46 protein-coding genes and 4 pseudogenes (2 of these 50 running past the window's edge) are annotated in these 57671 nt (G+C 53.3%); 23 read left to right on the top strand and 27 right to left on the bottom strand.

The window, feature by feature from the left end; translation table 11 throughout:
- Both MRBBS_RS01245 and MRBBS_RS01250 read right to left on the bottom strand, forming a co-directional pair.
- On the bottom strand, positions 1 to 17 hold the beginning of the coding sequence (locus MRBBS_RS01245; RefSeq protein WP_014869593.1) for a MotA/TolQ/ExbB proton channel family protein. Its footprint begins 712 nt before the window's first position; only the first 17 of its 729 coding nucleotides appear in the window; it begins with the start codon at positions 15 to 17; its stop codon lies off the left edge, out of view.
- Positions 18 to 157: 140 nt separating this feature from the next.
- The gene (locus MRBBS_RS01250) at positions 158 to 841 is read right to left on the bottom strand and encodes a type 1 glutamine amidotransferase domain-containing protein (RefSeq protein ID WP_041635013.1); all 684 of its coding nucleotides are present in this window, start codon (positions 839 to 841) and stop codon (positions 158 to 160) included.
- A 103-nt stretch (positions 842 to 944) separates the two neighbouring features.
- Here MRBBS_RS01250 and MRBBS_RS01255 point away from each other — a divergent pair, with 103 nt between their 5' ends.
- Positions 945 to 2327 (top strand): ribonuclease J, encoded by a 1383-nt coding sequence (locus tag MRBBS_RS01255; protein WP_014869595.1) that lies wholly within the window; start codon positions 945 to 947, stop codon positions 2325 to 2327.
- Between the two features lie 290 nt (positions 2328 to 2617).
- A pseudogene (locus MRBBS_RS01260) lies at positions 2618 to 2922 on the top strand (hotdog fold thioesterase).
- Between the two features lie 41 nt (positions 2923 to 2963).
- Here the strand turns inward: MRBBS_RS01260 and MRBBS_RS01265 are convergent.
- Complete coding sequence (locus MRBBS_RS01265) at positions 2964 to 3344, bottom strand: rhodanese-like domain-containing protein (RefSeq protein WP_014869597.1); 381 nt, start codon at positions 3342 to 3344, stop codon at positions 2964 to 2966.
- Between the two features lie 291 nt (positions 3345 to 3635).
- Between MRBBS_RS01265 and MRBBS_RS01270 the strand changes: the two genes are divergently transcribed.
- The 8 genes from MRBBS_RS01270 (at position 3636) to MRBBS_RS01305 (ending at position 13893) form a co-directional block, all read left to right on the top strand.
- The gene (locus tag MRBBS_RS01270; protein ID WP_014869598.1) at positions 3636 to 4649 is read left to right on the top strand and encodes a DUF2235 domain-containing protein; all 1014 of its coding nucleotides are present in this window, start codon (positions 3636 to 3638) and stop codon (positions 4647 to 4649) included.
- A gap of 56 nt (positions 4650 to 4705) precedes the next feature.
- Positions 4706 to 6394: a methyl-accepting chemotaxis protein gene (locus tag MRBBS_RS01275; RefSeq protein ID WP_014869599.1), complete on the top strand. Its 1689-nt coding sequence runs from the start codon at positions 4706 to 4708 to the stop codon at positions 6392 to 6394.
- A gap of 24 nt (positions 6395 to 6418) precedes the next feature.
- A complete protein-coding gene (locus MRBBS_RS01280; RefSeq protein ID WP_014869600.1) occupies positions 6419 to 7483 on the top strand; it encodes a TRAP transporter substrate-binding protein in 1065 nt (354 codons plus the stop codon).
- 138 nt (positions 7484 to 7621) lie between these two features.
- The gene (gene potA / locus MRBBS_RS01285) at positions 7622 to 8758 is read left to right on the top strand and encodes a spermidine/putrescine ABC transporter ATP-binding protein PotA (RefSeq protein WP_014869601.1); all 1137 of its coding nucleotides are present in this window, start codon (positions 7622 to 7624) and stop codon (positions 8756 to 8758) included.
- Entirely contained in the window at positions 8742 to 9602 is an 861-nt protein-coding gene (potB, locus tag MRBBS_RS01290) for a spermidine/putrescine ABC transporter permease PotB (RefSeq protein WP_014869602.1), read from the top strand. The genes potA and potB overlap by 17 nt, the downstream gene beginning before the upstream one ends.
- The gene (gene potC, locus MRBBS_RS01295) at positions 9602 to 10369 is read left to right on the top strand and encodes a spermidine/putrescine ABC transporter permease PotC (RefSeq protein WP_014869603.1); all 768 of its coding nucleotides are present in this window, start codon (positions 9602 to 9604) and stop codon (positions 10367 to 10369) included. Before potB ends, potC begins: the two co-directional genes overlap by 1 nt.
- Positions 10366 to 11406, top strand: a complete 1041-nt coding sequence (locus tag MRBBS_RS01300; RefSeq protein ID WP_014869604.1) for an extracellular solute-binding protein — start codon at positions 10366 to 10368, stop codon at positions 11404 to 11406. The genes potC and MRBBS_RS01300 overlap by 4 nt, the downstream gene beginning before the upstream one ends.
- A 162-nt stretch (positions 11407 to 11568) precedes the next feature.
- Entirely contained in the window at positions 11569 to 13893 is a 2325-nt protein-coding gene (locus tag MRBBS_RS01305) for a GGDEF domain-containing protein (RefSeq protein ID WP_041635014.1), read from the top strand.
- Positions 13894 to 13904: 11 nt separating this feature from the next.
- Here MRBBS_RS01305 and MRBBS_RS01310 read toward each other — a convergent pair whose 3' ends face one another.
- The 5 genes from MRBBS_RS01310 to MRBBS_RS01330 form a co-directional block, all read right to left on the bottom strand.
- Positions 13905 to 14348 (bottom strand): universal stress protein, encoded by a 444-nt coding sequence (locus MRBBS_RS01310; protein WP_014869606.1) that lies wholly within the window; start codon positions 14346 to 14348, stop codon positions 13905 to 13907.
- A gap of 15 nt (positions 14349 to 14363) precedes the next feature.
- Complete coding sequence (locus tag MRBBS_RS01315) at positions 14364 to 15650, bottom strand: TRAP transporter large permease (protein WP_014869607.1); 1287 nt, start codon at positions 15648 to 15650, stop codon at positions 14364 to 14366.
- A 50-nt stretch (positions 15651 to 15700) separates the two neighbouring features.
- Complete coding sequence (locus MRBBS_RS01320) at positions 15701 to 16291, bottom strand: TRAP transporter small permease (RefSeq protein ID WP_014869608.1); 591 nt, start codon at positions 16289 to 16291, stop codon at positions 15701 to 15703.
- A 126-nt stretch (positions 16292 to 16417) separates the two neighbouring features.
- Positions 16418 to 17443, bottom strand: a complete 1026-nt coding sequence (gene dctP, locus MRBBS_RS01325; protein ID WP_014869609.1) for a TRAP transporter substrate-binding protein DctP — start codon at positions 17441 to 17443, stop codon at positions 16418 to 16420.
- A gap of 137 nt (positions 17444 to 17580) precedes the next feature.
- The gene (locus MRBBS_RS01330; RefSeq protein ID WP_014869610.1) at positions 17581 to 18120 is read right to left on the bottom strand and encodes a YqiA/YcfP family alpha/beta fold hydrolase; all 540 of its coding nucleotides are present in this window, start codon (positions 18118 to 18120) and stop codon (positions 17581 to 17583) included.
- Between the two features lie 118 nt (positions 18121 to 18238).
- Between MRBBS_RS01330 and MRBBS_RS01335 the strand changes: the two genes are divergently transcribed.
- On the top strand, positions 18239 to 18787 hold the full coding sequence (locus MRBBS_RS01335) for a glutathione peroxidase (protein WP_014869611.1): 549 nt from the start codon (positions 18239 to 18241) through the stop codon (positions 18785 to 18787).
- A gap of 426 nt (positions 18788 to 19213) precedes the next feature.
- Positions 19214 to 21394 (top strand): 5-histidylcysteine sulfoxide synthase, encoded by a 2181-nt coding sequence (gene ovoA / locus MRBBS_RS01340; protein ID WP_014869613.1) that lies wholly within the window; start codon positions 19214 to 19216, stop codon positions 21392 to 21394.
- Positions 21395 to 21514: 120 nt separating this feature from the next.
- Here ovoA and nfsA read toward each other — a convergent pair whose 3' ends face one another.
- The 3 genes from nfsA to MRBBS_RS01355 form a co-directional block, all read right to left on the bottom strand.
- Positions 21515 to 22300 carry an oxygen-insensitive NADPH nitroreductase gene (nfsA, locus tag MRBBS_RS01345; protein ID WP_014869614.1) on the bottom strand — a complete coding sequence of 262 codons (786 nt, stop codon included), beginning with the start codon at positions 22298 to 22300 and terminating at the stop codon, positions 21515 to 21517.
- A 334-nt stretch (positions 22301 to 22634) separates the two neighbouring features.
- Complete coding sequence (gene dsbG / locus MRBBS_RS01350; RefSeq protein ID WP_014869616.1) at positions 22635 to 23462, bottom strand: thiol:disulfide interchange protein DsbG; 828 nt, start codon at positions 23460 to 23462, stop codon at positions 22635 to 22637.
- Positions 23463 to 23502: 40 nt separating this feature from the next.
- Positions 23503 to 24315, bottom strand: a complete 813-nt coding sequence (locus tag MRBBS_RS01355; protein ID WP_014869617.1) for a TlpA disulfide reductase family protein — start codon at positions 24313 to 24315, stop codon at positions 23503 to 23505.
- A gap of 173 nt (positions 24316 to 24488) precedes the next feature.
- Between MRBBS_RS01355 and MRBBS_RS01360 the strand changes: the two genes are divergently transcribed.
- Together MRBBS_RS01360 and secD are read left to right on the top strand one after the other, a co-directional pair.
- Complete coding sequence (locus tag MRBBS_RS01360) at positions 24489 to 24854, top strand: hypothetical protein (protein ID WP_041635015.1); 366 nt, start codon at positions 24489 to 24491, stop codon at positions 24852 to 24854.
- A 99-nt stretch (positions 24855 to 24953) separates the two neighbouring features.
- Positions 24954 to 27488, top strand: a complete 2535-nt coding sequence (gene secD / locus MRBBS_RS01365) for a protein translocase subunit SecD (protein ID WP_014869619.1) — start codon at positions 24954 to 24956, stop codon at positions 27486 to 27488.
- 122 nt (positions 27489 to 27610) lie between these two features.
- On the opposite strand, the gene ald is transcribed toward secD, so the two are convergent.
- Positions 27611 to 28735 (bottom strand): alanine dehydrogenase, encoded by a 1125-nt coding sequence (gene ald / locus MRBBS_RS01370; RefSeq protein WP_014869620.1) that lies wholly within the window; start codon positions 28733 to 28735, stop codon positions 27611 to 27613.
- Positions 28736 to 28922: 187 nt separating this feature from the next.
- Between ald and MRBBS_RS01375 the strand changes: the two genes are divergently transcribed.
- Positions 28923 to 29411: an Lrp/AsnC ligand binding domain-containing protein gene (locus MRBBS_RS01375; RefSeq protein WP_014869621.1), complete on the top strand. Its 489-nt coding sequence runs from the start codon at positions 28923 to 28925 to the stop codon at positions 29409 to 29411.
- Between the two features lie 603 nt (positions 29412 to 30014).
- Here MRBBS_RS01375 and MRBBS_RS19295 read toward each other — a convergent pair.
- Positions 30015 to 30113: pseudogene (locus tag MRBBS_RS19295) on the bottom strand (IS5/IS1182 family transposase); the annotation flags it as partial.
- Positions 30114 to 30369: 256 nt separating this feature from the next.
- Here MRBBS_RS19295 and MRBBS_RS01380 point away from each other — a divergent pair.
- From MRBBS_RS01380 to MRBBS_RS01390, 3 genes are all read left to right on the top strand, one after another.
- Positions 30370 to 31152 carry a substrate-binding periplasmic protein gene (locus MRBBS_RS01380; protein ID WP_014869623.1) on the top strand — a complete coding sequence of 261 codons (783 nt, stop codon included), beginning with the start codon at positions 30370 to 30372 and terminating at the stop codon, positions 31150 to 31152.
- A 155-nt stretch (positions 31153 to 31307) separates the two neighbouring features.
- On the top strand, positions 31308 to 32222 hold the full coding sequence (locus tag MRBBS_RS01385; protein WP_014869624.1) for an AEC family transporter: 915 nt from the start codon (positions 31308 to 31310) through the stop codon (positions 32220 to 32222).
- Between the two features lie 88 nt (positions 32223 to 32310).
- A complete protein-coding gene (locus MRBBS_RS01390; RefSeq protein ID WP_041635016.1) occupies positions 32311 to 32826 on the top strand; it encodes a CIA30 family protein in 516 nt (171 codons plus the stop codon).
- Positions 32827 to 32837: 11 nt separating this feature from the next.
- Here MRBBS_RS01390 and MRBBS_RS01395 read toward each other — a convergent pair whose 3' ends face one another.
- The 5 genes from MRBBS_RS01395 to MRBBS_RS01415 all read right to left on the bottom strand — a co-directional run bounded on the left by MRBBS_RS01395 (position 32838) and on the right by MRBBS_RS01415 (position 39119).
- Positions 32838 to 33962, bottom strand: a complete 1125-nt coding sequence (locus MRBBS_RS01395; protein ID WP_014869626.1) for a PQQ-dependent sugar dehydrogenase — start codon at positions 33960 to 33962, stop codon at positions 32838 to 32840.
- 32 nt (positions 33963 to 33994) lie between these two features.
- Positions 33995 to 34441: a YaiI/YqxD family protein gene (locus MRBBS_RS01400; protein ID WP_014869627.1), complete on the bottom strand. Its 447-nt coding sequence runs from the start codon at positions 34439 to 34441 to the stop codon at positions 33995 to 33997.
- Positions 34442 to 34634: 193 nt separating this feature from the next.
- Positions 34635 to 35957 (bottom strand): HD-GYP domain-containing protein, encoded by a 1323-nt coding sequence (locus MRBBS_RS01405; protein WP_014869628.1) that lies wholly within the window; start codon positions 35955 to 35957, stop codon positions 34635 to 34637.
- A 115-nt stretch (positions 35958 to 36072) separates the two neighbouring features.
- Positions 36073 to 38652, bottom strand: a complete 2580-nt coding sequence (locus MRBBS_RS01410; protein WP_014869629.1) for an EAL domain-containing protein — start codon at positions 38650 to 38652, stop codon at positions 36073 to 36075.
- A 134-nt stretch (positions 38653 to 38786) separates the two neighbouring features.
- On the bottom strand, positions 38787 to 39119 hold the full coding sequence (locus MRBBS_RS01415) for a hypothetical protein (RefSeq protein WP_227497560.1): 333 nt from the start codon (positions 39117 to 39119) through the stop codon (positions 38787 to 38789).
- 282 nt (positions 39120 to 39401) lie between these two features.
- Here MRBBS_RS01415 and MRBBS_RS01420 point away from each other — a divergent pair, with 282 nt between their 5' ends.
- The 5 genes from MRBBS_RS01420 to MRBBS_RS18585 all read left to right on the top strand — a co-directional run bounded on the left by MRBBS_RS01420 (position 39402) and on the right by MRBBS_RS18585 (position 45431).
- On the top strand, positions 39402 to 40340 hold the full coding sequence (locus tag MRBBS_RS01420; RefSeq protein WP_227497561.1) for a spermidine/putrescine ABC transporter substrate-binding protein: 939 nt from the start codon (positions 39402 to 39404) through the stop codon (positions 40338 to 40340).
- A gap of 32 nt (positions 40341 to 40372) precedes the next feature.
- Positions 40373 to 41452, top strand: a complete 1080-nt coding sequence (locus tag MRBBS_RS01425) for a spermidine/putrescine ABC transporter substrate-binding protein (protein ID WP_014869632.1) — start codon at positions 40373 to 40375, stop codon at positions 41450 to 41452.
- A gap of 3 nt (positions 41453 to 41455) precedes the next feature.
- Complete coding sequence (locus tag MRBBS_RS18575) at positions 41456 to 43093, top strand: diguanylate cyclase domain-containing protein (RefSeq protein WP_014869633.1); 1638 nt, start codon at positions 41456 to 41458, stop codon at positions 43091 to 43093.
- Positions 43056 to 43931 carry a putative bifunctional diguanylate cyclase/phosphodiesterase gene (locus MRBBS_RS18580; RefSeq protein ID WP_014869634.1) on the top strand — a complete coding sequence of 292 codons (876 nt, stop codon included), beginning with the start codon at positions 43056 to 43058 and terminating at the stop codon, positions 43929 to 43931. Before MRBBS_RS18575 ends, MRBBS_RS18580 begins: the two co-directional genes overlap by 38 nt.
- A gap of 444 nt (positions 43932 to 44375) precedes the next feature.
- The gene (locus MRBBS_RS18585) at positions 44376 to 45431 is read left to right on the top strand and encodes an AraC family transcriptional regulator (protein ID WP_014869635.1); all 1056 of its coding nucleotides are present in this window, start codon (positions 44376 to 44378) and stop codon (positions 45429 to 45431) included.
- Between the two features lie 254 nt (positions 45432 to 45685).
- Here the strand turns inward: MRBBS_RS18585 and MRBBS_RS01440 are convergent, their stop codons facing one another.
- The 9 genes and pseudogenes from MRBBS_RS01440 to MRBBS_RS01475 form a co-directional block, all read right to left on the bottom strand.
- Positions 45686 to 46750: an HD domain-containing phosphohydrolase gene (locus tag MRBBS_RS01440; RefSeq protein WP_014869636.1), complete on the bottom strand. Its 1065-nt coding sequence runs from the start codon at positions 46748 to 46750 to the stop codon at positions 45686 to 45688.
- 7 nt (positions 46751 to 46757) lie between these two features.
- Complete coding sequence (locus MRBBS_RS18590) at positions 46758 to 50438, bottom strand: response regulator (RefSeq protein WP_187290767.1); 3681 nt, start codon at positions 50436 to 50438, stop codon at positions 46758 to 46760.
- A gap of 11 nt (positions 50439 to 50449) precedes the next feature.
- Positions 50450 to 52048, bottom strand: coding sequence for a methyl-accepting chemotaxis protein (locus MRBBS_RS01450; RefSeq protein WP_014869638.1), 1599 nt, complete (start codon positions 52046 to 52048; stop codon positions 50450 to 50452).
- A 310-nt stretch (positions 52049 to 52358) separates the two neighbouring features.
- Positions 52359 to 52564: pseudogene (locus MRBBS_RS19300) on the bottom strand (IS66 family transposase); the annotation flags it as partial.
- A gap of 1074 nt (positions 52565 to 53638) precedes the next feature.
- A complete protein-coding gene (locus MRBBS_RS01455) occupies positions 53639 to 53842 on the bottom strand; it encodes a hypothetical protein (protein WP_014869640.1) in 204 nt (67 codons plus the stop codon).
- A gap of 295 nt (positions 53843 to 54137) precedes the next feature.
- Positions 54138 to 54794: pseudogene (locus tag MRBBS_RS01460) on the bottom strand (aminotransferase class III-fold pyridoxal phosphate-dependent enzyme); the annotation flags it as partial.
- Between the two features lie 30 nt (positions 54795 to 54824).
- A complete protein-coding gene (locus MRBBS_RS01465; RefSeq protein ID WP_014869642.1) occupies positions 54825 to 56261 on the bottom strand; it encodes an NAD-dependent succinate-semialdehyde dehydrogenase in 1437 nt (478 codons plus the stop codon).
- Between the two features lie 54 nt (positions 56262 to 56315).
- On the bottom strand, positions 56316 to 57539 hold the full coding sequence (locus tag MRBBS_RS01470; protein ID WP_014869643.1) for a CaiB/BaiF CoA transferase family protein: 1224 nt from the start codon (positions 57537 to 57539) through the stop codon (positions 56316 to 56318).
- A 24-nt stretch (positions 57540 to 57563) separates the two neighbouring features.
- Positions 57564 to 57671, bottom strand: partial view of an acyl-CoA dehydrogenase gene (locus MRBBS_RS01475; protein ID WP_014869644.1) — the final stretch only. 1071 nt of this gene lie beyond the right edge of the window; the window shows 108 of its 1179 coding nt (coding positions 1072-1179); its start codon lies off the right edge, out of view; its stop codon occupies positions 57564 to 57566.

Raw genomic sequence — 57671 nt, forward strand, 5'->3', positions numbered from 1 at the left:
TGCCTCGGATTGCTCATGAAAAAAATCATCCTGTTGAGATTTTCTTCAAAACGTTAGCACAGACTGGCAGATGTTAATGCTTAATTGGCGGGAAATTATGGAAGTGAAGATTCCCCGGCAAGGCAAAATGCCAAGCCAGGGCTGGACATTACGAGTTTTAGCCTTCGAGAAGGGTCTGTACCACAGCTTTGGCCGCGCCTTCGGAGGAAGCCGGGTTCTGGCCGGTGATCAGTTTACCGTCGACCACCACATAAGGTGCCCAGTCTTCGCCACAGCTGTAATCGCCGGCGTTTTCCTGCAGCATGTCTTCCACCAGGAAAGGCACCAGTTTGGTCAGCTGAACCGCTTCTTCTTCGGAATTGGAAAAGCCGGTGACTTTGCGGCCGCCGACGATATTCTGGTTGGGTTTCACTTCTACGTTTTTGAACACGCCAGGCGCATGGCAAACTGCGCTGATTACTTTGTCCTGCTCGTAGGCGCGCTTTATCAGAGCGATTGAATGCTTGTCATTGGCCAAATCCCAAAGTGGGCCGTGGCCGCCGGGGTAGAAGACGGCGTCGTAATCGTTCATGTCCACTTCGGCGAGTTTGCGGGTGCTGGCCAGGGACTCTTTACCGTGTGCATCTTCTGAAAAACGCTTTGTGGTGTCCGTTAAGGCGCCTTCGGCTTCGCTGGCCGGATCGACCGGCGGCTGGCCGCCTTTAGGCGAAGCAATAGTAACGTGAGCGCCGGCGTCTTTGAATACGTAATAAGGAGCGGTGAACTCTTCTAGCCAGAAACCGGTTTTTTTGCCGGTGTCGCCGAGTTGATCGTGAGACGTCAAAACTATCAGGATATTCATAAACATCGGCCCTTGGTAGGCAATAAGTGAGTTACGGTGTGTTATCCGTAGAATAATAGATTGTGCCATAACGGCGCGAATTCAACCTGAGAGAGTTTTAATCATGATGCCGGATTCCAATGACCTGTGGTTTTTACCCCTTGGTGGCACCGGCGAGATTGGCATGAACCTGAATTTGTATGGCCACGATGGCCGCTGGCTAATGGTGGACTGCGGTGTGACCTTCCCAAAACCGGGTCGTTTGGCGGCAGACGGCAGCATGCACCATCACGGCGAACCGCCGGTACAAATGGCAGACCCCGCATTTATCGCCGAACGCCGCGAAACGCTCTGTGGCCTGGTGATTACCCACGCCCACGAAGACCACGTGGGTGCCGTGCCCTACCTTTGGCCATTGTTGCAATGCCCGATTTACACCAACCGCTTCACCGCAGAGATTTTGCGTCGTAAATTGGCCGAGTTCAACATGCTGCACCGGGTTCCCATTGTGGTGATGGAAACCAATGATCGGCGTCAAATCGGGCCTTTCAACGTGCAATGGTTGGCGTTAACCCATTCCATACCCGATCCCAACGCGCTGATGATTCGCACGCCGGTGGGCAATATTTTCCACAGCGGCGACTGGAAGCTGGACGACCAGCCGCTGATTGGCCATGGCTATAGCAAACAGACATTCACGGATTTGGCGATTGAGGGCGTAGCTGCCATGGTGTGTGATTCCACCAACGCGACGGTCAAGGGCCATTCGGTGTCTGAAGGCGCCCTGCACAAAGGTCTTTTAAGTGCGGTGAAGAGCGCGGAGGGCCGTGTGGTGGTGGCGTGTTTTGGCAGCAACATTGCTCGCCTGCATACTTTGGCGGCGGTTGCCCGCGAGACCGGGCGCTATATGGGGCTGTTGGGGCGGTCGCTGGTGAATATGAGTTCGGCCGCCAAAGCCGCAGGCCTATGGCACAGTGCCGACGAGTTAATCAACCCTGCTCACCTCGGGTACTTGCCGCCACACGAAGTATTAGTCGTGGCGACGGGTAGCCAGGGTGAGCCGCGCACGGCCTTGCGCCGTTTGGCCAATGGCAGTCACCCCGACGTTGAACTGGAAACCGGTGACACGGTGATTTTCAGCGCCCGCGCCATTCCCGGCAATGAAGAATTGATCGCTGCGTTGATCGGCCAACTGCAAGGAATGGGGGTTAAGGTTATTACCGCCGAACAGTGCGACTTACCGATACACGCGTCTGGCCACCCGGCGCAGGAGGAGCTCGAGGCGATGTATCGCTGGGTTCAGCCCGCCATTGCCATTCCGGTGCACGGGGAAGAGGAGCACATGGCCGTTCACGCTCGGCTGGCGAAGCAAATAGGGGTGCCCAAAACTCTGGTGGGCCGCAACGGCGACTTGTTCATGATTCGCCCAGTGCCCGGTATGCGCCGTCAAATTACCGAAACAGGGCGCCTTGGTTGGCTCAAACAGGCGTTGGTGCGAGTGGTTTAGGCATCATGAAAAACCCTGATACACGCATGATGTTTCTTCCTTGGTTGGCATTAATGTCAGCCTGCCGGGCACTTGGGCGCGCCCGCAGTCTGGCTGTTCGCTTGCTATCTGGATAGACTTCTTCCGAATCCTGCGAACACAAAAATACTCTCTCACACAAGGCGCAAACCGTGGCGATATGGACTCGAACTCCCACCAAAGAAGATCTGCTCAAGAGCTGTCAGAATACCGCCGTTAGCCACATGGGCATCGAATTTCTGGAAGTGGGTGACAACTTCCTAAAGGGCCGTATGCCCGTTGACAAGCGCACTGTTCAGCCATTTGGTGTTCTGCACGGTGGTTCCTCGGTTCTGCTGGCCGAGACCTTGGGTAGCATGGCTGCTAACTACTGCCTGCGAGATCAGGGTACCGTGGCTGTGGCCTTGAAATCAATGCGAACCATCTTCGCCCCGTCACCAACGGCTGGGTTTACGGCACTGCGACAGCGATTCATCTTGGCAGCGCTACTCAGGTATGGGACATAGTGATTGAAAACGAACAAGGTAAAAAAACCTGCGTTTCCCGCCTGACCATGGCCGTTACCAAGGCTCGCTAGGCCTGCCTGTTACACCCATGCCCATTGCCTGCGCCCGGTGGCTAATCGAAGCTGGGCATTTCTGGCTTGGCCTGCGGCTTGTCCGCGGCCTGCCAGGCTTCAAATCCGCCTTCTATAATCTGCACGTTCATATAGCCCATATCTTTTAGTGCCTTGGCTGCCAAAGCCGAGCGTCCTGAGTTCTTGCAGTAAAGCACAATGCCCAAGCCACGGTTATCCAGTGTGGGGTCGTTGCTGAATTTGAACTCGAGCAAACCGCGGGAAATATTCATGGCGTGGGGAATGTAGCTTTGGCGGTACTCGTCGCCGTCGCGGACGTCAATCAACAAATCTGCATTCTGGATAGCTTCATCGACATTGGCCAGTGGCGTTTCCTGAATGTGTAATTTGGCCTCGGCGACAAGGTCGTGAACGGTTTTCATGGTGAATCCTCGTTTTGGAATAAGGTTATTCTAAAATCGAAATAATCGATATTGTGCCACTTTTATCCTTTAACTCAAAGTGCGCCTGACTCCAAAAAATTTGGGGTAATTCCATAGTTGTTGCAGCCGGCGTGTTTGGCCTGGTGCTGGCTGCGAAATACTTTGCCGCTGTCCAAAACACTCAGTATCGGGCAGCGCCCTTGCGGGTCGAGATCCGCGCTACGGCGAAAACCCAGAGCCTGACTATACTAAATGACAGGCATACGCCGTGTAGCTAACGAGGACAGTACCTTGGCCAAACGGATTGTTATTTGCGCAGACGGCACCTGGAACAGGCCAGAAGAAGACCTGCAACAAGATTTTCCAACCAGCGTTTTGCGGTTGGCCAGAGCGATAACGCCTATCGCAGCGGACGGCCTGCCACAGCAGGTGTTTTATGACTGGGGCATAGGTTCGTATCATAACGCATTAATTGGCGGAGTAACGGGCCAGGGCCTGCACAAGAACATTCTGGATGGCTATCGCTACCTGGTTCAGAACTACGCACCGGGTGACGAAATCTATTTGTTCGGTTTTAGTCGCGGGGCTTACACCGTGCGGGCGCTGTGTGGGTTGATTAACAACTGCGGCATTCTAAAACGGGTAGACGCAGCGCGCATTCAGCAGGGATTTGAACACTACAAAAAGTTAGGAAAAGACTACGCACCTGAAGGCGCGCAGTCTCTGGCTTTTCGCGCAGCGCACAGCCATCCGTCCCGGCAGGTTCGTTTTGTTGGCGTGTGGGATACGGTTCGTGCCCCTGGTGTGCCTTTTTCCCTGATGGGTCTGTTTGACAGAAAAGATGAATTCTACGACACCAAACTGGGTAGTAACGTGAGTTTTGCCCGCCACGCGCTGGCCATTGACGAGCGCCGTGAAGACTTTGAGCCGACGCTCTGGTTGCCACGGCCTAAGCTGGACTTGCAACAGGTATGGTTTGCCGGCTCCCACAGCGATATTGGCGGTGGTTACGGGCCGGATGACAAGGGCTTGTGTGCCGCGGACTCGCCGCTTGAATGGATGTTAAAAGAAGCGGAGGCTACGGGCCTGGGGGTGGAAAATCATCTGGTTGAAGCGCTCAAACCGAGCGCCAGCGCCAAGCTACATAATTCGCGACGTCATGTGTTTCGTTTTGCCCGGCCATTAATTCGGCCTTTGCAGGTGCCAGGCATCAAAACCCGACTTCACGAGTCGGTTGGCGAACGCTGGCGGCAAGATTCGGATTACCGGCCGCCAAACCTGAAAATAGTTGGCTTTGCAGGCTGAGCACTTTATTGTGCGACTAAAATTAACGTATGGTTATAAAGTAAGGATATCTTTTAATGGGATTGTTAAGCCGTCTCAGCATTCGCACGCGCTTGCTTCTTGCCACTCTGGTTCCCGTTTTGTTGACTGCTGCAGCGATTAGTTTCATCACCTTTGAACAGCTTCGTAGCAACGAACAACGCCAACTTGCGCAGCTGGAAGAGAGCCTGCTTGAATCCCGAAAAGACGGGCTAAAAACGCTGGTAGATGTAGCCAAGATCGTAGCTCTGGAGGCTAAAAAAAACCCTTTACTGAGTGAGCGTGAGGCCAAAGAGGCGGTCGCAAACCAGCTGCGAGCCATCCGTTTTGGCAGCAATAACTATATTTATGCCTACGAGCGCGCGGGCTCTAGTCAGTTTAGAAATCTTGCTTATGCCCCTGACCCAAGTAAAGAAGGTGTTGTGTCTAGCCCGACCACCATTAGTATTGTGCGGTCTTTGTTTGATGCGACCAACGGCGATGGTTTTCATGGTTATGACTGGCCGAACCCCGCCAGTGGTGAGAAGGAGCCAAAGCTCTCTTACACCGTGACTATACCTGACTGGAACTGGATGCTGGGTGGCGGCGTTTACGTGACCGACATCGATCAGCAATTGGCCATTATAAAGACCAAAATCGATGCCAAACTGGCTAAGACCCTTGGGTTTATTGCCCTTGCCACGGCGGTTATTGTGCTGCTGGGCGTATTTGTGGGTGTTTTTGTCGGGCGTACGGTTACCCGCCCGCTGAAAACCGTGAGCGACCTGATGGAAGACATCGCCAACGGCGATGGTGATCTGCGCAAGCGTCTGCCCGCCGAGGGCGACGACGAGCTGGCGGAACTGGGGCGCTGTTTTAACACCTTTGTGATCAAAATCCAGGAAACCATTCGCCAGGTATCGGCCACCACTGATCAGGTGGCTTCAGCTGCGGAAGAGCTGAGCAGCGTGGCCAACGAAACCCGCGCATCGGTTCAGCGGCAGGGTTCGGAAACCGATCAGATTGCATCGGCGATCCATGAAATGGTGGCGACTATCCAGCAGATTTCCGGCAATGCCAACGATGTTGAAAGTTCCGCATCCGACGCCGATCGCATGGCTCGGGAAGGCGGTAAGACCATCGCTTCCGCGCAGCAGGCAGTGCATCAGCTTTCCGATGAAATCCAGGCCAGCGCCACCACTATTAACTCACTCGCGGAGCGCTCAGACAATATTCAGCAAGTGCTGGATGTGATTCATGCAGTGACCGCACAGACCAATCTGTTAGCGCTGAACGCGGCTATTGAAGCAGCTCGGGCCGGTGAACACGGCCGCGGTTTTTCGGTAGTGGCTGACGAAGTGCGCCAGCTGGCCCGGCGCAGTGCCGAATCGGCCGACCAGATTCGCGAGATGATTGACGGATTCGTGACTGAATCCCGTGCCGCCGTCGAGCTTATGAACCAGTCGCGGGAGCGTTCGGCTGAAACCATCGAGCGTATCAGCCATGCCGCTCAGGCTTTAGCCACCATTGAAACCTCGGTTGGGCAGATACACGATCAGGTCACTCAGATTGCCACCGCTTCCGAGCAACAAAGCCAGGTGGCCGAAGAGATAAATCAAAACGTGGTGCGTATTGTTGATGCGGCTCAGCAAAGCGATACTGGGGTTGGCCAGACCCACGAGGCCAGCCATGAACTGGCGGGTTTGAGTGAATCTTTGCGACATTTGATCGGAAACTTCAAAGTTTAAACACAACAATAAGGTGACATAACAATGCGTAAACTGATCGTGGCCACTTTGGCCTTGGCCGCAACCCTGGCCACCGCCTCAGCATTGGCTGAGGAAACTTATAACCTGCGACTGGCGGAGACCTGGGGCCCCAACTCGCCCATATTGGGGGACACCACCAAACACATGGCAGAAATGGCAGAAACCATGTCTGGCGGACGGCTGAAAATCCGCATCGATTCGTCCAATAAGCACAAAGCGCCTTTTGGCATTTTTGACCTGGTGCGCAACGGCCAATACGACATGGGCCATACGGCCTCTTATTACTATAAGGGTAGCATTCCTAACGCCATGTACTTCACCACCACGCCTTTTGGCATGATAGCGCCAGAGCAGTACGCCTGGTTCTATCACGGTGGCGGCATGGAGCTGGCACAGAAGGTCTATCAGCCTTTTGGCCTGCTGTCGTTTCCTGGTGGCAACACCGGCAACCAGATGGGTGGCTGGTTTCGTGAGGAAATCACCTCACTGGATGACCTGAAGGGCATCAAGATGCGCACCCCAGGGTTTGCTGGTGAAGTGATGTCAGAGCTCGGTGTTGCGGTAACCAACATTCCACCGGGCGAGCTTTATAGCGCCTTGGAACGTGGCACCATTGACGCCCTTGAATGGGTAGGCCCGGCTCTGGACCTGCAGATGGGCTTTCACCAGATTGCCAAATACTATTATTCCGGCTGGCAGGAACCCGGCGCCGAAACTCAGTTTCTGATTAACGAGAAAACCTGGAGCAAGCTGCCAGAAGACCTGCAGGAAATTCTGCGTGTGGCCATGCGCACTGCGGCCTATGACATGTACATCCAGAGCACCCATGAAAGCGGCGTGGCCTGGAGCCGTATGCAGCAGGATTACCCGGACGTTACCCACAAAATCTTCCCGCCGGAAGTCATCAGCGCTCTGCGCGATGTCACCGAAAGACTGCTGAAAGAGGCCAGTAACGCAGACCCGCTGGCGAAAGAAATCATTGCCTCCCAGCATGAGTACCTGAAGCAGGTGCGCCAGTGGACTAATATTTCTGACAAGGCCTATCTGAACTCGGTTGTTAACGAATAAACAGGCGGAACACCAGGATTTGGCAGAGCTAAAAACTGGTTAAAAAGAATGCAACTGCGGGCGTTGTGGATTATCCTCACGCCCCTTTTGTTTTTTGCGTTCACCCACGGTGAGACCGTTTCGATTTAGGCTGGTTTGATGGAAAAAACGTTACTTTCGCTGAGCACAATCAGCAAACAGTTCGACGGTAAAACCGTACTGGATTCGCTCACGCTGGATATTTTTGACGGTGAGTTCATCACCCTGCTAGGCCCCTCCGGTTGCGGCAAAACCACGCTGTTGAGAATGATGGCGGGTTTTGAACTTCCCGATAACGGCACGGTTACCCTCGCCGGAGTCGACATTACTGACAAGCCTCCCGAGCAGCGCCCCCTCAATACCGTATTCCAGAGTTACGCCCTTTTTCCTCACATGTCAGTGTATGACAACGTGGCCTATGGCTTGAAAATGGAAAAGCGGCCCAAGGCGGAAATCCGTGAACGGGTAGAAGAAGTCTTGGCGATGGTGCAGCTGGAAGATTTTGTCACGCGTAAGCCGCACCAGTTATCTGGCGGCCAACAGCAGCGGGTAGCGATCGCTCGCGCGGTGGTGAAGCGGCCCAAAATGCTGTTGCTGGACGAACCCCTGTCGGCACTGGATTACAAACTGCGCCGCACCATGCAGGTAGAACTCAAGCGCTTGCAGCGTGAACTGGGCATTACCTTTGTGTTCGTGACTCACGATCAGGAGGAAGCGCTGTCTATGTCAGACCGCGTTGTGGTGCTTAAAGACGGTTATATCCAGCAGTTGGGCACACCGCGGGAAGTTTACGAGCGCCCGGCCAACTTATTTACCGCGCGTTTTGTGGGGCAAACCAATTTTTTTCCGGGGCGAGTCACCAGCATTAGCGAGCACGAGATCAGCGTGGATGTGTTCGGCCTGAAACGGGTACTAAGCAAACCCTCTTTTCGTGTAACCGTGAACCAGTCACTGCACGTATTGTTGCGCCCGGAAGACATCCGTGTGCTGGCGCCAGACGACAGCGAAGGCGTGGCCGGCGAGATTGTCGAGCGCAATTACAAAGGCAGCACTCTGGATTCGGTGATCGAGCTGGAAGACGGCAGCCAGGTGATGGCCAGCGAGTTTTTTGATGAAGACGACCCAACCTTCGATTACAACATTGGCGAGAAAGTTCGGGTTAGCTGGGTAGACGGCTGGGAATGGCTGTTGGCCGAAGAGCAAGACCAACCGCTGACCGACGAAGAGGAGCAGGCCGCCGATGATGCTGAGCATTAGGCAACAGCCTTTTAGAACCGCTGTTCTGGTGCTGGTGTGGGGTTGGCTGCTGTTCCTGGTGCTGGCGCCCAACCTGCTGGTGGTGGGTGCGAGTGTGATGACCCGCGACCCATCCACGTTTATCGCCTTGCCACTGAACCTAGATGCTTACCGCCAGTTGTTCAATCCACTGTATCTGAACGTTTTTTTACAATCCTTATGGATGGCGACATTGACCACGGCGATATGCCTGCTGATTGGCTATCCGTTTGCCTGGGCGCTGTCCAAAGTGCAGAAACGCCGGCAAATGCTGCTGATATTTTTATTGATCATACCTTTCTGGACCAATTCGCTGGTGCGGGTTTACGCTCTGAAATTGATTCTGGCCACCAACGGCCTGCTGAACAGTGCACTGCTGTGGCTGGGCTGGATTTCTGAGCCCTTACAAATGCTGTACACCGAGGGCGCGGTGATTATCGGGCTGGTGTATCTGCTGCTACCGTTTATGATTCTGCCCTTGTACGCGGTGTTTGATGATTTACGTCAGGACGTGCTGCTAGCCTCCCACGATCTGGGCGCAGGGCGCCTTGCAACCTTCAGAAATGTGATTATTCCGCTTACCCTGCCGGGTGTTCTGGCCGGCGTCATGCTGGTGTTGCTGCCGGCCATGGGGCTGTTTTTTGTGCCTGACATACTCGGTGGTTCGCGCAGCCTTCTGGTGGGCAACGTGATTAAAAATCAGTTTCTGGACGCCCGCAACTGGCCCTTTGGTGCTGCCGCCAGCATCGTGCTGACCCTGGCCATGGCGCTGTTGATGTTCGCCCACCGTCTGAGCAAACAACGCCTGGGCGAGGAGAGTTCCTGATGCGCTGGCTACCGCGGACTTACCTGGCACTGGTCTACCTTCTGCTGTACATCCCCATCGCCGTGTTGGTGGTGTTTTCGTTTAACGATTCCCGCACCGGCTATAGCTGGGGCGGGCTTAGCCTGCGCTGGTATGAGTCGCTGTTTAACAATTACGCCATGATGAAAGCCTTGGGCAACTCGCTGTTCCTGGCGCTCACGGCTGCTACCGTGTCTACCCTGATTGGCGCGTTGACCGCACTGGCGCTTCATCGCTATCGTTTTCGTGGAAAAAAAGCGCTGAAAGGCATGTTGTTTGTGGTGATGATGTCTCCGGAGATCGTACTGGCTATATCCTTGCTGGGCCTGTTTTTGCTGGCGGGTATCCAGCTGGGCTATGTGTCGTTACTGCTGGCCCACGTCACCTTCTGCTTACCGTTTGTAGTGATTACCGTAATGGCGCGGCTTAGCGGATTTGACGAGCGTTTGCCGGAAGCTGCACGGGATTTGGGCGCCAACGACTTCACCATGACCCGCACCGTGCTGATTCCGGCGATTATGCCGGCGCTGATGGCGGGTTGGCTGCTGGGCTTTACACTGTCCATGGATGATGTTGTCGTCAGCACCTTTGTTAGTGGACCCAGTTACGAAATATTGCCCCTGCGCATCTACTCTATGGTGCGTGTGGGCCTAAAACCTGAAGTAAACGCTTTAGGCACTTTGTTACTGGTGTTTTCACTGGTGATGCTGTTGTTGTCGCAATGGATATTGATGAGGAACAAACAATGAAAAAATTGGCATTGGCGGGAATACTGACGGCTGGCCTTGTCGGCTGTAGTTCGGAAGAGCCCAAGGTACTGAACCTGTACAACTGGTCTGAATATATGCCTCAGGAAGTGATGACCCGCTTCGAGGAAGAAACCGGTATACAAGTGGTATACACCACCTATGACAGCAACGAGGCCATGTACGCCCGCTTGAAATTGCTAGACGACAGCGTGGCCTACGATCTGGCCGTGCCGTCCACCTACTTCGTGAGCAAAATGCGCAACGAAGGCCTGCTGATGCCGATTGATCGCAGCAAGATTGAGGGCTTTGACCAGCTTGACCCGGAGCTGATTAATCTGGATATCGATAAGGGCAACGAATACAGCGTGCCTTACATGTGGGGCACCACCGGGCTGGGCGTAGATACTGCCACCATCGACGGTGAGCCGGTCACTGCCTGGGCGGATTTGTGGGAGGAGCGCTTTAACGGCCGGGTTATTCTTACCAACGACATGCGCGAAGTGTTCCACCTGGCGCTGCGGGTGTTGGGTTACTCCGGTAATAGCACCGACCCGCAGCAGATTAAAGAGGCTTATGAAAAGCTCACCGAACTGATGCCTTCGGTAAGAACCTTCAACTCCGATGCCCCGCGCATGCCGTTTCTGGAAGGCGAAGTGGATATTGGCATGATCTGGAACGGTGAAGCGGTGATGGGCAAAGACGTCCTGGAATCGCTGGAATACGTGTATCCGGAAGAAGGCATTATTGTGTGGCTTGACAGCTTCGTTATTCCGAAGAATGCGAAGAACCCAGATGCCGCCCACAAGTTCATCAGCTTTGTGCTGCGCCCGGAAATTGCTGCCCTGATCAGTACAGAAATCGGCTATGCCACACCGGTGCTGCCTGCGCGTGAGCTGCTAGACGATTCGGTTGCCAATGATCGCGCCAGCTACCCCACGGCGGCAGACATGGTGAATGCTGAATTCCAGACCGACATTGGCGATGAAGCAATGCAGATTTACGCCAAGTATTGGGAAAAACTAAAGTCGGGTCGTTAATCTGACCTGCTATAAGCGGCCTGACTGGTGGCAATAGCGGCCGGGCAGGCCGACGAGTATAAAAGCGAACTCGCAGCCGTTTATGTGTCGCAAATGTAGGTGTCAGACATTGCAATGATCTACAACCACGTGATCGCCATAGCTGGAAGGCAGCTTTCTTCGATGATCTTGGCACCCCTCCGTCTGACACTCCCGTGCCTCATTGTTGCTGCCCTGTGTTGGTTGGCGATAGGTTCTTCAGTTGCCTCTGCTGCCAGTCAACCGGTCACCGAAGGCTGGGAATATCGCTGGGGCGACTCCCCGATAGACGCCAACGGTGTCCCTACATGGACAGAAACGTCCGCCCTGGATCAGTGGTCTGCCATCGATTTTCCCTCAAACCCGCCCGACCGGAATGGTCGTAATAACGTTTGGTACCGGGTAACGCTGCCGGCCGGCCACTGGCACGATCCGATGCTCTATATATTCAGTGTTGATCTGATTGTGCAGGTCTGGCAAGGCGACCGGCAGATTTACCAGTTTGGTGAGTTCGATGCCGAGGGCCGTGGTGAGTTTGCTGGCTGGCCCTGGCATGCTATTGCGCTGCCGCCGGATTACCACGACAAGCCCCTGTATTTCAGAATTTATTCCAACTACATCGATATTGGCTTGTGGGGCAAAGTGGCTGTTATGGAACAGCAGGCCCTGGTGCCCTATATTCTGAAAAATTCGATAAAATCACTGATCGTGGCTGGAATGTGCGCGCTGCTGGCACTGCTGGCTGCGGTTTTCGCGTTCGTGCGCAAAGACGATCAGGGCTTTAGTGGCATTGCTTTATTTGCCTCCAGCTCAGCACTCCTGCTGCTTGCCGGCACTGATGCGAGCCAGCTGCTGTGGCACCAACCGTTAGTGTGGGAGTATCTGGAAGCCGGCTCTTATTACATGGTGCCGGTTGCTTTGGGGGTGATGCTGACGCAGTGGCGTGGAACAAGGCCGGCGCGGTTGCTCAGACGGCTGTGGCAACTGCATCTGCTGTACCTGGTGCTGGCGCAGGGGGCATCGCTTTTGGGGCTGGTCACTCTGGCATCTACCTATCCAGTGTTTGACGGTCTGTTTCTGGTGTCTTTGATCATCATGTCGGTCATGGCGTTGTTCGACATTCGCCAGATGTCTGGTGAGCAGCGACTGTTGCTGGCGGTATTTGGTGTTTACTGTCTTTTATTGATAGCCGATATGGCGGTGGCTCACGGATTCCTGCCTTGGGTAAGAGTGCCCGTTAGCTGGGGTGTTTTGTTATTTCTGCTGGCGGTTGTCAGCATTTCAGTGACGCATTACCGTCAGATTCAGATTCAGCTTCAGCAAATGAACGCGCGCCTTGAACAGGAGGTGGCTGAACGCACGGCAAAAGCCGAGGCACTGACCCTCCGTGAGCGCCGGCGAGTAAAAATGTTGACGTTTGAAAATGAGAAAAACCACCTGTCCGATGCCGTTGTCGCGGGCCTGCAGCGCTGCGTTTCGTTAACCCAGGCCATGGAATTGCTTGTGCTCGAACTTCCTGACTTGACCAGCCCACTAAGGGGTGTCCTGTACCAGCCGGATGCGCTATGCACCTACTTGCCTGAGGACTGCTGGCGCCAGGTTGTGAGCTGGGGTTACAACTCTAACCCTTCCAGCCCTCTCACCAACTCCAGCACGCTGCCAAAGACGTTTGATGGATTGATAAACCTGCCGCGGCCCACTCGTCTGTTTGCGGATATCCGGGACTTGCCGTCAGACGATACCGATTTGCCCGCAGCTCTGCACAACCTGTGTTTATGGATTAACGTGCAAAAGGCTGAGAGTGGGATACACACGATTGGTTTGTTGCAGCTGGAAGTGCCGGAATACTTTTCTGCCAACACAACGGAATATGGCATCGCCCGTCTGTATTTTTCAATGGATCAGATTATCCAGAAAATAGGGCTTACGCTGTCCGGTGTATTATTACAGGATGATTTACAGAAATTTTCTTACGAAGACGCGCTCACTGGGCTGCACAATCGCCGCTTTTTCGATCGATTGATAAAACACGAGCGGGCGGTGTGTCTGCGCAGTCAACGCCCACTGACGTTATTGATTGCGGATGTGGACCACTTTAAACACTTCAATGACGATTACGGCCATGAAGTTGGCGATCTGGTGCTGCAACGCATTGCCAGTGAGTTGGCGCCAGCGTTTCGCGAAAGCGATGTGGTTTGCCGCTATGGCGGCGAGGAATTTGTGATAATCATGGCCGGTGCCAGCAGCGCCCAGGCGAAGGCAAAAGCGACGGGGCTGTGTGAGCGGGTACAGAGCCTCAGGCTTGAGCATGAGGGTGTGGCTTTGCGGCCTTTGACGATTTCAGTGGGGGTGGCCAATTGGCCGGACAGTACCCTCGATCCAGAAAAGCTGATGGGGTTGGCGGATAAGGCGCTTTATCGAGCGAAACGGAACGGCCGCAACCGCGTGGAAGTGTCTTCCAGCGGTTGAGGTCGGGCCGGTCAGACTACCAACACCGGGCACTTGGCGTGGCTGGTTACCCGGTGCGACACGCTGCCCAGCAATATGCCGTCCTTGTCACTATGGGTGCCTCGGGTTCCCACTACAATCAGGTCAGCTTCTTTATCCTGGGCGAACTGTACGATCACTTTGGAAGGCCGCCCGCTTTTGACAAAACCGCGCACGTGAGTGGCGTTCTGCTCTTTGGCATGTTCTTTGGCGTGATTTACAACCTCCTTGGCGTACTCTGAAAGTATCTTGTCGGGGATGTCCATGCTGTCAGGGCGGTTGATGGACAAAGACGCCTCAAACAGGCTGTGGTGCTTGTACACGCACAGCAGAAAGATCTCGACGTCAGGAATCAGCCTTTGTAAGCCGATGGCTTTGTCCAGCGCGTTCATTGAGTTTTTTGAACCATCGATGGCGACTAATATGCGTTTGAACATTCCGTTGTCTCCTGATTAGGCCGGAAAGGCCAGGTCGCGCAAGAACAGTGCAATTTGCGGGAACGCGATAATCAATCCGGCCGCGACGATCAGCATCGCAATGAACGGCGGTGTGCCGCGGATTACATCCATATACGGCCGTTTAAAAATGGCGATGGCGGTAAATATGTCGCAGCCAAATGGCGGTGTGGCAGAGCCGATGGCCACCTGCAAGGTGATCAGTACACCCACCAGCACCGGGTCTAGTCCGGTGGCTTGAATGGCCGGCGCAAATATTGGCGTCAGCACCAGAATCACCACAATCGGGTCCACAAACATGCAGGCGATAAAGAATGCGACACAGATGGTAACCAGAACGCCAACCGGGCCGGCCTCATTGATACCCACCGACTCCAGAATGGCTTGAGGGATCTGTGCAAACGACAGAATCCATGAAAAGCCGTTACCCACGGCCACCAGAATAAACACCACGGCGGTGATCAGGCCGGTGGATTTAGCGATGCGATAAATGTCCGCGAGCTTGAGCGAGCGGAAAATCAGAAATTCCAGCAAGAAGGCATACAGCACGCACACGGCTGCGGCTTCGGTGGGGCTGAATATACCGCCGTAAATACCACCAACAATAATGACCGGGAAAAACAACGGCCACATAGCATCGCGCACGGCGACCCCGCGTTCGCCCCAGGTGGCCTTGGGTTCGGTGGGCACGTTGTTCTTATAGGCGTAGAACAGGCAATAGAGTGAAAACATGAACAGAATCATTAGGCCTGGGCCAATGCCGGCGATAAACAGTTCAGCTATAGAGGTTTGCGAGACAACCCCGTAAATAATCATACCAATGCTGGGGGGAATCAAAAACGCAATATCACTGGCGTTAATAATCAGCGCCAGGGTAAAAGAATCGGAATAACCTGCTTTCAACATTTTTGGCCGCAACGGTGAACCTACAGCTACTACGGTGGCCTGGGTAGAGCCCGAAACCGCCCCAAACAGGGTGCAGGAGGTGGCCGCGCTAATAGCCAGCCCGCCCTTGATGTGGCCAATAAACGCCATCACCATATTGATCAGGCGATCAGCCGACTGGCCGCGGGTCATAATGTCTGCGGCTAGAATGAACATCGGCACCGCAATCAGCGACGCGGGGCGAATACCGCCCATCATTTGCTGAATAAAAGTGCCCATCTGGCCAAAGCCGTCGAACATCATTACAAAGCCGACAACAGCAGCGGTTGTCAGCGGGATCATCATCGGGAAACCCATTAGCAGGAGCCCGATCATAATGACCATCAGTATTGTTGCCATGATTCTTGCCTTTTATGGTCTGCTCAGAGTCTGGTCTGATTCATGCTGCTTTAAACTTCGGTTTCGGTCTCTGCATAGCCGTCCACCAAACCGGTGGATAAGTACACGTCTTTACTGGTTAAATTCTTGACGGCGGTTAGCAAATACTGAATGCCGGTAACGGCAAAACCGATGGGTGCCCAAACATAGATCGTCCAAATTTCTATGCCCAACGCGGGTAGAATCCGACCGCGATCGTACAAAGTAACGATGTAGCCGAAGGAGTGGTAGCACAAGAAGAACATCATCGCGGCGGTGAACAGAGCGATAATGATCATCAACACCTTTCGGCCCCTAGCGGGAATGGCGTCGTAAATCGCTGACATGCGAATGTGGCGCCCGTGGCGGGCGGCGTAGCCAATGCCGGCGAAGGTAACCAAAATAATGAGAATACGGTTGATCTCGCCGGAGAAAAACATGCCTTCGCCGAATACAAAGCGGGCAATCACGTTCACGCAGGTGTTCAGTGCCATCAAAATGACGCCAGCAGCAAGCATTACTGCTTCGGTTTTGGCAATCCACTCATCGATGGTTCCCAGAAAACCGGGCAGTCCCGAGTCATAGTGGCCAGTGTCGTCTAAATCCGGGGAGTTCTCGGTCATGAGCTATGCTCCGGAGTGGCAAAGTCCCGGCCGGAAGGGGAAATGCCCCGGCTGGGCGGGGTTAGTCGTTGAACCCCGCAGGCAAGTACCCGCGGGGCTAGGGACTGCAAAAAAAATATCAATCCGTTATTTTTTGATGTCTTCCAGGTCTTGCTTGAACTGGTTCAGCAGTTGTTGACCACTGTCGCCGGCCATTTCAACAAACTTCGCCTCAACCTGTGGGGCACGCTTGCGGAACTCGGCAATCTGTTCTTCGTTCAGGCGTGTAACGGTGACTTCATCACTGCTTTCCTGAATTTTTGCCAACGCCTCATCGGCCAAGCCGTCGATATGGTCAAGAATTTCCTCAAAGGCGAAATCAGATGCTTTACGCACCAACTCTTTATCGGCATCCGACAGGCCTTCGTAGAAATTCTGGTTGGCCATCATTGCGGTGGTGAACCAGCCATGACCGGTGAAGATCAGATGAGGTGACACTTCGTAAAGACCGCCAGACTGAATCCAAAAAATCGGGTTTTCCTGGCCCTGAACCATGTTGGTCTGCAGTGCGCCGTAAACTTCACCCCAAGGCAGGGGTGTAGGCGTTGCACCAAAGGCTGAATAGGTTTCCGACAGCAGAGGGTTAGTCATCACACGAATTTTTTTGTTTTGCAGTTCTTCCGGTGTGGTAATGGGCTCATCGAGAGTGATTACCATTTCACCTTCCGGATACATTTTCAGCAACTCCAGGCCTTTCTCTGCATACAATTTAGGGAAGTCGTCGTTAATGGCCTTACTTTCACGAAAAAAGGTTACTACCGATTCCATGTCGGTGGGCATCAGGTAAGGGATGAAGAAAATTTGCGCTTCCGGAATCAGGGCACCGGTAAAGCCGGGAGACTGGTTTACAAAATTCAGAATGCCGGCCTGGGTCTGTTCCATGATGTCATCAGACTCGCCGAGTTCACCGAAGCGGTAGACCTGTACCGTGTTATCGGAATTGTCTTCGATGTACTCTTTAAATTTGTAAGCGAAAACGTCTTGAACATCGCCTTCGTATTCTTCATGGGCGTAGCGCCAGTTGGCAGCGTTCACCGAGTTGGCTGCGGTCAGGGCCGCAAACATCAGCACGGAAAGGCCTGCCAGTTTCTTGAATTTACTTATGCTGCTCATCGCGTAATCTCCGCTTCTTTTTCTGAATTGGTTCTTCTTCTTTCTTTAGATTGGCAAAACAAAGAGTGAAGCGCAAGTTTACAGATAAAAACCTAAGCTTCTCTTGCTATCTTTTTCCGATCAATAACCTGTTGGAATTAAGGCGTATTCCGATTTTCCAGGCATGTTTTTAAAAAACGTTCAAACTCTTGGGTTATTCGCGCCACGCTATTTTCGAGCCGATGGCCATCGTTCAGTATAAGGACGCTGATGCGTTGCTGCTGCGCCAACTCCAGCACAGGCATGACCGGTACAGCGTCATCTTCCCAACCATGAATGATCTGGCTGAAAGTGGCAGAAATCTGCGGCCTGGATTGTGGATAGCGTATTAGTGCCAGCGCGGGGGCTAATAAAAAACAGCCTAGTACCGGGGTCATCGCACTCGTTTGAGCGCACACCCAGCCGCCCATGCTAGACCCTGCTAAAACGGTGCGCTGAGGATCAGCCCCAGCTCGTTCCATAGCGGCCTGCATCTGCTTCAGGCGGGTTGTTGGGTCTTTACTGCTGCGATGGTCTAACGCCTCGGCCACCACGCCCGGGTATTTTTCCGAGATTGTTTTCATAGCTTGAATCTTAGTACTGTCGGGGCCACTTTCCAGTCCGTGGGACAGAAATACATGAATAATTGGTAATGTCATTGTTTGGCTCCTGAACGTTTATGGATTCCCGGCTGCAAAGAACGGCGGCGCAGCAAACCGTTGCGGCCATCGCGGCGTAACTTTATCTATTATTATTGAGAATAACAGGAGACACATTATGTTCAGATGGCCAATCAGCGTTGCACTGGTTTTGCTGTGGGGAGTTGGGCCGGTTGTGGCAGACGAAACAGCGCGTTGCCCGGCGTTTTTGGATCACGACCTGCCGAAACTTCACTCTAGCGAAAGCGTCAATCTGTGCGAACTGGCCGCTGGAAAACCAATGTTGGTAGTGAATACCGCCAGTTTTTGCGGTTTTACTAACCAGTTCAAAGGCCTTGAACAGCTGCATCAGCGCTACGGTAAAGAAGGCCTAGTGGTGGTTGGTTTTGCCAGTAACGACTTCCGTCAGGAGGCGGACACCGAAGAGGAAGCGGCCACCATCTGTTTCAAAAATTTCGGCGTTACCTTCACCATGATCGCCCCCGGACCGGTTACCGGTGCGGGCGCAACGCCGGTGTTCGCCCACATTAATCAACAGAGCCAGGCGCCGCGGTGGAATTTCACGAAATACCTGTTGAACGATCTCGGCGAGGTGGTGGAGTCTTTCCCCAGCAGCGTCCGCCCTGGCGACAAACAGGTAACGCAGGCCGTGGAATCGGTACTGTAAGTCTGAGGGGGCATAATCCACGGAAGGCGGTCGTTATTTTGGCGCCCAGGCGCCCCGGGGCCATGGTGGACAGCCTCAGTGCGTCGTCGGTCAATCTTAAAATCCAGATGTGGATTACCCAGACAGTCTGGATGTGCCGCCGTGCATCATTGCCGAATTGCTTGAACGAGTGAAACAGGCGCTGGACGACGCCGGTGTTGAAATATCTTTCCCTCACCTCCAGTTACTTATATAACTCGTGCTTGGCCTGAATCTGTTATCGGGATCTTGGCATCCGGCTCAGGGGCAAAAAATCCAGGGCGAATGAAGCTGTTTGCCCAGCATCAGCGTACATCCCCCCCATATCAACACTTGCCCCCGGGCGGTTCGGTGGTTGTACCCATGCCGTTTAGATAATCAGAAATAGAAAGGAATCAGGAGAGAACTGTGATTGAAAAAACCGCTGAGTTGGCTGCCGCGCCGAACCCTACCATAAAGCCGGCTAAGCCGTTTAGCCGCACGGTCAATCTGGCCGAAGGCGACATACAGCAGAAGCGCGAGGAAATCGAGCGTTGTTTTTGCGACACTTTTGACACCTACGAATCCCTGTTTACAACATTGGCCGGTGACGACGCCTATTTTAAGAAGTCGATACCTCTGCGCCACCCGCTGATGTTTTATTTGGGCCATACCGCCACCTTTTTTGTTAATAAGTTGGTGCTGGCAAAGATTCTGCCCGAGCGTATTGATCCTTTGATGGAGTCGACCTTTGCGGTGGGCGTGGATGAAATGAGCTGGGACGATCTGAACGAAGGCAACTACGCCTGGCCCAAAGTGTCGGCGGTTATGGCCTATCGCCAAAAAGTCCGGGCCATGATGGTGGATCTTATTCGCACCTTGCCTTTGCAGTTGCCGGTGAGCTGGAAGAGCCCGTTCTGGCCGATTTTGATGGGTATTGATCACGAGCGCATTCATCTGGAAACTTCATCGGTGCTGATCCGTCAGCAAAAGCTGGAGTACGTGCAGCCGCAGCCAGAGTGGGCGCCCAATACCCAGAGCGGGCAAGCACCGCAGAACGAACTGCTGCCGGTGGCGGCGGGCGATGTGTCTCTGGGCCTGCCGGTTGGTGGTGAATATTACGGTTGGGACAACGAATATGGCAGCCATGAAGCCAATGTAGACATGTTCGACGCATCAAAATATTTGGTGAGCAATCAAGAATTTTTAGAATTTGTTGAAGCCGGTGGCTACAGCCAAGATGCCTACTGGAGCGAAGAGGGCCTAGGCTGGAGAGCATTTGTCAAAGTCAGTCACCCCACTTTCTGGGTGTGGCATAATCAATGGTTTTTGCGATTGATGACCGAAGAAGTGGAAATGCGCTGGGATTGGCCAGCGGAGGTGAATTACCACGAAGCCAAAGCCTTCTGCGAATGGAAAGCGGTGGATAGTGGCCGTCCTGTGCGACTGCCCACCGAAGACGAATGGCACCGCCTGGCCGAAGTGGCTCAGGTAGCGGAAGTAGGCGCCGAGCCTGCTGCCGCCAACTTGCACCTGGATCATGGCGCGTCTGCATGCTCGGTTACCCGCTTCCGCCATGGCCAGTGGTTTGATGTTGTTGGTAACGTGTGGCAGTGGACTGAAACGCCGATGTACCCATTTGCCGGGTTTGAGGTGCATCCGTTGTACGATGATTTCACCACACCTACATTTGATAATCGCCACAACCTGATTAAAGGTGGGTCGTGGATTTCTTGCGGTAACGAGGCGCGGCTCAGTGCCCGCTATGCGTTCCGCCGTCATTTCTTCCAGCATGCGGGATTCCGCTATGTGGCCTCGGAGGCCGAATTGAAGCACCCCAGCGCATATTACGAAAACGATGTAATCCTTGCCCAGTACTCGGAATTTAATTTCGGTGAAAACTGGCACGGCGAAGCCAACTTCCCTAAAGAATTGGCGATGGCGGGCATTGCCGCCCTCGACGAGCGCTCTACGGCTGACCAAAGTGGCGTAAGCTACGGCCGCGCCCTGGATATTGGTTGCGCTTGTGGTCGAACCAGTTTTGAACTGGCTACCCGCTTCGAGCATGTGGATGGCATCGACTTTTCAGCCAATTTCATCCAGAAAGGGGTAGAGATGGCAGAACAGAAAGTGATTCGCTACGCCCTTCCCGAAGAGGGCGATCTGGTGAGCTACCACGAGCGCACACTAGAGGAATTAGGCTTGACCGAGTCCGCCGGGCGTGTAGCGTTCCATCAGGGCGACGCTTGTAACCTAAAGCCGTTGTTCAATAACTATGACCTGATTGTGGCTGGCAACCTGATTGACCGCCTATACGATCCGGCGCAGTTTCTGACTCGCATTCACGAGCGTCTGAACGACAATGGCGTGCTGGTGATTGCCTCACCTTATACCTGGTTGGAGGAATACACTCCGCGGGAAAAATGGGTTGGTGGGTACAAGAAAGACGGTGAAAATTACAGCACTCTGGACGGTCTAAAAGACTTGCTAGCGCCGCACTTCCGCTTGATGAGCGCGCCGCGCAGCCTGCCGTTCGTGATTCGTGAAACCCGCAATAAATTTCAGCACAGCCTGTCAGAGCTAACAGTGTGGGAGAAGGTCACGCCCTGATACGCATCACATCAGGAGCCAGGGACAGATTTCAGATCTGTCCCTGAATGCCACGCCTATATATTCAAAGGGGACAGATTTTAAATCTGTCCCCGATTTACTACCATTTCGAAGTGCCGCCTATTGCCGGCCCAAGCCGCGCTTTTCCAGAAACTCCTTCAGATGCAGGCGCAGCTTGCTGGTGAACAGGGGTTTAAGCTGCTTCGACCAGTTGCTGGACTTATTACCGCCGAGGCGCTCGCTGTAATAGGTTTCCATAGTGGCGTCAAAGCCATCAATCAGCGCGTTGTCCTGTTCGCTGTTGTAACTGTCCGTTTTCACGATGACGCTAAGTGGCAGGCGTGGCTTCACCTGGGGATCTTGGTCCGGATAGCCCAGACACAGGCCGAATACCGGATACACCTGATCGGGCAGGTTCAGCAGGTCGCTAACAGCAGCCGGGTCATTACGGATACCACCGATGTAGCAAATGCCCAGCCCTTCAGATTCTGCTGCCACCACAAGGTTCTGCGCCATCATTGCTGCGTCTATGCTGGCCACCAGCAACTGCTCGGTGGTGCCGGTAATTATTTCGGCGCCAGCTCTTGCGGCAGCTTCGGTCGGGCGCTTCATATCGGCGCAGAACACGAAAAAATCCGAGGCGGAAGCCACGTAACCTTGTCCACCGGTTAGCTCGACCAAACGCTCACGCTTTGCGGTGTCAACTACGTGAATCAGCGTGTAAGCCTGCACGTGGCTGGAGGTAGCGGCGCATTGGCCGGCGTGCAGCAGATTAGACAGCAGCTCGGCCGGAATTTTCTGGTCAGTAAACTTGCGAATGGAACGGTGGCGGCTAAGCAGGTCAAGCACCGGGTTGACGGACGATGCTGATGCGGATTCTGAAGGGACGGGTGCAATAGAAGTCATAGAGCCTCGTAAGCTAAAAAAACACCACCGTATCCTTTTGTATAGCGGAGCAGGATACGGCGGTGTTTATAAATTCCGGATTTTGGCCAGTTTACTACGGCCGGTTAACGGTGTCATTGGGTCCGGGCGTGTTGTGCTGTTACCGCATGGATTTCAGGCCGTTGGCCCATTTTTCAAGCTCCACCAGCAGGTCAGTGGCAGAAGGGTCAATCAGCCCGTTGGACTGAAACACTTTGAACCTATCTATCAAACCTAGATTGCTTGCGGATCAAGGTCAAACAACGAGCCGTATCAACGTACGGATCACTGACGATAAAATACTATGGCAAAACCGTTAGGGCTGGGCACTCCCCATCACTGTTGGCATGTCTTCTGGGAGCGGTAAGCCTTGTTGCATTTGGATTTGGCCATTTTCATCTTTGTAATAGGTGCTGGGGGTAGCGTTAAGCCCCAGTTCGCCCATCAAACGGTTGTTGGCGGTGATGCGTTTGTTGTTGGCACTGACCAGCTCGCGGTCCACCTCTATGCCGCCGTTGTTGTAACTTTGCTGGTTGTTACGCAGGGCAGCCTGGGGGTCGTCTGCGCCCAGAATGGTGGCGGCTTTAGACAGGCTGTCCTCGCGCAGTATGCCCACCATCACGTGGCGCAGCTGCACTTTGCCGGCGTCAATCCAGGGCTCTGCGGCTTGGCGGAAACGGTGGCAGTAGGGGCAGTTGGGATCGGTAAAGGTATACACAATGACCGGCGCATCGGCGCTGCCATCCAGTATCCAGGCGCTGTCTTCCATTTGTGCCCAGGCTTTCTGGTTCAGCGGGCCCTGTACCAGTTCCTGTATTTTTGGTTCGGTGAGGTTGTCACCATTGGCATTCAGCATCGGGCCCACAATAATATGATTGCCGTCAGGCGTCAGGTAAAACGCGACTGGCCGACCTTGCATATCGCCGGCGTAGCCGGTCAGGCCGCCGGGCGCTTCGAAACTGTCAGCAATGGATACGCCGCGGTCAATCAACAGTTGCACCGCAGGCGGGTAGCTTTCCTGGGCGAAGGCGATGCCACTGGCGCTCAGAGTGGCTGCGGCCAAAGCCGCCATTAGCAATGGCTGCCAGCGGCCTGGTTTATGGATTGCAAGTGCGCTGGCTGTAAAGGTGGCGGGTGAAGCCATAACAATTTTCTCCTATAGGGTCAGATACGTTGATTACGGCTCAGGGAACCTCAAGCTTTTCCAGATTGCTGGTTAGGGTGGCATTAGACAGCTCGCCTATATGAGCATCCACTTGTCGGCCTTCAGCGTTATAAAACAGGGTAGTAGGTAGGCCGTGGCTGCCGGTATTACGGCCCAGGCTGCCGCCGAAATCGGTCATCAGGTTCGTCAAGCTTAGGCCCTGCTCTTGCATAAAACGGCGAATCGTTTCCGGTTGTTCACCCTGATTGACAAAAACAAAGGCCACACCGGGATTATCTTTCTGCGCCTGCTCCAATACCGGCATTTCCCGAATGCAGGGTGGGCACCAGGTGGCCCACAGATTCACCACCATGGGTGTGCCCGGAGCCAGTTCAGATAACTGTACAGGCTTGCCATCAAGAGTGGCGAGGCTGGCTTGGGGCAAGCTGGAGGTTTGTTGCTCCATCAGGGCGATTAGCCCGGCAATTGCGCCCCAACTGATCAGGCCCGCTGTCATGGCAATGGCCAGTGGGCGGCGTATTCGTGCGTGCCGGCGCATGCGCCAGGCGATAAACACCAACGCTCCGGCAATACCGGCCAGCACACTGAAACCGCCATCACGAATATCAATAATGCCCAGCAGGTCATCGCGGTAATATTCAAAGTAAAACGCAACAAAGCCAATGCGCGCTGCCAGCAGCGCCACCAGAAAAATATCCGCCAGGGTGCCAGCGATGGGGACACCTTCTTTACGCCCGGCTATAGCACCGGTTATCAGCGCCACTATGAAGGCGAATATCAGCAGCAGATGGCCCACTGGCAAGTTAAGTGGCCCCAGATTTACGGAAAGCATCCTCACTCCTTAAAAATGACAGCTGTTGGCGCGGTGTGACTCGCAACAATGCCGGGAGTTCCCCGTTGTGTACCGCTGCCTTTCATTAAAACCCTATTACAATAGTGGAAACACTGAGTTGACGATTCACAGCGCCGGCCCCATATTAGTTTCCGAACCAGCGAGATACCCCCATGCACCCACGCCATTGCCAAACTTTTCTGCCAGCCGCGCGCTTCGGTTATCGGTTGTCATTGCTGCTGGCGGTGTTGGCTCTCGGGTTGTTGTTGAATGGTTTTTCTGCCCCGGCTGCAAACTCTGACCTCGGTTATACCAAGCACACTGTTCAGGCTCTGGTGGCCAGCGATCAGGGCAGTCGCTTGCGGTTTGTGGCGACAGCGCCAGACCGCGGCGACAACTCGCCATCGCCTTCTGCATGGGTATCTCTATTATTGCCGCAGTCCGGCAGCCAAGAGGCGGTTTTCTGCCCTGTTGCCGGGCATGTCGTTCGTCATCCTCCCAATTTTTGGCCTATTCTGCGGGCTCCTCCTTTGACTTAACGCCATAACGACTGTTTTTCGCACTGCCCGAAATTCCCGTTATTACGCTTGCCTGCCGTTGCTAAAGCTGCCGGCAGGCGTCGTCTGTGAGGATGTGCCATGAAATCTATGAAAGCCCGAGCTCTGGTCTACGGCTTGGTTATACTGTTGGGCCTGTTAGCTGCGCTGCCAAATCTGTTGCCAGCGCAAGCCGTTGCTAAACTTCCCGCCTGGTACACCAGTACCACAATATCGTTAGGCCTTGATTTGCAAGGTGGCTCGCATCTGTTGCTGGCGGCCGACACCGCCGAGCTGTTTGATGCCGAAACCCGCACCATTGCAGAGGAACTTGGGCCGAAGCTGGTAGCCGCAGGGGTAACCGGTGTCAGGCCAAAAGCGGAAAGTGGCGCGGTAGTGGTTATGGCGAAGAAGCCGGAGCAGCTGCAAGCGGCTGCCACCGTGGCCCGCGCTCTAGCTCGCGACAACAGCGACGGCACCCGACGCTTCGACGTTGTGATAGAGGGCGGTCAGTTGACGTTGACGTTGAGTGACAGCCGCATTACTGCGTTAACCAATGATGCGCTCGAGCGCAGTCTGGAAGTGGTACGCCAGCGATTGGACGAAAGCGGTTTGGTAGAACCCAGCATCACCCGCCAGGGAAACGATGGCATTCTAGTCCAGATGCCCGGCGTGGCCGACCCCAGCAGTATTCGCAAACTGCTCGGTACTACCGCAAAAATGACCTTTCACTGGGTCGCCAATAGCAATAACGAAGCGCTAATGAATCTGCCGGGTAGCGTGGAAGGCGAGCGCTACAGTCTGGAGCGGCGGGTGGCTATGGAAGGCCAGCACATCAGCGATGCCCAGCTAGGCTTTAACTCTGACAACGGGCAACCGGTGGTGAACTTCAAGCTCGACAGCGATGGCGCGCGCCAGTTTGGCGAGATGACCCGCTCTAACATCGGCCGGCCGCTGGCGGTGGTGCTGGATGGTAAAGTAATCACTGCGCCGGTGATTCGCAGTGCCATTGCCGGCGGCAGCGGTGAAATCAGTGGTGGTTTTACCAGCGCCGAAGCCAGCAACCTGGCCCTGTTACTGCGCGGTGGCGCCTTGCCAGTGCCGTTAAACGTGCTGGAAGAACGGACTGTTGGGCCAGACTTGGGCAGCGATGCCATTGCCATGGGGTTAAGTACCGGATTGCTGGGCGCGGCTTTGGTATTCGCCTTTATGCTGGGCCTTTACGGCCGCTGGGGCGCGATTGCCTGTGTGGGCCTGGCGGTGAACGTCGGCCTGGTATTCGGTGTGCTGAGCGTGCTTGGCGCCACGCTGACTCTGCCCGGCATTGCCGGTATTATCCTAACCATTGGTATGGCGGTAGACGCCAACATTCTGATTAACGAGCGCATCCGCGAGGAAACCCGTAACGGCCTTTCTGCCCCTATGGCGGTGCGCCAGGGTTTTAGTCGCGCTTACAGCACTATTCTGGACTCCAACATGACCACGCTGATTGCTATCAGCTTATTGTTCATGTTCGGCAGCGGCCCGGTACGCGGTTTTGCCGTCACCATTGGCATTGGTTTGTTGACGTCGATGTTCACGGCCATTGCGGTCACCCGCTTGTTGATGGAATGGCGGGTGCGGGCCATGGGCCGTCAGCCTCTGGCCATTCACGGCATAGAAACGCTGGACCGATTGGCCGCGCGCGGTGTCGATTTTCTGCGCGGCCGTTTCATCGGTTTGGCGTTATCGGCCTTGCTGTCGATTGGCTCTATCGTGCTGTTTTTTGGCCCGGGACTGCAATACGGCGTGGACTTTACCGGGGGCACCCTGGTGGAAGTGCGAGCCGAAAACACCAGCGTAGAGCAGCTGCGCCAGGCTCTGGCCAGCGCAGGCTTGGGCGGTGCGTCGATTCAGGAGTCTGGCCCGGCGGATGCAGGCCAGTATCTGGTGCGCTTGCCCGTGCTGAACCATTCAGCGAGTGATTCAGATAGTAAGGCCGACGGCGTAGTGGATTCGCTGAAAACCGCGGTGCGCGCTCTTTCGCCAACGGCCGAATTCCCAAAAGTAGACATGGTCGGGCCTAAAGTCAGCGGCGGTTTCTCCGATGCTACGATTCTGGCGATTCTGCTGGCGGGTGCCGGCATGTTGGCCTACTTGTGGATTCGCTTTGAATCCCATTTTGCAGCCGCCGCAACCTTGACCATTGCGCTGGACCTGACAAAAACCATCGGCTTTTTTGCGCTTACCGGTCTTGAGTTTAACTTAACGGCGGTTGCGGCTTTGCTGGCGCTGATTGGCTATTCGGTAAACGACAAAGTGGTGGTGTTCGACCGGGTTCGGGAAAATCTGCGGCTCACCCCAGGCAAACCCATGCTGCAACTGCTGAACGAAAGCATATCGTCTACCTTGACCCGCACCGTGTTTACCTCGGTCACCACCCTGCTGGCCCTGCTGCCCATGGGCATTGCAGGCGGCAGCGCGGTGTCCAGTTTTGCCCTGCCGATGCTGTTCGGCATTGTAGTGGGTACTAGCTCATCGATCTTCATTGCGGCGCCTCTGCTGTACTGGTTGGGCTTGCGCCGTCAACAAAAAGGCCTGCCGCAACTTCGCCCTAGCCGCGAGGAGCGTGATGCCGAGCTGGCGTTAATTCCTTAATAAGACGGGAATTCCAGACTGAGGCAAACCCCGTGGGCGCTGTTATCAAATCAAGCAGCGCCCCCACCGCTCGAAAGCGAACTCGGTGCGGGTGCGTCACACTACTTGACGAGCGCGCTAGCTCAATCGATCAACGTCAGTCCATGTGTCAGACTTATGGACTCGATGCCTTGCGCAACGCCTACAGATGGACAGGTAAGCTGGCCCTTCACTACGTTTAGCCCATTCAGAAGGTGTTCATTGTCTTCCAGGGCCTTGCGCGGGCCTTTATCGGCGATCTGCAACACATAAGGCAGCGTCGCATTGTTAAGGGCATAAGTAGATGTTCGGGCAACGGCTCCGGGCATATTGGCAACGCAGTAATGCACCACACCGTCCACCACATAGGTCGGATCGGCATGAGTGGTAGGTTTTGATGTTTCAAAACAGCCGCCCTGGTCAATGGCAACATCCACGACCACGGAACCTGGCTTCATTCTCGAGATCAGCTCACGAGTCACCAGCTTAGGCGCCGCCGCCCCCGGAATCAGCACACCACCAATGACAACATCCGCTTGCAGTACCGTTTCCTCAATTGTCTTGGCACAGGAAAATAAGGTCTGAACCCGGTTTCCAAAAATCGCATCAAAGCGTCTTAGCACCTCCATGGACTTATCCAGCACCACTACGCGAGCGCCCATGCCCACTGCCATCTGCGTCGCAGCGAAGCCCACCACGCCACCACCAATGATCGCCACCATCGCCGCCTGCACTCCGGGCACGCCACCCAACAACATACCTCGACCATTCTGAGATTTTTCCAGACACCGAGCCCCGGCTTGGATGCTCATACGCCCGGCAACTTCCGACATGGGGGCCAGCAACGGCAAACCGCCTTTTCCGTCGGTCACGGTCTCATACGCAATGCAGGTGGCTCCGCTTTGCAACAGCTCTTTGGTTTGCGCAACATCTGGGGCAAGGTGCAGGTAGGTAAACAACGTATGGTGAGGGCGAAGCAAAGCTCGCTCGCTGGCTTGGGGTTCTTTTACTTTTACGATCAGTTCAGCCTGCTTAAACACTTCCTCCGCAGAAGCCACAAGACTTGCACCGGCAGCCAGGTATTGCTCATCCGTAAAGTCAATGCCCGCACCGGCACTGGCCTGAACCACTACCTGATGACCGTGGGCAACTAACTCCTGGACAGCTTCGGGCCCTAAACCAACGCGGAATTCATTGTTCTTAATTTCCTTTGGTATACCAATAATCATATTCACTCTCCTGTTCAGGCCACGTTTACCGATGACCCATGAGCCATAGCAAGAGTATAAGTGTATATAGACGCTGCAAAATTAAATGCTCATTATTCTCCAGAAACCGATAGATTCATCTTTATTTTCACGCCAAACAGCACGATTAACTGTTTTGAAACTATGTCTAAGCGAAAGGTAAGGTGACATGAGAAAACTCGATCGCATCGATTTGGCCATTTTAGACGAACTGCAGACCAATGCCCGAGTGACCAACCATGAGTTGTCCAATCGAGTAAATCTGAGCCCAACCCCTTGTCTTGAAAGAGTTCGCAAGCTCGAAAGGGATGGCTATATCAAGCACTACCGAGCCACTCTGCACGCAGGAAGATTGGGAATGGGGCTTGTGGTCTTTGTTGAGGTCAGTCTGACCCGAACCGGCCCCGACGTGTTTGCCCAGTTCAAACAGGCCGCCATCCGCGTGCCGGAAATTCAGGAGTGCCATCTAGTTTCCGGCAACTTTGACTACCTCATCAAAGCCCGCGTCGCCGATATTGAACAATACCGGACCTTGCTTGGTGAGACGATACTGGCGTTGCCCGGCGTTAAGGACTCACGCAGCTATATCGTTATGGAAACCTGTAAAGAAGGTCAGGAGCTGGACATCAAATCCTTGACCGACCGAGTGGTCAGTTAAAGGGCCGGTCAAGCAGAGTACTTGCACCAATCGCGTCACTCCCATTCTGATCGCCAGCTCCGCCGCTCCTCGGGCCAAGGGAGTACCTGATTTAGTGGCGGTGCCTGCTGGATAACTGTGTCCAACAACACCCGTCACTTCGGCACCGATCACGCTGACGAGCACGCCAGCTGCAGTATCGCGACGCCAGTAGAAGGCGCCAATGATCGCCGGAACCATGATTGCCAGTCCCGAAAAGGCTGCAACGGACAATACCGCGATGGGTTAAGTTCAAGCTGGGCAAAGCCGTACGCCAATATTGCGATGATCGGGTGGACGATCTTACCGATAGTAAGCTGGCTCTTTTCGCTGGTGTCAGGCTTGACGTTTGCATAGACGTCCCGGGACAAGCATGGACGCCAGGGTCAGCATGATGGAGTCGGTCCACATGACCGAGCGAATACCTGCGACGTAAGAGAACAGGATAGCCAGGGCGGTTGCGACCATGAGACCGGTAGTAAAGGGAATCGTGCCAAAACGCACTGGCGTATTGCTTGCTGATCACCCGTTCGGTTTCCAGCGGTATAACGTCGTCTCAACACTCTGCTAGGGGCCGTTGACAATTCACATTGGCAGCCAGAGAAATGCGCAAGCCAATGACACGGTGCTCTCATAATGACGAGTCAGTTTGTCATATCGGGTGGCGGCTGCCCGATAATGCTGATGAATGCTGTGACTTTGCAGCGTTTAAAACTGGCCGCTTTGACAGATACATGACAGTGCCAGCCTTACTGTATGCACGGCGAACTCGGCCTTAACGGGTGCTTAAGCTAGAACTATAGATTTTAGCTTGGCGTTTCTTTGATCGGAGTCAGAAGTTTGGGCGGATTGGGTTGCAATCAGCAGTGGTTACGGTGTCCAATTCCAACGTACTTAAGGTGCATTTTGTGCGCCAAAACCAGTGATAAGGACATGTTGAATGCCGACCGCCATGAATTCTCTGACCGCTCGTGCTGTGAAAGGAATTAGCTACGGCTTATTGTCGCTGCTGTTATTCAGCGCGACGGCGACAGCTGTAGGTGCAGAGAAACTGTACATTTTTACTGAAAAATACCCGCCTTATAACGACACCTTTTCTGGCAAAGCGGTTGCCCATAATGAAGAAGACATCACCGGTATTTGCACGGACATGGTTAAAGCTGCACTGGCTCGGGTTGATTATGATTACATGATGAAAATGCGGGCCTGGAGTTACGCGTACAACTGGGTTCAGGGCCGAAAAAATCACGCGTTATTTTGTACTGCCAAAACCGAAGAGCGCGCCAGTCAGTTCCAGTGGGTGGGCCCGCTGGCTTCCATTCAGTGGACCTTGTTCGCGGCTCCGGATTCTGACATTACTTTGAATTCGCTGAACGACGCCAAAGACCTGCAGATTGCCGGTTACAAAGGGGATGTGATGTCGGATTATTTAACCGCCAAAGGCTTTAACGTGATTATGGCAGCCTCGGGTGAGGTTAATACCCGCCGCTTGGTGCTGGGCCAGGCCGACCTTTGGGTAACGGACGGCTTGGTGGGCCCACTGGTGGCCAAGAAAGAATTTGGCGTTAGCGGCTTGAAGCCGGTTCTTACGTTCCGTGAAACACCCATGTACCTGGCGTTCAGCAATGAAACCGACCCGGCCATTGTGGCAGACCTGCAGCAAGCGCTGGACGAAGCCCGCGCCGCGGGTGAACTGGAGCGTATTGTACAGCGTTACCAGTAAACGGCAGGATACCCGGCTAAGCTTTACCTGCGGCTATCCTTTGCTATATGCGCGTTGCGACAACAATCCTATTTACGATAACCGAAGCACTGGTTGTTCTGCCTGGAAAACTATAGCAAGCTTTGTATTAGTTTTTTTCTTCACAGGGCTGGGCAATGAACGTTTTTTTCAATGCATTGGTGCCGGTTGTTCTGCTAATCACCCTCGGGCACCTTTTCCGCCGCTGGAATTTTCCCGGGCCTGAGTTCTGGCCCCAGGCAGAACGCTTTACCTATTACGTTCTGTTTCCCGCCATGCTCGTGTACAAGTTGGGGCAGGCGCATGTGGCGCCGTCGGTTTACGCCGATGTTGCCGTACTGGTTGGTGCAACGCTGGTATCCATGACTCTGATACTGGCCATTATCCAGCGCTTCTGGCGCTGGAGTGGCCCGGTGTTTTCGTCGGTTTTTCAAGGCGCCACCCGCTTCAATTCCTACGTCGCACTGGCGGCGGGGGGAATGCTGCTGGGCGATGAGGGCCTGGCGCTGACAGCCATCGTCGTGGCTATTATGGTGCCCATGCTGAATCTGCTGTGCATCGTTATGTTTTCGCTGACGACTGCGGGCCAGCGGATACAGCTTCTGCCGGTGCTACGGATGATCATTACCAATCCATTGATTGTCGGATCGCTGCTGGGTATTGCCTGGAGTTACTTCGAGCTGGGCTTTCACCCGCTGTTGGCCGGCACTCTGGGGCCACTGAGCAGCCTGGCTTTACCTATGGGCTTGATGACGGTGGGTGCTGGCCTGCAACTGAACGTGTTACGCGGCGCTTCGATGCCGTTTGTGATGTCGTCAATTCTTAAGCTGCTGGTGATGCCTATGATTGCTGCCGGCATCGGCTATTTTTTAGGCTTCGAGCTCTTGCTGGTGCAGGTCATGATTCTGCTGGCGGCTTTGCCAACAGCCACCTCGGCTTATATTCTTGCGCGTCAGCTAGGCGGCGATGCACCGCTGATGGCGGGTATCATTAGCGGGCAAACCCTGTTGGCCGTGTTGTCTATCCCGCTGGTTCTTAATTTCCTCTGGTAGGATGGAGTGGTTTACTTGACGCTGACGATGATGGCTAATATCGGTGCGTTTTTTGCGTTTTAATAATCTTTTTAGGGGGCGCGAAGCAATGAATACAAACGCAGGCAGTGGTTACACCTTGGTGGATTTTTCTGTGACCTCACCCGCGCCTGAGTGGTACGCCGTAAATGACGGTGTGATGGGCGGCGAATCCCGCGGTGGACCAGAAATTGTGGATGGCCAGCTGGTTTTTTCCGGACAGATATCGCTGGAGAACAACGGTGGTTTTTCGTCGGTGAAAAGCAGCGGCCACGAGTTTGATGTGAGCGCCTTTCACACCCTGCGACTGCGGGTGAAAGGCGATGGTCGCAGTTACCAGCTCAGGCTATACACCGACGCCCGTTATGGCCATTCCCCTATTGCTTATACCGCCGAGTTCCCGACACTCGCAGGCGAGTGGACAGAGTCGGTTATAGTGATTTCCCAGCTGAGTCCGCGTTTTCGTGGCCGCGCGCTTTCCGGCCCACCTCTGGATGTTGAACATGTAGAAGCCATTGGCTTGCTACTGGGCGACAAGCGCGCTGGTGAATTCGAGTTGCGGGTAGAGTGGATCAGGGCGGAATAAGCCCGCCCACGCTATTGTGTGGGTGCCATACGGTAAAGCTTGCCTTGGCGGGCATCGCTCAGCAGCCACAAAGCGCCATCAGGGCCAAACCGGACATCGCGAATGCGCTCGTTCAGATCAAGCAGCAAGTCTTCCTCCGCAATCACTTTGTCATTTTCGTTTGTCCCTAGTCGTACCAGTTTGCGCAGTTTCAATGCGCCCACAAACACATCACCCTGCCATTGTGGAAACAGCTCGCCGCTGTAAAGCGCCATACCTGACGGTGCGATGGACGGATCCCAATAGTGCAACGGCTGGGCCATGCCTTCTTTATGGGTATCCGAAGTGATCGGTAGCCCCGAATAACCGATGCCGTAGGTGATTTCCGGCCAGCCGTAATTAGTGCCGGCGTAAAGGATATTCACTTCATCGCCGCCGCGGGGGCCGTGTTCGTGAGTCCAGATTTCGCCGGTCTGTGGGTGAACGGTCATACCCTGAATATTGCGGTTGCCCCAAGTGTAGAACGTGTCACGGATAGCGGAGCTTCCCAAACCCGGATTGCCCGGTGCAGGTTCGCCGTCGATGGTAATGCGGTGCACACCGCCAGCGTCATCGCGGGTGTCTTGAGCGCGATCTTTTTCACCGCGATCGCCCACGGCGATGTAAAGATAGCCGCTGCTGTCAAAAGCCATGCGCCCGCCAAAGTGGCGTGTGCCGTTCGAACGGGGCAAGGCTTCGAAGATGACCTTAAGGGTTTTGAGTTCGTTGTTATCCAGCACAGCGCGGGCCACCCGGGTGGTCATCCCCTCTGACGAGTCATGAGCGTAGCTAAGAAACAGGGTGTTGTTGCTGGCAAAGTCCGGGTGCAGTATGACGTCAAATAACCCGCCCTGGCCGGCTGCGGCCACCTCGGGCACACCATGAATAGCCTTAGTCGCCAGCGAGCTGTTCTGGATTATTCGTAATCTTCCGGGCCGCTCGGTGACCAGGGCTGAGCCGTCTGGCAAAAACGCCAGGCTCCAAGGATGCTCCAGCCCCTCTGCGATGGTTTCAAGCTGAAAGGGGCCTGCGTCAGACGGGAAGGTCTGGCTGAACGCCAGCGGCAGAACCCCGACCAGCAAGGCAAAACCGATAACAGCTTGCTGTAAAACCCGCATAAAGATCTCCTGTTTCAATCTTAGACCAGCAACTACCGATTACGTTGCAGCCAGCGGTCCAGTTTGTCTGCAAATTCTTTGCGGTCGCTCTGGCCGAAGGGCGCCGGGCCGCCGGTAACCTGGCCTGCGTTGCGCATTTCTTCCATAAAATTACGCATCGCCAGGCGTTGGCGAATATTCTCTTTTGTAAATGCCTGGCCTCTGGGGTTGAACACATCTGCCCCCTTTTCAATGGCTTCTGCGGCCAGGGGGATATCTTGTGTGATTACTAGGTCCCCAGCTTTGAGCTGATCCATAATTTCATTGTCTGCCACGTCAAACCCCTGCATCACTTGGCGGGTGTGAATAAACGGACCCGGTGGCAATGGAACAACGTGGTTGGCAATAAACGTGGCATGTACCTTCCAGCGCGCTGCCGCGCGGCAGATAATTTCGCGAATGGGCACCGGGCAGGCATCGGCATCAACCCAGATGGACATGGCAGGCTCCTAAGTGTGTGAACGTTATGCGTGAGTGGTTCAGAATCTAGCTTGGCAGATCGACAAATTTATTTTAATCCGGGTCCGATTTATTTGCGGGAAATGGGACACCTTGTTGATATGGACACGATTGTTAACAGTACCACCAGCCCGGGCGTGCGACCTGAAACCAAAACATGCTCGAACCTGAGATTTAATAGTTAAGTACCAGTCCGTTTTCAATAAAATGCTGAATGAACACGTCGAAGGTGCCATCTGGCAATTCTTTGGAGATGGTGAACAGTTCGCCGCTGTCGGCTTTCGGATGAAGGTCTAAATCCAGCGTCGCGTATTTTGGTATACGTTTTTTGTCGGCCGTTCTGACCAGCATAATCCGCGGTTTGCGCCGGTTTTTGGGGTTGCTGGTGAGCACGATGGCGATTTCGCCGGTTTTCAGTTCTACGATGGAGCCGGGCGGGTAAATGCCGATCATCAGGATGAACTCCCTAGCAAGCTCCGAATCAAACTGCGTACCGCGAAATCGGTGAATAGTTTTGAGTGCGCTCATGGATGAACGGGCGCTATCATAAGCCCGGTTGCTGGTGATGGCATCGTAGGTGTCGGCGATGGCTACGATTTTCGCGTTATAGGGGATCTGATGATCCACCAGGCCGCGAGGGTAACCGCGGCCATCCAGACGTTCGTGATGGTTGTAGGCAACATCGATTGTGGCATGAACCACTTTTGGTAGCGCCATTAACATGTCGCGCCCCCAGTTAGCGTGGTTCTGCATTATGCAGTACTCCTGGGGTGTCAGCCCGCCTGACTTTTGAAGAATTTCCAGGGGCACTTTTGTTTTGCCAATGTCGTGTAACAAACCGCACAGTCCGAGCGTACGGATCTCTTCTTCTAGCAACCCTAGGCGCTTGCCAAACGCCGCAGACAGAATCGACACGTTTAGACTGTGCTCTGCGGTGTAGTCATCCTTCTGTTTTAACTTAGTCAGCAACAGCAGGGCATCGTTGTTTCTCAGAATACTGTCAACGCAGTTATTCACCACCTCGCGCGCACGATTGATATCAAGAGTTCGCCCTACTCGCAAGCTGGCCATGATGCCGGCGGCAACGGATTTTGCTTCAGCGTAGTGACGGGTGACTGTGCGAATTTCGGTGTTTACATCCACCTTGTTGATGTAGGTAGCGCGCCTGGTGCTGCGCTGGGCGTTCGGGTGTGATTTTTTTCCTGATTTCTTGGTGGTGCCCGTGTTCCCGGAATCTGTTGAGAACCGTTGGAAATAGGCTGTATCGGGCTTATCTAAAGGGCCTTGAGGAATCTTGTCAAGTTCACGTTTCACCTTACCTTCGATAACGACCTTGCGGCACTGTATCTGGAGGGCGTCGATCTCGTCACGACTTTGAATAACGAATCCCTGAAACAGAAAAGCGGTATCCTCCCAGACGCAATCAAGACGAATAACGTGCATGCCCAGTCGAAGCTCAGAGACGTCAATCTCAAGTTCTACGGTTTCGTCGCGCATCAAAAAAAACCCGTATCCAATGTATTCATATAATTGCACAAGTTGCTTTGTGGCGATAGAACGCAAGGCTGGCAATCATGGGCTCGTTAAAAGTGAGTCGGTTTTACGGCTTACTCTATGTCGCCGTATTAACCGGTAAGAGGTCCGGCAGCTTCTTCAATTCGGCCAAAGGCATGGGTCGGGCAAAAAGGTACCCTTGCAAGATATCGCAGTGCCTGCGGGCCAGGTCTTCCTGCTGCTCCCGTGTCTCTATTCCTTCTGCAACCACGATCATATCCATGTGGTGGGCCATTGTAATTACGCCCTGGACGATGGCGGCAACCCGTTGATCAGTAGCGGTTTTCTCGACAAAACTGCGGTCAAGTTTCACTTTGTGAACGGGTAGGTCCCGAAGATAGCTCAGGCTGGAATAGCCTGTTCCGAAATCATCCAGAGCGACACGCACGCCCAAGGTTTTTAGGGTTTCCATCAGTTCGATAACGGGGGCTGTGCCGTCCAATAAGACGCTTTCGGTCACTTCCAGTTCCAGCAGCTGGGGTGGAGTGCCGGTTTCGTTGAGCACCCGGCGGACGTCGTCAAGAAAGCCGTCACGAATAAATTGTAGCGATGATATGTTGACGGCAACCGGCAGTGCCCGCTCCCGATGGGCATTGAAATCCGCCATTTCTGCGCAGGCCTGCCTGAGAATCCAAAGGCCCAGAGGCACGATCTGGCCAGTTTGTTCGGCCAGTGGAATGAACTCACCGGGGGAGATCATCATCCCGCGGGCCGGGTGATGCCAGCGCACCAACGCTTCTACGCTGCGCATGCGCCCGGTAACGGCGTCCACCAGGGGCTGGTAATAGATTTCAAACTGGTTTTCATTCAGTGCGGCGTGAAGATCATGCCTCAGGTTCACGCTGTTACGACTGTGCTCTATTTTATGACTGCTGTACCACTGCCAGATGTTTCGTCCTTGCCGCTTAGCTCGTTCCAGGGCGAGGCCGGAGAACTCAATCAGTTCTTGGGGTGCGCCCGGATGCGCGCCGTTACAGGCAATTCCGATACTGACGCTGATGTGGACCATCTGGCCATTCACGTCGATCGGCTGTGCAAGGTGTTCCAGGATGCGCTCGGCCAGCTGAATGACGTCGTTCCGGTAGGTGTAGCCGGGTACCAACAGGCCAAACTCATCCCCGTCCAGCCGGGCAACGGTCACCTTGGGCATAATCAGAGCGGTCAGGCGCTGACCAATGGTCATGAGTATTTGGTCGCCTACAGGGTGTCCCAGTTCTTTATTAATGGGCTTGAATCCATCCAGACCCAGGCACATGGCAACTAATGACTCACGCTCACCATCGGCCGCAAGAGCATCACGCAGTGTCTCTTTAAACGAGGCCTCGTTAAGTAAGCCGGTGAGCAGATCATGGGTTGCCTGGAAGGTGATCTTCGCTTCCTGCTGTTTGTGATGGGTAATATCCTGTTGGTGGCCAATGAAGTGAGTGCAAAGACCATCTGTGTCAAACACGGGGCTGACCCTCAGATGGTTCCAAAAAGGCATGCCGTCTTTCCGATAGTTAATCAGCTCAACGTTAATCTCGGTTTGATGGCGCAAACCGCGCTCTATGGCTTCGACGGCTTCCGGTGACGTGTTTTCGCCATGAAGAACGTGCCAGCTATGGCCAACGATCTCGTTGTGGGTATAGCCGGTTATTTCTGAAAACGCCGGGTTGGCATAGACCATTGGCATCTCTGGGTGGCGTGCGTCTGCCATAACGATACCATTGGGACTTGCCTCGATGCCGCGTTTGAGTAAGCGTAGCTCGGCGTCCTGATTTTTGCGGTTGGAAATGTCCCGACAGATACCGTAAACGCCAACGATCTCACCCCGAATGGTAACCGGGAAGTTGGTGATCTCCATAAAGTAGGGGTAGCCAGATGCGTGGGTGGCCATGGTTTCGTAAGTGAGGGCCTCACCGTTTCGGGCTCTGTCGAACGCCGCCTGGGTCCGCGCGCGATAGTCGGGTTCAACGAAAGAATTGAAGTGCCGCCCCGGCACGCTATCGGCTGTGTAACCGGTAACGCGCTCCACCGCCGTACTACAGCTTCGGACGTAGCCGTCCAAATCAAAGGTGTACACACAATCGGGGTGGTTATCGACCAGAGACTGGTGCCACTCGGAGAGAACCAAATGGTCTTCAGCATCTCGGTGGCGAAGAATGGCCAGTGCTGCGAGGGCAGCGCCCCGGGCTAGATTGCGCTGAGCTTCTGTGGTGGGGCTAGCGGGTGCAGGATGGTAGGTGGCGAAAGTGCCCAAGAGCTCATTGTTAGGGGTCAAGATTGGCATAGACCAGCAGGCTTGTACGCCCTCTGCCTCGGCGATGTCGTGGAAACCGTCCCAGCGGGTGTCCTGCTGAATGTTGTCGGTAATAACCAGTTGTTTGGTGAATGCAGCCGTGCCGCAGGTACCCACGTTCTCAGATACTGGAATATCCTGCATGGCTCGAAAATAATCGTCGGAAAACCGGCCGCTGGGCATCAGGCTCAAGCTGTTGGTGTCCGGATGAAAGCGCATGATTGACACTAGCGCGCTGGGTATCATGCTACTGACCCAGTCGGCTATCGCGTCCAGGGTCTGTTCTAGCGGGTGGTGCTGTGCGATCAGTTCATGGATTTTCTGCTGCGCTTCGAGCACAGAAAATTCAATGTCGCTCATAATTCGGCGCTCCACTCAAAGGTAAGACTTCTTTATTAGCGCGTACGATTTATGTCGTCTGGCGTCAAAAAAACGTTAGCCGTTTCAGTATATCTGTCTTCTGCACCAGCTGCCCATAACAGGTTTATTGTTCATCAACGGTAAGCTTGGTCGGGAATACGCAACAATTGGATATAAAATTCGCTACCACCGAACGGGGCATCCCGATAGTCCATCCAGCCGTTGGCTTTAGCGGTGACTTCTTTGGCGGTCACAGTGCCTTCTGAAACAGCTTGGTTCTCTGCCCATACCTTGGCTTCTGCATAATTGCCCGCCTGAGCGATGCCAGTGGTCAGTGCGCCAGAAATAAGGGCGGCCATCAGTACGGTGGTTTGTACATGTTTTTCATTGCGTACTCCTAACGGTTGGTTGTGCCCACCCAGTTGGAACCTGTTCAGGATGTGCCACTGACCGCTACGGGTCGGCAATGGCGATGTTTCAGGAGGCGCTGATTTTTTTCAGGTCGTGTGGGTTACTATGGCTGGCGATGGCCCGACAGGTTCAACGGCGGAATGTCGCCAATTGTGATTGAAGGCAAACGTAGAGTATTGTCTGAAATGAGTTAACGACGGTATTGTCGCCGGTGATTGGTGGGGAAGGTTATGTGTCTTCGTAAGGCTAAGTTGATCACACTTTTTTTGTTCTTTACCGCTGTTTTTGCGCAAGCGGCAGAATCGAAGGAACTGGTGTTCCTTAACTGGCCAAATTATATGGATCCGGAAATTATCGCGGAATTCGAACAGCGCACCGGAATTACCGTAAAGCAAAGTTATTTCGATTCCGACACTGCAAGGGACGAACTTCTGCTCAAGACCGAAGGGAAAGGCTTCGATGTGGCACTCATCAACGGCGCCTCAATCAGAATTTTGGCAAAACGGGGTTGGCTCGAGCGCCTCGATGAGTCGAGTGTCCCTAATCTGAAGCACATTGATCCACGTCGACGCATCGAATTTGAAAAAGCCGAAGACTTCGGCGTGCCCTATTTCTGGGGTACGATTGGCATTGTTTATCGTCGGGACCTAGTTCCCTTCGCGGTTTCAAGCTGGATGGACCTGTTACAGCCGATAGAGGAACTGCACGGTAAAATCAGCATGATTGGCGATAGCGCGGATATGATCGGCGCGGCTCTCAAGGCTCTGGGTTACTCGCTCAACAGCACCAACGAAGATGAGATGAAAGATGCCGAGGCACTGTTAGAAGCACAGGCTCCGGCGGTTAACACCTACCGCTACCTTTCTCTGAACGAAGATTCCGCGCTGTTAAACGGCCAAGTTGTCATGAGCATGATGTACAACGGCGATACCCGGATGTTGCAGGAATATAACGACAATATTGCGTTTGTACTTCCCAAAGAGGGTGGCAATATCTGGACCGATTATCTGAGCGTTCTTAGCGCCTCCCCCCGAAAGGCTGAAGCCAAACGGTTCATCAATTTTCTTAATGAGCCGGAGATTGCCGCGCGGCTTGCGCAGTATGTCTATTATGCGACTCCCAACCTGGCCGCTGAAGCATTGCTACCGGCGGATTTCAGGAATGATCCTGTGATCTACCCGAGTGGCGAGGCGCTGGAAAACTCGGAAGCCTATCGTCGCTTGCCACCTCGAGCTCATAAAAATCGCGCGGCCATTTTCTCGCGGATTGTCTACTGATCGCCGTACCTTCATCTTATTGGCCTGTTATTATGAATAAAAACAAAGCCTGCATCAGCAAATACAAGGTCTTGTGTCTGGCACTTACTTTGATTGTACTCAGCTGTCCGCTGCAGGCGTCAGAGCCAACGGAACTGTTATTCCTTAATTGGTCGGATTATATGGACCCGCAGATTCTGGAGGAGTTCAAACAACGCACCGGCGTTGCGGTGAAACAAACCTTTTTCGAGTCTGACGCCGCGCGGGATGAGCTTTTGCTTGGAACGGGGGGTAGAGGCTTTGATCTGGCCATTATCGACGGTACTGCGATTCGGATTCTGGCAAAACGCGGCTGGCTAGAGCCTATTGATGAAACGGATATTCCCAACCTGGCGCATATCGATCCGCGCTGGCGCACTGTCCACGAGGCGGCGGAATTGTACAGCGTGCCTTACTTCTGGGGAACGCTGGGTATAGCCTACCGCCAAGACCTGGTAGCTTTTCCGGTTACAAGCTGGATGGATTTGTTGCAGCCCGCCGAGGAACTGCATGGCAGGGTGGCGATGATCAGCGGCACCAGAGACCTGATTGGCGTGGCACTGAAGGCATTGGGTTATTCGCTCAACAGCACCGACGTACAAGAGCTAAAGGAAGCCGAGGCGTTACTCCAGGCGCAGGCGCCGGCCGTTAAAACCTACAAAGCCGTTTCCCGGGATGCAAATTCCGCTTTGGTGAATGGCCAGGTCGCCATGAGCATGATGTACAGTTCCTATGCCTCGATGGTCCAGGAACACCATGACGAGATTGCATTTTTTCTCCCGAAGGAAGGCAGTAATATCTGGGTCGATTATATAAGTGTTCTCAGTGGCTCCACCAATAAAGCCGCGGCCAAACAGTTTATCAATTTTCTCAACGAGCCGGAGATCGCTGCGCGGCTGGCGCTGTTCGTCTACTCTGCCACGCCGAATCTGGCCGCCGAAGCATTGCTTCCAGCTGAGTTCAAGAGCGATCCGGTTATCTACCCGAACGATAAGGCGCTGGAAAAGTCGGAAACCAATCAACGCCTGCCTGTCCGGACGCAAAAAATCCGTGCAGAGATTTTTTCGCGCCTCGTTAACTGGACCTGGTACTAGCACATGCGTCTTCACGCCAAGGTACTGTTGGTTGTGGTACCCCTCGCGGTGATTCCGCTGTTGATAATAGGGTGGCTCGCTTATGAACAGCTGCGTTCAACCGCGGTAGAGCGCAGTTCGGTCCAGATGACAACGTTAATGGACCAAATGGCGCGCAATTTCCAGATGCATCAGGACGTTGCCAAAGCGAACGCCAAACTGTTTGCCGATGCCTCGTTGATGCGTGCTTACGCGCTGACGGAAGACGAGGAAGAGCGCTATGTCTTGATGCTGCCTTCGTTGTTAAAGTTGTTTTCCAGCTATTTGCGCGCCTATCCTGATTACACCGAAATCCGCTTCCTGCTACCAGATGGTTATGAAGACGCTCGTACCACTCTGATACCGATACCTAATATCACCGAAGAAGAGGGCGATACTCCGTTCTTTCAACAACTCAGCCGGTTCAAGGGTGATGCATTTGTTCAGGTTTCTACTCCCCCTGACAGCCATACGGTATCGCTACAGGTCGCGCGGCCCGTTCGTCTGATCGACCTGGCTACCCAAGACCCGCTAAACGGCAAGCCGACGCTGCGAGGTTATCTGGTAGTTACCATGGGGCTGGATTTCATGGCGGAGCAGATGGCCAACAGCCGGGCTGGCGAAAAAGCTCATACCCTTATTGTTAATGAAAACGGGGAGATTCTTTTCCATCAGGACCCCTCCCAGCTGGGCCAATATATATCAGTGCCGCTGTTGAAGAAGGCTTTAGAGATAGGGAAAAACGATCAGCTTGTGCCTGCGGTTTATCAAGAAACGGACAGTCTGTTAGCGACCCGGCGTTTGCACGAGGGCTTGCTGCTGATTGGCATACTGCCGAAGGAAGAGCTACTCAAAGAAAGCCAGCGGCTGGGCAATAGTGTTGCCTGGATCGTACTTGGCACCATAGTGCTGTTGATTTTTGCGCTGTTGATTTCCATGAATGTTCTTATGGTTCGCCCATTAAAACAGCTGATGGGCGCCGTTCGCGAGATCGGACGTGGAAACCTGGCACCCACGATTGCGTTATCTACCAGTGACGAGCTGGGCAAGTTGGGGTTGAGTTTTCAGGAAATGGCCGGCAACCTGGAAAAATCACGCGTCAAAGTCGAGCATTTAGCCTATCACGACAGCCTGACCGGTTTGCCCAATCGATTTCGCGCTCACGAGACATTGCGCCACATGATCTCTCTAGCTCACCGCGAGAGCCGCAGGATGGCCGTATTGTTCCTTGATCTGGACAACTTCAAGCGAGTTAACGACACCCTGGGGCACCAAGTGGGCGACCAACTCCTTATGGAAATGGCAATCCGTCTTCAAGTCGTTCTGCGGGCGGAAGATGTTATCCACCAGGAAGTCTCTCAACATACGTCGGATGTGCTCGCTCGCCTTGGCGGCGACGAGTTTGTTGTTTTGCTATCGAACGTTAGCAGTTCCCGGGATGCGGCTAAGGTTGCCTCGCGTATTTTGGATATCATGAAACTGCCGTTTTATTTTAATGACAATGAAATATACAGCGGTTGCAGTATCGGGATTTCGCTGTTCCCCAGTGACGGCAGTGATGTTGATGACCTGATAAAGCGCGCCGATGCCGCCATGTACCAGGCCAAGTCACAGGGGCGGTAACAATTTTCAGTTTTATTCTGCGTCTTACAACCTTGCGGCGCTCGAACACATATCGCTGGAAGGCAGGCTGAGGCGTGCATTAAAAAACAACGAGCTGGTACTTTATTATCAGCCGCTGGTACAGGCCAGAACAGGCAAAATTGTTGGGCTTGAGGCCCTTTTGCGTTGGAATGATCCGCTTGAGGGCATTATTCCGCCCGACAAGTTTATTCCTGTCGCCGAGGAGAGCGGTTTAATCCTACCGCTGGGTGAGTGGGTTCTGCGTGAGGCGGGGCGTCAATTGAGCGTCTGGCAGGCGGCGGGGTTCACCGATGCGTGTGTTTCCGTGAATGTCTCCGCGATACAGTTACAGCGCCAAGACCTAGTCACGATTGTTGACCAGGTATTGAAGGATAACGGGCTGCACCCCTGGCAGCTGGAACTCGAAATTACAGAAACCGCTCTGATGATAATTCGGCCGGAAGTCATCGGCGATTTGAACGCAATGCGCCAAAAAGGTGTCACTATTTCACTGGACGATTTTGGTACCGGTTACTCTTCTTTGAGCCTTTTGCAGGAGTTGCCCATAGGCAAACTCAAAATCGATAAAAGCTTCGTGCGAGACATGCTTGTAGACCCGAAAGATGCAGCCATCGTTTCGGCTGTTCTGTTTATTGCTAAAAGTTTGGGGCTACGGTCAACCGCTGAGGGTGTCGAAACGCCCGAGCAAGCGGCTCGTCTGGCAGAAGAGGGGTGTGATCAGCTCCAGGGCTACCTGCTATGCCGGCCGTTGCCGGTGGCAGAGATGACCGAGTTTTTGAAGAGCAGAAAAACCATTGAACTCCGCGAACAATACTAAAACCGGATTGAAGTGGTTGAGCGCCTAATTTAAATCTCCAAAGTAATTCTGAGCCGATCGGAAGTTTCAATACTGATCTAATTTTAAGCAAAGGGAGGTTAGGTAAACTTTTGTAAAATAATTCTATTCGTGGTTTTGATTAGACAGCAAGGCTGGCATGACGAGCATATTATGGCTAATAAAGTTGATCCACATCAAATAGAAAACCAGGGATACCTGACAGGATTATGTAGTGAAAAGAGACCCATACTGACTTGAAAGTTTGCTTCTGACGATTCCTGAGTAAGGAGAGATTCAAGCGCGATCTTGTCTCGCTATGTCGGGCTTTGTATGGCTCCCAACTCGCACGGCTAAGTGAAGAATCACATCTGTCAATGTGACTTCCTGTAAAAGTTTATAGCTGCATACAGAGCAGTATGCGTATTAACTGGAGGCTCAACAGTAATGTGTGCCGGCAATGCCCAAAATTTTTTGCTCGAACACTACCTTCGCATCACAACTAAAAAACCGCGAAGTTGGTTGTCAGCGCTTCAGGTGCTGACTGGCTTTTCACGACTGTCTCAGGAGGTGAACGTTTCACTTGGTGAAGGCGATTTTGATTCGCGCTTGTCATTTCTGGAGGTGGGAAACATTAACGTATGTGGTGTTTATCTGCGTTCCGCATGCAGTGTCGTCGGTTGCAATGATGGTCGAACGGCGATCATTATGCCAGCACACGGAAGCGTTGATTTTGAGGTCGAAGGCCTGCATTTTTACAGCGTCCCCGGGGTTCCCTGTGTACTCAAACCAGACGCAGAGTTTCGAGCCCGAATGTCATCGGGGGCTAATCTTTTTATTGTTCAGATTAGCCACTCAGCTTGGAAATATGCGAACGGATTGCTGGAAAGCGCTGACTTTGAACTGGCAAAAATACTTGTAAGGTATTTGCGTGAGACTCCTTTTTTTTGGGATCATCATTACGCAATGGAACGAACCCGGTTGCTTGAGGAAACCCTGAACCGGTATCTGGCTGGCGAAAGTCCGGTGGTTGCAACGGTTGAGAATAAGATTCTGATTGAAGATGACCGAAGGTTGCTTACGGCCATTGAATTGATCAATGACCGATTAGCCACAGACATTAAACTGGAAAAAATCGCCCGAGATTCGGGTATGAGCTTGAGGAATTTCTATTACCTCATGAAAAAACGTACAGGGATGACACCGTATAGTTACTGCCAGTCACGCCGATTGATCAAGGCAAGGGAGTCTCTGATCAGCTTCCATCGCGAGGACCCGGTAATTGCAAATCATGCGCTGAAATGGGGGTTTAATCATGCGGGTCGCTTTTCATCGTATTATTTCGACCATTTCGGTGAGTATCCCAGTGACACCATTCAGGGGGTCAAGCTATTGGAACGGCATTCTGAACAGGTAGTTTCAACCGATACCGGCGCTGTAGGACAAAAAACTGTGTGGTACACCTCCAGGGCTTCTTCCGCGCAAGAAGTATTGGCGGGCTAGCCTTATCCCATGAGGCATTTCACTCATTCGCTGAAAAACCATTAACATACTGTTTGTGAACGGTTTTTTAGTGCTCCGGTGTCGAGTGTCTAATGAAGTGCCTTTCCACCGTGTCACAGTGGTAAGAACAATGTCGGCTGCTCTCGGGTTGGCACTGACAATCGTCCGGTCTGGATTGACGAGAATTGTGGCATCGGTAGTCGGATTGATCATCCATATCTGGTTTTTGAAAGTCATTGGCTTAAGTGGTCCGACTAGTCCTGATAGACATCCATGATTCTTACAAAGCTGGCAACATCGGCCAGGAACAGATCAACCAGCTCTGGATCAAAGTGTGCACCCCGGTTTTCTCGGATCAATTCCACTGCATCTTCTACCGGCCAGGCTTTTTTGTAGGGGCGCGCCGACGTCAACGCATCGAATACGTCGGCCAGTGCGGCAATTCTTCCGGAGAAAGGAATATCTTCACCTCGCAGTCCGTCAGGATAGCCGCTTCCATCCCACTTTTCGTGGTGATTAAGGGCAATCTCCCGGGCCATCACAAAGAGTTCGTTGCTATTGCCCTCCAGCAGCCGTCCACCGATTTCGGCATGGGTTTTCATGGTTTGCCATTCCTGCGGGTCCAACTTTCCGGGTTTCAACAGGATAGCGTCGGGAATTCCAATTTTACCGATGTCATGCATCGGGCTGGCTTGCAGGATCAAGTCGCATTGCCCTTTTGACCAGCCCGCTTTGCTGGCAAGAAGGGCGCACACCTTGCTCATTCTTATAATGTGATTTCCTGTTTCTTCATCTCGCCACTCCGCTGCATGTCCAAGCCGTCGAATAATTTCTAGTCTGCTCTCGCGTAATTCCTGTGTGCGCTCTTCCACCAATATTTCCAGGTGAGCTTTCTGGTTTTGCACCAGCAGATGGGCAACATGCGCATCCAGAAGATTGTGGACGCGCATCAGCAACTCTCGTCGATCAAATGGCTTGCTGATAAAGTCCCGGGCCCCCGCCTCCAGAGCGCGAAGCAGGTAGTCCTGTTGATTCTGGGCGGTCAGGATAACAATAGGCGGCAGCAAGGGGTCACCGAGGTTGCCTAGTTGGTTCATAACCTGGTACCCGTCAACGCCTGGCATATTCAGATCTAGAAGAATCAGTGCAGGGTGATGCTTGTGGTAGGCTGGAATAACTTGGCGCGGATCGCTGATCAAAGTCAGATTGGTGTAGCCTGCAAATGTGAGGATTTTTTCCAGAAGCTTCAGGTTTGCCGGTTCGTCATCGACAATAAAAATGCTTTGTTGGTGAAAATCTATTTCTGAAAAGGCGGACATGAGTGGGTTATCCCAAGTATTTTTTAAGCGTATTCGTTAATTCTGCAATATTGATCGGCTTAGTCAGATAGTCATTAAAACCGGCGTTTTTCCCTCTCCGAACTTCACAGTGCATGGCGCTTGCCGTCAAAGCGATAACAGGGGCATTGTTAGGAGGAGCCTGAGTCTCTAACTTATGTAGTATTGTGAAGCCGTTCATATCCGGCAGATTGATATCGAGAAGAATGAGGTCTGGTTGACAGGTTCTTGCGAGGTTCAACCCTTCTTCGGCGGTGGTCGCCGAAATCAGAGAAAAATCGGGTTGCCGCTGGACAATTCTTTCGACAAGTTTCAAGTTCGCCGGATTATCCTCAATATAAAGAATGGACTTGGTGTTGGTGACCGTTTGCTCGCCAGATTGAGTTTTGCTTTGGCCGGAATCGATTGATGGCTCGGCGTTAGTGCTCGTATGCCCTTGTTCAACTGGCAGGCGGATCCAGAATGTAGAGCCTTCGCCAACGGCACTTGTGAGCCCAATGCTACCCCCCATCAACTCAACGAGCCGGTGGGTCAGCGATAGCCCTATGCCAGTACCTTCGATATGGCTAAGCTCTGCACCCAAGCGGTTGAATGGCTGGAATAATTCAGGTATTCGGAACTCTGGGATGCCAGGACCAGTGTCTGTAACCCGAATATCGACCCATGCAGTTCCGTGGGGTTTCGCCTCGATCAGGATGCTACCTTCACTTCTATTGTATTTGACGGCATTGGAGAGAAGATTCAACAACGCCTGTTTTAAGCGGGTCCAGTCGGCGGTGACCCGGAGGTTTGCCCTGTTGCTGATAGAAATCTGGATACCACGTTTTTCAGCGGATAGCCTGATCAACGTGAGCGCTTCGTCAATGATTGCGCGTACGGGAATGGTCTCGAGCGAAAGGTCCAGTTTTCCCGACTCGATCCTTGCCAAGTCCAGTACTTCGTTGATGAGTGCAAGTAGGTGATTGCTCGCGGACAGGATTTCGTTGGCACTGTCCCGTTGGTCTTCATTAAGCGCTGGATCGCTCCCAAGTAGTTGGCCAAAGCCCAGGATCGCATTTAATGGCGTGCGCAATTCATGGCTCATGCTGGAGAGGAATTCGGATTTTGCCCGGTTTGCCTGGTCTGCCCTCTGTTTTTCTCGAACCAAGCTCCTGCGATTGTTGCTCTCCATGTCAATCATGCGCTGAGAGTTGATGATCACGCCATAAGTTGCGGTAAAGGGCCGTAAAAAACTGATCAGTGACTGGTTGTAACCGGAATCACGATTTGCAATGGCGAAAATTCCGACCAGGTCGGAGCCGACTAGGATTGGCACGCTGAGAAATGTCCTTATTTCGGGATGCCCTTCCGGGAGCCCGGCGAACAGTTCCACTGACTGAGTTTCGTCGACACTCACAACTTTCTTGTTTCGGATTAATTCGCCCATGACGTTATTTAGGCTGGGGAGCTCGAATCTATCTGTTCCAACCCGGCTGCACATTTCTTCCGAGGGCAAACTCCAAGGGAGGTTGGCAATGGATTGGACCCGAAGATAGGGAGCTTCCTCTTCGTCCTGAAGTACCTCGGCCAGAAAGCCAAATTCGCTGTTGGTCAGTTCCAACAGGCTCTCCAACATGGTGTCAAGGGTGGCTCGAAATTTTCCCTCACGAATGAACGTGGTGAGGGACTCATGAAGCATGTTCAACAAGCTCGCTTGGTTGGCCAGTTGCTGCTCCGCTTCATGAACTTGCGTTACGTCCTCAACAACACTTAGCATTTGTTTTGCAGTGCCGTCATCGCTTCGGACTACCGCCCCCGTCTCAAGAAGCCATCTTACCGTGCCGTCGGGCCATACCGCCCTATGTTCAACCCGATAGGGCTCGTCATATTCAATCGCGGCTGCTATTCCAGCCTCAACTTTTGTGCGGTCGTCGGGATGAACAGCGGCCATAAAGTTTGCATAGGATGTTTCCAAGCCTCCTTTAGGATAACCGAAAAGTACTGGGATGATTTCTGTCCAGATCATTTCGTTTGTTTCAAGGTTCCACTCCCAAGTACCAATGTTTGCAAACGCCTGGGCCTTATAAAGCCTCTTCCGATCCCGCTCCTGATCGAACTCGGAGAGCCAGCGGGCCAAGGAATGGGAAATGACACTGGCAAGTATATCGATCAAACCCTGATCGCAGAAGGTATCGGTCAGGGTGCCCTGCCGTGTAACGAGTTTCAGTGACCCGATCTCTGTCTGGTCTGCCCAGAGCGGAACTTCAATCTTTTGGCTGTCACCCTCTTGACTTTCGCTTTCAGCTGTATTCAAGCTCGTGATCGAAAGGGACGTATTATGAACGGAGTTGCCGATAAGTTGTCGCCAGATTGCAACAAGGGAATGATTGTGGCGAAGCTTTATGGCTACATGATGAATGCCAAGAAACCCGCAAAGGGGTTGCAGTGCGGACTGGAGTGTTTCCGGGGCACTTGCCCAGTGGCCGGAAAGAGCGTGGGCGCTGGCCTCGCTGACCAGTCTTGCAAGCTGGCCGTGCCGTTTTACTCGGTGTTCAGCTGTTTTAACTTGGGAGATATTTTTGCGAATAGCAATATACTTGTACGGGCGCTGTCTACTGTCCAGAAATGGAACGATCGTTGATGAGACCCAATAGAGACTGCCGTCTTTAGCGCGATTGCAGATCTCACCCTTCCATATATCGCCCCGGGATATCGTTTTCCACATGTCTTGGTAAAAATCGGGTGAATGACAGCCGGATTTTAGAAGGCGGTGACTCTGGCCGAGCAGTTCGGTCTCGGAATATTGGCTGGTGTTACAAAAACGTCGGTTAACTTCGGTAATTTTCCCTGCGCTGTCAGCCATACTGACGATGGCGTGATGGTTCAGTGCAAAGTGTTCCTGTTCTCGTTTGTGCAGGACGTCATAGATTCGTCCACCCGATGTTGCTCGCCCGATCTGTTGATGTGTCAACTCATGAATAAGCCGGGGCACCTCGGCATAAGCTGCGAAGTGGATGTTGGTTCCAGTCAGGCTCAGGAAGTCCCTAGCGTCGCTATTGGTAATGTCGTCGGTCGTGAAAATAACGGGTATACCCGAGCTATCCGGAAAAAAACGGAGCAGTTTAGAAAGCTCACGATAGCTCATTAGGTCGCTGTAATGGCTTATAACGATGACATCAGAATCGCGCTTTCTGAGCAAGTCGAAAGTTGCCTGAATAGAGCCTGCTTGCAATGACTCAATAGACCGGGTCGCCAGATGTTCCCGGATTACCTCGTAGATTGCTTGCCGGTCCTCAACAATCAGGGCGGTTCTGGCCATCAGTGAGTGAGATATGCCTAGCTCCTGACAGGTACTGGCCAGCATTCGGGATGAGAGCGGTTTAACCAGAAAGCGTCTGGCTCCCACTGCCATTACCTCACTGGCTAATTCGGTTGTCATTGATTTTCCGAAAACTATGATCTCGGCGCCGGCCATTTCGCCATTGGCGTGTAGTTGGGTTATTACGTCTATTAAGCGCAGTGCTTCGGAACCGTCGGCATCAATAAGCCAGATGTCGGGTGGCTCCGTCGCTTCGACGGGAGCCGTTATCGATGAGAACCGACAGTTGAAATCTGAGGAAAGCAGGGTGTCCTGCTGCCGTTGCAACCAGCTTTCCGTTTCTTTATTCCCGACAATCCTGATGTCAATCATTTGGCTAACCATCAGGCGCTGTTGCGCCCTCTCAGCCGGGAAACCAATCCATCAACTTCACCAATCTGTCGTTTTAATTCGTGCATGGACTCCTGAGCCTCTTTGACCACCTTCATTGCCGTTTCACCCAGGTCATTAATGCTGACAATTTTTCCGGAGATTTCGCCGGAGGCGTTGTGTTGTTGCTCTGCCGCAACCGATGTGCCGTCACAGGCTTCGGAGATACGTTCTATAAAGGTAACTAGCTCCGACAAGGTGCGCTCGGAACTGATGGCATTATCGACTGTCTTTTGTGCATAGCTGCCACAACGCCCCATGGCTTGGGTTGCATTGGAAACAGTCTCGTGAAAGCGGCCGAGGGTGGCATTGATCTGTTCAGTCGTCGTTTTGGTTCGCAACGCAAGGCTGCGAACTTCGTCTGCGACTACGGCAAAGCCTCGGCCTGCATCCCCGGCCCTGGCCGCTTCAATCGACGCATTGAGAGCCAGAAGGTTGGTTTGTTCAGTGATGTCACCGATTATACTCAGCGCCTGACTGACCCCCTTGCTGGCCTCGGTAAGTTGCCCGACAGCATGCGATGCCTGGTTAAGCTCCTTGGATAGGGCGTCCATACTGTGGCGGGTTTCTCGAGTCAGACCCTGTCCGCTGGCAACGCGCTCGCTGGCCAGTCGAACTTGCTCGAGCATACCGGTTGCATTACTGGCAACCTCTTTAGATGTGGCAGACATCTGCTCGCTTGCTGAGGCAATGGTATCGGTTGCTGTAGCCTGTTCGTGAACCGCAGAATGAGCATCGTTACTCCGGGAAATAGTGTTCTCAGCACCGCGGTTAAGCTTGCCGATAACGTCGTCCATACGTTTAACAACGGCATCGAGCTCGGCGCGCTGCTGGGTAATCACCAGGTCAAGACTGCCGATGTCGTCTACCCGACCCGTAAAGATTTTCTCGGCTACCGTATCGTTAATCATGCCCCTGGCTCTTTGAACACATCTCTTCAGTGGGCTGGCAAAGCCGCTAATGGCGGCTGTACTGACAACAAAGGCGGCGACCCATACACCAAAGGCGGAGTACCAGGTTTCCATAAAATACTGGGCAGCTCCTGCACCACCCATAATGACAGCCATGGCGAGAATCAGTTTAAGTTGCAGAGGCATTGCTCTGCGGAGCTTTGGCGGCTCAACGGCGCCTTTGGTAGCCTGAGTTTTGCTCAAGGTGGCATAAAGTTTTTCCGCGCGTGCCTCGGCCGCAGGTGAGAGATGCGAGCGTATGGATTGCAGTTCAAGAAGCTCGCCATTCTTCCCGGTAACGGGTGTCGTATAGGCCTGGACCCAGTAGTGATCGCCGTTCTTGCACCGGTTTTTAACCGCACCAAACCAGGTGTTCCCTGATTTTAACCGGCGCCACATTTCTTCATAAGCTGCTCTGGGCATATCGGGGTGGCGAATAATGTTGTGCGGTTGCCCAATCAATTCTTCCCGTGAGAACCCACTGATACCGACAAATTCGTCGTTAACGTGGGTAATTTGCCCTTTAGGGTTGGTGGTAGAAAGGATATTTGCGCCAGAATGGACCGGCACATTTCGATTGGATACGGGGTGGTTCACGCGCACGTTGGCATCTCTCTTTGAGTGAGGCTTGAAAAAATATTGTTAGACTCATTTAAGAAGATGTTAATGCATTAGTTTTACTATTTCAGGGTGTAAAAGCTTTTTCTGGACGAGCCTGGTTTTGTATCAAATATTTTATGGCTATGATTTTTATGACAAAATTTATTTTATTTCGAGATTTTTTGTTGCGTCTCGAGTGTTTTTTTGCAGAATTTGGATAACGACATGTTGTTTTTTGCAGAATTTGGATAAGTGGTTTCAAAAGATACTTAGGTTTCATATCGTAAGCTCCCTCAAATCGACTCACTAGCCCTCAGTCGATCTGCGACACTTTTTTTGAATCCCGCTCCAGATCCATGCTCCATGGCAATAGTGTTTTCAGCTTCTCCAGCGTGTCAGCCTCGACCAGGGAGTAACACGTTGCACTGGCACTGGGGCCCTGCGAGGTATCCGCATACGGCACGCTTTTCGACCTAGTGCGAATGGACGGATGGCATTTTCGTCCAGCAACCAGTTGATCGGTTCCCACATCAGACACTTGATCCTGTTCCGCCGCCGGTTGGTGAAAGCGTAGAACGCTTCGGTCAGGCTATCGGCTCCGCCGATGCCAGCACCCGGAACAGAAACGACCCGAGTGAACCCGGTGGCCGCTTGTGCCTGCTGCAGACAGTCTTCAGCCGGGACCAGCTTCCGGCACCAGCAAACAAATTGATGATAGATCAGTGACTGTTACTTGCAGTAAGCGCTGCCGGACACGCCGGAGGATTGCCATTCAGTAATATACTGCTGTCAGACCTGTGCTCGTTCGGTTGGAGTAATGCTGATTCCTCATGGAGTTGATGAGGAAGTCAATGTGTGCAGTTGGCGTGCCGAGATGTAGGTGCTAATTTACTGGCGCATACGGTATATCAGGGAGGTTCTGATTGCAGGACCAGCAAGGCATTAGAACGTAAGTGTTCGATAGTCGCACTTTGTCAGAGGCCTCATGTGTCAGGGCACTCCCCAATGATTAGTGGGAAAATAATCTCAGCTTTGCATCAGATCATTTTCTGTACACTCATCCAGCCCAAACGAGACACCTAAACCCCGGCATTGATTAACAACCTCTGAAACACCGCCAAAGTCTTCCAGAGAGTAGGTTTCAATGATCTCGATCTCAGAATCTCTAGGCCGAACCGAGGAGTATGCCAGCAAGGTGGTACTAAGTTGGTATATTTAACATATGTTTAAAGGGCATAATAAATACGGCATTAGAACCTAATCTCTGATTTAAGGAGCAGGAAATCGACTTGTAGTAATCATCTTACTTGATAAGGTCGGCAACACCGAGGCTTCAGGGGCGCTGATTATTGTTCAGAGCTGGTGCCCGCGGCCATCTCCGGAAGGGTACAAATAGCGGTGAATGGCTAGCCCGGTTGGCTGCCCGGCGGACGAGCCGCCAAGGCTTCCACCGTCGGTGTTAAGGAACCTGGAGGCATGAAGCAAACACACCGGCACAGATTGAGGGGGCCAGTGTGGCCTATGCTCGAACGCCAAGCGAATAATAAGTGTGTCCCGCTTGAGGTGTGATTAGCCGGTGCTTAGGTAATACGTTTAAGCCTCGCCTTTTTCCAATTCCCGCCTGTTGTCCCTGGCGGTAAAGGCCCAACCAACGGCTGCCAGTAACATCAAACCTGTGATGATTGGCGAGACATCACCGAAACTGACCACTGCGCCAATGACAGAAGCTACGGACAGCACCGCCGAGATCTTCCAGGAGTAAACACTGGTGCCACTCCCTCTTCCAGACATGCTCATGTTTTGCCTCCGGGAAAAGTCTCTACTATAGCCGGTTCGCAGCCATTAAGGGCAGCTCTTTGGCATAACGAGCTATGTCGATTTCTAATCGTTCCCTGAATAGTCAAAAGAATGAATCAGTGAAAGCGACATTTATCCGTCGTCATAACGAAAACTGGCCATTACTGAAAAGATGTGATGACCGAATAGTTAACGCTGGAACGGCTTTTATAGGCGTGCGAGCCTAACCCGTAAGCTCCGCAAGGCATGCCTCAACGATTGCCAGGCCTTCGTTTAGCACCTCTTCTTCAATCGTGACGGGCATCAGGAAACGAAGCGTGTTGCCGTAAAAACCACAAGCAATCAGAATCAATCCCCTCTCGCGCGGGTTAGCATCGGTCTTGAGCGTCGTGTGCAATCTGCGAATAGCTTCTTTTTCGCTGACGCCAAGAGAAGGTACCGGGTAGGGCGCACGGATCACGTTACCGGGCATGGTGCCAAAATCGCCGGCATAGAGTGCAACTTTGCCGTTCATTGCCATCGTAAAAAGCGTACGGCCGTGGTAACCGCCGTCAAAGCAGATAACGTTGTTTTTGCCGGTCGCAGCCCGCGCAATCTTGACCGCATTTTCTAGAGCTTCTGCACCGGAGTTCACCAGCATAACTTTACCGTGGCCGCGCACCGGAGCCAACTCGCTCAGTTTCTCAGCAACTTTGACATACCCTGCATAGGGAATCACGATCTGACACGTGTGCATCAGCTTTGCTACCTGGGCCTGTACCGCCGCCACAACTTTCGGGTGGCAATGGCCAATGTTTAACACCCCGATACCACCGGCGAAGTCGATAATGCGATTGCCATCCACATCCCAAATCACAGAATTCTCTGCACGATCCGCAAAGTGTGTGGCGGGGCTGGCCGCGCCGTTAGCGACGTATTTGTTTTTCAGTTCATTCAACTGCGCGTTGTTCATCAACTTTCCCTTATTAGTCGGCAGCGGTGCTTAAAGACCGCCTACACACACGTATTTCAGCTCCGTAAACTCGTCTAGCCCGTGACGGGAACCTTCACGCCCAAGCCCAGACTCTTTTACTCCGCCGAAAGGCGCCAGCTCCGTTGAAAGAATACCTTCGTTCACGGCCACCATGCCGTACTCCAGTCCTTCCATAACGTGCCAGATACGCCGGTAATCTTTTGCGTAAAAGTAAGCGGCCAGACCAGAGTTTGTGGCATTGGCCATAGCGATGGCCTGTTCGTCGGAGTCAAAGCGGAATACCGGTGCTAACGGACCAAAGGTCTCTTCTTGGGCCACAAGCATGTCACTGGTGGCATCTGCAATGATGCTCGGCTCAAAGAAGGTTCCGCCCAGGGCATGGGCTTTGCCGCCGCATATCAAACGCGCGCCCTTTTCCAGTGCATCAGCAATATGTGCTTCGACTTTCTCTACCGCGGCCTGGTTGATCAGCGGCCCTTGCAACACACCTGCGTCTAATCCATTGCCAACTTTTAGCTGCTTGACGCGTGCTGCAAGCTTTTCGACGAAGGCATCATAAACACCGGACTGGACCAGAAAACGGTTGGTACAGACGCAAGTCTGTCCGGAATTTCTGTACTTTGAAGCAATGGCACCTTCTACCGCAGCATCAAGGTCGGCATCATCAAACACGATGAATGGTGCGTTGCCACCCAATTCCATAGACGCTTTTTTAACGGTACCCGCGCACTGGGCGAGTAGCTTTTTGCCAACCGCCGTAGAACCTGTGAACGAAAATTTGCGTACCCGGGGGTCGGTGGTCAATACATCGCCCACGGCAGCCGGCTGGCTGGCCGTGATCACGTTAATGACGCCGGCAGGAAGCCCGGCAAGTTCCGCTAAGCGAACAAGCGCCAAAGCTGTCAGGGGTGTCGCTTCTGCGGGTTTGATCACGACTGTGCAGCCTGCGGCTAACGCCGGGGCGCACTTGCGGGTAATCATCGCCAGCGGGAAGTTCCAGGGTGTTACCGCCGCGACCATGCCGATTGATTCCCGAAACACCAGAATACGCTTATCGACACCGTGGCTTTGCAAGGTTTCGCCGGCCATAAGCTTTGCTTCTTCAGCGTAGAACTCCACGAAGGAAGCCCCGTAGGCAACTTCACCCCGTGACTCAGCAATTGGCTTGCCTTGCTCCATAGTCATTAGTCGGGCGAGGTCTTCCTGGTGAGCTGTGATGCTTTCGAACCAGGCACGCAAAAGATTTGCTCGTTCTTTGGCCGTTCGCCGCTTCCAGTTCGGCCAGGCGGCTTCTGCCGCTGCTACGGCTTCAACCGTTTCTTCACGGCCTAAATCGGGTACTTCCGCCAATACTTTGCCATTGGCTGGGTTTGTGACCGAAAAATGCTTGCTCGCATCGCACCACTCACCGCCAATAGAGGCTTTCGGTATTAAAATATCGGGCAAGGCTTATATGGTTTTTTCCTTTGTCTTTATTCAAGCCGGAAAACGCTTCGGGCGCTAAACCACGCCCTTTTTTTTCAGCGCTTCTATCTCGCTGGCGGACCTTTGCAGCACTCGCTCAAGAACTGCGTCAGTGTCTTCCCCCAGCGCTGGCGGAGCTTTGTGGTATTCAATCGTCGTTTTCGAGTACTTGATCGGGTTGGCCACCCCTTTCACCGGACCATGAGCGGAATCGAGTGTTATCTGCATTCCGCGCGCCTGGACTTGAGGATCATCAAATACCTGGGCGATATCCTGAATCGGACCGCAGGGCACGCCAATCTCGTTTAGAAGCATTGTCCACTGTTTGAGCGTGCGTGTTTTGGTCACGTTTACTAAAATATCTATGAGCTCAATGCGGTGTTTCACTCGCTCAGAATTGGTCGCAAAACGCAGGTCTTGGGCAATTTCGCCGAGGCCAATGGTCTCGCACCAGCGCTGAAACTGTCCATTATTGCCAATGGCAATAATGATCTGCTGGCCGTCAGAGGTGGGAAACGGCTGATAGGGGACAAGGTTGGGGTGGTAATCACCGGTACGTACCGGGGGTTTACCACTGCAGAAGTAGTTTTGCGCCTGATTGGCCAACCAACTCACTTGAACATCAAGCAGCGCTATATCGATATGCTGCCCTTCACCTGTTTGCGTTCGGTGGTACAGCGCGCCCAGTATGGCGATGGTGGCGTTCATGCCAGTGGTTAAATCTGCCACCGCCACACCAACGCGTTTGGGGCCGGCGCCAGGCTGACCGTCTGCCGCCCCGGTAATGCTCATCAGCCCGCCCTGGGCCTGAATCAGGTAGTCGTAGCCCGGCATTTCTGACATAGGCCCGGTGTGTCCAAAACCCGTGATCGAGCAATAAATCAAGCCTGGGTTGAGCGCCGAGAGCGTGGCGTAGTCCAACCCTTTCTTCGCAAGACCACCGCTTTTGAAGTTCTCGACCAGAATATCGCTTTGACAAGCGAGTTCTCGGATCAGCGCCTGACCTTCAGGTTGACTGATATCGACTGTTAGTGAATGTTTACCGCGATTGGCCGCGAGGTAATAAGCAGACTCACGGGTTTCTTGGCCATCCGCGGCCTTGAACCAGGGCGGCCCCCAGTGACGCGTATCATCGCCGCTATCCGGCTTCTCGATCTTGATGACCTCGGCCCCCATGTCCGCCAGAATCTGGGTTGTCCAGGGGCCAGCCAACACGCGGCTAAGATCAAGTACGCGCAACTCTTTTAAGGGACCTGCCATGGTGCACACCTGCCGTTAGAAAAATCAGAAAAAGGCTTGGATACCGGTTTGAGCGCGGCCCAGAATCAGCGCATGTATGTCATGCGTGCCTTCGTATGTGTTAACCGATTCGAGGTTCACCATGTGGCGAAT

Origin of the sequence: Marinobacter sp. BSs20148 (genome assembly GCF_000283275.1) — a bacterium.
GTDB classification, from domain to species: Bacteria; Pseudomonadota; Gammaproteobacteria; order Pseudomonadales; family Oleiphilaceae; genus Marinobacter; species Marinobacter psychrophilus.

Coding starts and splice junctions, on each gene's coding strand:
- MRBBS_RS01250 (WP_041635013.1), bottom strand. CDS start 841: ATGAATATCCTGATAGTTTTGACGTCTCACGATCAACTCGGCGACACC.
- MRBBS_RS01255 (WP_014869595.1), top strand. CDS start 945: ATGATGCCGGATTCCAATGACCTGTGGTTTTTACCCCTTGGTGGCACC.
- MRBBS_RS01265 (WP_014869597.1), bottom strand. CDS start 3,344: ATGAAAACCGTTCACGACCTTGTCGCCGAGGCCAAATTACACATTCAG.
- MRBBS_RS01275 (WP_014869599.1), top strand. CDS start 4,706: ATGGGATTGTTAAGCCGTCTCAGCATTCGCACGCGCTTGCTTCTTGCC.
- MRBBS_RS01280 (WP_014869600.1), top strand. CDS start 6,419: ATGCGTAAACTGATCGTGGCCACTTTGGCCTTGGCCGCAACCCTGGCC.
- potA (WP_014869601.1), top strand. CDS start 7,622: ATGGAAAAAACGTTACTTTCGCTGAGCACAATCAGCAAACAGTTCGAC.
- potB (WP_014869602.1), top strand. CDS start 8,742: ATGATGCTGAGCATTAGGCAACAGCCTTTTAGAACCGCTGTTCTGGTG.
- potC (WP_014869603.1), top strand. CDS start 9,602: ATGCGCTGGCTACCGCGGACTTACCTGGCACTGGTCTACCTTCTGCTG.
- MRBBS_RS01300 (WP_014869604.1), top strand. CDS start 10,366: ATGAAAAAATTGGCATTGGCGGGAATACTGACGGCTGGCCTTGTCGGC.
- MRBBS_RS01305 (WP_041635014.1), top strand. CDS start 11,569: ATGATCTTGGCACCCCTCCGTCTGACACTCCCGTGCCTCATTGTTGCT.
- MRBBS_RS01310 (WP_014869606.1), bottom strand. CDS start 14,348: ATGTTCAAACGCATATTAGTCGCCATCGATGGTTCAAAAAACTCAATG.
- MRBBS_RS01315 (WP_014869607.1), bottom strand. CDS start 15,650: ATGGCAACAATACTGATGGTCATTATGATCGGGCTCCTGCTAATGGGT.
- MRBBS_RS01320 (WP_014869608.1), bottom strand. CDS start 16,291: ATGACCGAGAACTCCCCGGATTTAGACGACACTGGCCACTATGACTCG.
- dctP (WP_014869609.1), bottom strand. CDS start 17,443: ATGAGCAGCATAAGTAAATTCAAGAAACTGGCAGGCCTTTCCGTGCTG.
- MRBBS_RS01330 (WP_014869610.1), bottom strand. CDS start 18,120: ATGACATTACCAATTATTCATGTATTTCTGTCCCACGGACTGGAAAGT.
- MRBBS_RS01335 (WP_014869611.1), top strand. CDS start 18,239: ATGTTCAGATGGCCAATCAGCGTTGCACTGGTTTTGCTGTGGGGAGTT.
- nfsA (WP_014869614.1), bottom strand. CDS start 22,300: ATGACTTCTATTGCACCCGTCCCTTCAGAATCCGCATCAGCATCGTCC.
- dsbG (WP_014869616.1), bottom strand. CDS start 23,462: ATGGCTTCACCCGCCACCTTTACAGCCAGCGCACTTGCAATCCATAAA.
- MRBBS_RS01355 (WP_014869617.1), bottom strand. CDS start 24,315: ATGCTTTCCGTAAATCTGGGGCCACTTAACTTGCCAGTGGGCCATCTG.
- MRBBS_RS01360 (WP_041635015.1), top strand. CDS start 24,489: ATGCACCCACGCCATTGCCAAACTTTTCTGCCAGCCGCGCGCTTCGGT.
- secD (WP_014869619.1), top strand. CDS start 24,954: ATGAAATCTATGAAAGCCCGAGCTCTGGTCTACGGCTTGGTTATACTG.
- ald (WP_014869620.1), bottom strand. CDS start 28,735: ATGATTATTGGTATACCAAAGGAAATTAAGAACAATGAATTCCGCGTT.
- MRBBS_RS01375 (WP_014869621.1), top strand. CDS start 28,923: ATGAGAAAACTCGATCGCATCGATTTGGCCATTTTAGACGAACTGCAG.
- MRBBS_RS01380 (WP_014869623.1), top strand. CDS start 30,370: ATGCCGACCGCCATGAATTCTCTGACCGCTCGTGCTGTGAAAGGAATT.
- MRBBS_RS01385 (WP_014869624.1), top strand. CDS start 31,308: ATGAACGTTTTTTTCAATGCATTGGTGCCGGTTGTTCTGCTAATCACC.
- MRBBS_RS01390 (WP_041635016.1), top strand. CDS start 32,311: ATGAATACAAACGCAGGCAGTGGTTACACCTTGGTGGATTTTTCTGTG.
- MRBBS_RS01395 (WP_014869626.1), bottom strand. CDS start 33,962: ATGCGGGTTTTACAGCAAGCTGTTATCGGTTTTGCCTTGCTGGTCGGG.
- MRBBS_RS01400 (WP_014869627.1), bottom strand. CDS start 34,441: ATGTCCATCTGGGTTGATGCCGATGCCTGCCCGGTGCCCATTCGCGAA.
- MRBBS_RS01405 (WP_014869628.1), bottom strand. CDS start 35,957: ATGCGCGACGAAACCGTAGAACTTGAGATTGACGTCTCTGAGCTTCGA.
- MRBBS_RS01410 (WP_014869629.1), bottom strand. CDS start 38,652: ATGAGCGACATTGAATTTTCTGTGCTCGAAGCGCAGCAGAAAATCCAT.
- MRBBS_RS01420 (WP_227497561.1), top strand. CDS start 39,402: ATGGATCCGGAAATTATCGCGGAATTCGAACAGCGCACCGGAATTACC.
- MRBBS_RS01425 (WP_014869632.1), top strand. CDS start 40,373: ATGAATAAAAACAAAGCCTGCATCAGCAAATACAAGGTCTTGTGTCTG.
- MRBBS_RS18575 (WP_014869633.1), top strand. CDS start 41,456: ATGCGTCTTCACGCCAAGGTACTGTTGGTTGTGGTACCCCTCGCGGTG.
- MRBBS_RS18580 (WP_014869634.1), top strand. CDS start 43,056: ATGCCGCCATGTACCAGGCCAAGTCACAGGGGCGGTAACAATTTTCAG.
- MRBBS_RS18585 (WP_014869635.1), top strand. CDS start 44,376: ATGTGTGCCGGCAATGCCCAAAATTTTTTGCTCGAACACTACCTTCGC.
- MRBBS_RS01440 (WP_014869636.1), bottom strand. CDS start 46,750: ATGTCCGCCTTTTCAGAAATAGATTTTCACCAACAAAGCATTTTTATT.
- MRBBS_RS18590 (WP_187290767.1), bottom strand. CDS start 50,438: ATGATTGACATCAGGATTGTCGGGAATAAAGAAACGGAAAGCTGGTTG.
- MRBBS_RS01455 (WP_014869640.1), bottom strand. CDS start 53,842: ATGAGCATGTCTGGAAGAGGGAGTGGCACCAGTGTTTACTCCTGGAAG.
- MRBBS_RS01470 (WP_014869643.1), bottom strand. CDS start 57,539: ATGGCAGGTCCCTTAAAAGAGTTGCGCGTACTTGATCTTAGCCGCGTG.